This window comes from Bradyrhizobium sp. CCBAU 11361, from assembly GCF_028128935.1.
Classification (GTDB): domain Bacteria; phylum Pseudomonadota; class Alphaproteobacteria; order Rhizobiales; family Xanthobacteraceae; genus Bradyrhizobium; species Bradyrhizobium niftali.
In genome coordinates this window covers 1-54343 of sequence record NZ_LBJZ01000005.1, presented here as the reverse complement: position 1 = coordinate 54343, position 54343 = coordinate 1, and the positions used below count along the sequence as shown (strand labels likewise).

Below are 54343 nucleotides of genomic sequence, written 5' to 3'. Positions count from 1 at the left end.
ACTCGAACTTCCGGAACGGCTCGTGGCGGTCCAGCACCGCCACGTGCGCGCGCCATTTCTCCGGCTCGGCGTCGTGGTCGAACGCGGCATCGGTGCGGCGCTTGCCGATCAGCGCCTTATGGTCCATGCCGAAGGCCCCGGCCCGCTCGGATATGTAGGTGAACCGATGATCCGGCCCGGTCTCCCAGAACCAGTCGGACGCGGTCTCGGCATAGTCGCGGAAGCGCTGTTCGCTCGCGCGCGCGTCGTCTTCGGTGCGCTGGCGGATCTTCAGGTCGCGCTCGAGATTCGCATTGGCCTCGCGCAACTCGCCATAGGCCCGCTCGAGATTGGCGCACATGGCGTTGAAGGCGTCGATCACCTTGTCCAGTTCGTCCGCATCGTAGGGCGGCCGGCGCTCCAGGTGCAAAGGCGGCGGCGGCCGCGCCAGGCTGTACTTGCTGACGAAGTCGGCGATGGCGACCAGGTGCCGCGTCACCAGGAGATGGAACATGTAGATGATGAACAGGGAGACGACGAACGTCTTCGCCGCCTGGCTTGCCAGGATGACCAGGGCCCGGTTCAGCAATTGCCGATAGACCTCGCTCAGCGTCGCCTCGACATGGAGCACGCCGATCGTGCGCGCGGCTCCCTGCACGGAGTAGTTCAGCGGGTAGTCGCGCGTCACGATCGAACGGGTGTTCGGCTCGCCGACCGCGACACGGATCGGATGGGGACGATCGGCGATCTCGCGCACCTCGGCGGCGCGGATGTCGGGCAGCCGCAGGATGCCGCCGAGCTGGAGCTTGATCTGGTTCTGGTCGAGATTCCACAGGCTCTCGCCGAGGCTGCCGGTGGTGCTGCGGCCGATCTCGTCGAGCCGCGTCTCGATGACGCCGACTTCGCGGTCGTAGTCGAGATAGAGCTGAAGCGCGGTCAGCATCAGCGTCACGATCGAGGAGAACAGCAGCACTGCGGCCAGGAGGCGCGGCCCGACGCCGCTGCGCGACCAGTTGAAGATCCGCGACAGCAACGCTCCGATCGCCGGCGCAAGCGCAGCGCCGATCCCGCCCAAATCCTGCTTCGCTGCCGCCGGGGCAACGGCGCGGCTGAGCTTGGAGTCCTCGTCGCCTGCGTTGCCCATGCACCACGTCCCCGGAATGGCAGCATCCTGCTCCGGCCGGCCGGTCGCGGCCGCGAGCAATTCGTTCGTTGAGACTTTCCCTTCACGCGACCTGCGTGGTGATCCTGTCGGCCCGTGGGCGGCTTGAGGTCGGCGGGGTCATATATTGCGCCCAGCAACAGGATTCTCGCGCAAACTATCACCTCGGGTGCTAGAATGACATCGGTTAAAGTCCGGAGTTGCCTGCATGGCGGGCGAGTTATGGCCGTTGCGGCCGGCGCGCGCCACTCCCGGTAGACCGCGCGAGCCTCCGAATCCAGTGGTAGCAATGCACGACCAAGGAGACGCGTGATGTGGCGGATGGCCATCGCCTGCCTGTCGTTGCTCGCAGCCGGCCCAACGCAGGCGCAGGAACAGATCCGGCTGGCGCGCATCGCCGACATCCCCGATCAATATGTCGGCGGCGAGATGCTGCGGGCCGTCTACGCCAAGCTCAACATCAGGCTCGAATTCGAGGACGTCCCCGGCAAGCGGGCCCTCGCGCTGTCGAGCGCAGGCGAGGTCGATGGCGAGATCCAGCGGATCGGAACGCTCGCGCGCGACTACCCTACGCTGATCCAGGTCACGCCGGCGATCAACTACATCGAGCCCGCGGTGTTCACGACGAAACTGCGTTTCGACGTCGCCGGCTGGAATTCGATCAGGGACTACAGCATCGGCATCGTCCGCGGCGTCGGCTCCTCGGAGGCCGGCACCCGCGACATGGCCCGCGTCACGGCGACCACCAGCCTCGAGAACATGGTCAAGATGCTCGACGCCGACCGTTTCGACGTGATGGTCACCGACCTCTTCAGCGGACTCGTCGCGGTGAGGAAGCTCAATCTGCAGGCCAGGATCTACCCGCTCTCCCCGCCGCTCGAGCGCATCCACATCTACCACTACCTGCACGAACGTCATCGCGATCTGGTGCCGAAGGTCGGCAAGGTGATCGCGCAGATGGAGGCGAGCGGCGAACTGGCGGCGCTGCGGGAGGCCCTCGTCAAGCGGGTCCTCAACGCGCCGTGATGGGGTCGCTCAGGTCGTGCGAAGCCGTTCGCGTAACGCCACCGCGGCGATCAGCACGCCAACGCACCAGGCCATGACCGCCCGGTGAGGCTCCTCGCCGAGCAGCACTGTGAAGATGCTCGTGAGCAGGCACGGCGCGATCGCCTTGCTGCTCCGGCTCGCCAGCGAGAGCAGGAACGGCAGCGCGGCGATCGATATTTGCAGGACACCCATCAGCGAAGACCGGTCTCGCCTAAGGCTCTGGAAAAGGCTTCAGAAGCCGCAGACATTGAGCGCGCGCGGACGTTTGCCGCGGCGGCTCTCGACGATGCGTTCGCCGCCGTTCTCGGCCGAGCTGCCGTAATAGCGGTGATGTCCGCTCTGGTCGTGCAAATCGGCAGGCTCCGATTGTGCTGCCCGCCGAGCGTCGCAGATGATCTTGATGGTGTGACCCGACATTGCCGCCTCCGATGACCTTCCGAGTTCTTGTGGCCATCAGTCGCCTCGGCTTTGGGCAGCGTTCACCCCGCAAGGCGGCAATCGGGTTTCAGGACGGTTTCGTCGAGCCTGCACGACGCAATATTTTGTGCTTGGGGATTGTCGGGGCGGGCCGCGGTGATAAGTCATTTGGACGCGCGCAGCAAAAAAAACGAGGTGACGATGCTCTACGCCATCCTGGCCTATCATGTGGAAGACGAGATCTTGTCCTGGACACCCGAGGAGGACGCGGCAGTCGTGGCCAAGGTCATCGAGGCTCAGGCGCCCTTGAGGGCAAGCGGACATTTCGGGCCGGCCGCCCGTCTGGACGAGACCCGAAAGGCCCGCACCTTGCGTGGCCCCGGCGCGGGCGTGGTAACCGACGGGCCGTTTGCCGAGACCAAGGAGCAGCTTCTGGGCTTCCACCTCGTGGAATACGACACGGACGATGAGGCCATCGCGGCGGCGCGGAGGCTGCGTCAGGTCAATCCGACTGCGGTTTACGAAATCCGCCCGGTCAAGCTTTATGTGCCGGCCGACGGGTTCGGCGCGACATAAGGGCGAGCTACCGCCTTACGCATCCGGTTCGGTTTGCGCTCTGTAGAAGCGCTGGATCAGCAGGCCGCCGAAAGCGATGAACCACACGAAGGGCGCGACGTTCGGCGCAAACGCCGCCACGATCGTGCCCGGGATGAACACGAGCAGCGGAAACAGCGAGGCCATGATCTCGTGGCGCCAGCCGCCCAGGATCGTCCACCACAGCCAGGCATTGAGGCCGGCGATCGCGGTCAAATGCAGGCCGTAGAGCACGGCGACCGCGCTGCTCATGCCGTAATTGGTGTAGAGGCCGTTGGTGACCGGCAGCAGCACGATCGAGAGCAGAAAGAACAGGTTGAGGATCACCGCGCCGCGACTGCCCACCGGCTGGCGCGCCAGCCGGCGGTGATGGCTGATCCAGAACACACCCGCGATGATGAAGCTGAGCGCGAAGCCGGCGAGCTTGCCGGAATAGACATGGGCGAGATCGCTCCAGCCGGGGGCGCTGGTGAACACCGCGGCCTTGGGCAGATCGTAGGCCAGAAGCGTCATGGCGACGCCGAAAATGGTGTTGCTGAGCGACTCCAGCCGCCGCATCTCGAACTGGTCGGGCTTGAGCTCGGTCATGCCGGGCGCGCTTTTCTCGGGCTGGAACCTTGGGCCGTCTTTTCCCTAGGTGTTAAATCCGATTCCGTCCAGCCGCATTGCGATTCGCGAGGAGATCGCCGAATCTCACGGTTTCACCGGGGCGATTCGTGGCAGCATATCTGGACACGCTCAATGCGGAGCAGCGCCGCGCCGTCGAGCATGGTGTGGCCGACGGCACGACCGTGGGCGCCCCTCTGCTCGTCATCGCCGGTGCCGGCTCCGGCAAGACCAACACGCTGGCCCATCGCGTCGCCCATCTGATCGTTGCGGGGGCCGATCCGCGCCGGATCCTGCTGATGACGTTTTCGCGGCGCGCGGCGGCCGAGATGGCCGGCCGGGTCGAGCGCATCGCCCGAAAGGTGCTCGGGGAGAACAACGCCGCGATCATGCGCGATGCGCTGACCTGGGCCGGCACCTTCCACGGCATCGGCGCGCGGCTGCTGCGCGAATATGCCGAGCGGATCGGCGTCGACCCTGCCTTCACCATCCACGAGCGCGAGGATTCCGCCGACCTGATGAATCTGGTCCGGCACGAGCGCGGCCCGTCCAAGACCGAGAGCCGCTTTCCCGCCAAGGGCACGTGCCTTTCGATCTACTCCCGCTGCGTCAACGCCGAGATGGAGATCGAGAAGGTGCTAGGGGCGCACTATCCCTGGTGCGCGGGCTGGGCGGCCGAGCTGAAGGGCCTGTTCGCGGCCTATGTCGAGGCCAAGCAGGCCCAGCACGTGCTCGATTACGACGACCTGCTGCTCTACTGGTCGCAGATGATGAGCGATGCGCTGATCGCCGAAGAGATCGGCGGACGCTTCGATCACGTGCTCGTCGACGAATACCAGGACACCAACCGCCTGCAATCCTCGATCCTCTTGGCGCTGAAGCCCGATGGACGCGGCCTCACCGTCGTCGGCGACGACGCGCAGTCGATCTATTCGTTCCGCGCCGCCACCGTGCGCAACATCCTGGACTTTCCGCAAAGCTTCTCGCCCAGCGCCGAGATGATCACGCTCGACCGCAATTACCGCTCGACGCAGGCCGTGCTGGCGGCGGCCAACGGCGTCATCGGCCTCGCGCGCGAGCGCTTCACCAAGAACCTCTGGACCGACCGCACCTCCGCGCAAAAGCCGCAGCTCGTCACCGTGCACGACGAGGCCGACCAGGCCCGCTACATCGTCGAAGAGGTGCTGGCCAACCGCGAGCAAGGCGCGCTTCTGAAGCACCAGGCGGTGCTTTTCCGGACGTCCTCGCATTCGGGTCCGCTGGAGATCGAGCTGACCCGCCGCAACATCCCGTTCGTGAAATTCGGCGGCCTGAAATTCCTCGACGCCGCCCACGTCAAGGACGTGCTGGCGCTGCTGCGCTTTGCCGAAAACCCGCGCGACCGCGTTGCGGGCTTCCGCATCCTGCATCTGTTGCCCGGCATCGGCCCTGCAACCGCGCAGCGCGTGCTGGACCAGATGGCGGAGAGCACCGATCCGCTTGCTGCACTCGGCCAGTTACCGGTGCCGCCGCGCACCGGCGCGGACTGGACCGATTTCGTCCGCACGGTCGCGAACCTGCGCTATTCGGAATGGCCGGCGGATCTGGAGCGCGTGCGGCTCTGGTACGAGCCGCATCTCGACCGTATCCACGAGGAGTCCGAGACGCGCCGCGCCGATCTGATGCAGCTCGAGCAGATCGCGAGCGGCTACGCCTCGCGCGAGAAGTTCCTGACCGAGCTCACGCTCGATCCGCCGGATGCGACCAGCGACAAATCCGGGCCTCCCTTGCGCGACGAAGACTATCTGATCCTCTCCACCATCCACTCGGCCAAGGGCCAGGAGTGGAAATCGGTGTTCGTGCTCAATGTCGTCGACGGCTGCATGCCCTCCGACCTCGGCGCCGGCACGAGCGCCGAGCTCGAGGAGGAACGCCGCCTGCTCTATGTCGCCATGACGCGCGCCAAGGACGATCTCCACCTCGTCGTGCCGCAGCGGTTCTTCACCCACGGCCAGGCCGCCAAGGGCGACCGCCACGTCTACGCCTCGCGCACCCGCTTCATCCCGGAGCAGCTGGTCTATCTGTTCGAGCGCACGGCTTGGCCGAAGGCGGCCGCAGGCGCGGCACGCACCGCGGCGCAAGGGCCCAAGATCGACATCGGCGCGCGGATGCGCGGGATGTGGCGGTAGCAGCGTCTTGTTTTGACGCGTTTTCTTTACGCGAACCGGTATCCACTTCGCTCGAAAACGCTTTACGCGTTCAGCCGGTCGAACTGGACCTTGCCTGCCTTCATCACCATCGGGATGTGCTCGCCCTGGCCGAGCAGGCAGGCGACATCGCGCAGCGGGTTGCCGTCGACCACCAGCAGGTCCGCAATAGCGTCGGGCGCAATCCGGCCGAGCTTGCCCTCCATGCCGAGCACCTCGGCACCGACCACCGTGGCGCTGGCGATAACCGCGCGCGGGCCGAGAATCTCGGCGCGGATGCGGAATTCGTCGCTCTGGAGACGCTGGGACGGCCCGAGCAAATCGCTGCCAAACCCCATCTTCACGCCGGCGTCGCGGTAGATCGCGAGCGAACGGAGACCGGCGTCGCGGACATCGGCGATCTTGGCGACGCTCTCCGGCGGCAGGCCATATTGGGCACCCTCGTTGGCCAGCGCTTCGTAGGTGACGAGCGTCGGCACCACATAGGCCCCCTTCTCGGCCATCAGGCGCGCGGTCGACTCATCCACGAGATTGCCATGCTCGATGGTGCGCACGCCGCAGCGAACCGCGCGCGCGATGGCGGCAGCGGTGTAGGCGTGGGCGAGCACATAGGTCTGGCGCCCGCGCGCCTCCTCGACGATGGCGCGGATCTCGTCCTCGGAGTAGCCGAAGGCGCCAACCGGATCGGTCGGTGAAGCGACGCCGCCGGATGCCATGATCTTGATCTGGTCGGCCCCCATCTGGAGCTCCTCGCGCGCTGCCCTGCGCACGCCGTCGACGCCGTCGGCGACGCGCGCCAGCGCGCCGACCCGCACGCAGCACGGACATGGTGCATCACTCGCCAGATAATCCGAGCGCGCCCGCATGTCGCCGTGGCCGCCGGTCTGGCTCAGCGCCCGGCCGGAGACGAACAGCCGCGGGCCGTCGGTCAGACCGGTCTCGATCGCCTGCTTCAGTGCATGGCCGGCGCCGCCGGCATCGCGGACCGTGGTGAAGCCACGCCGCAGCATGCCGCGCAGCAGCAGCGTCGAGCGCAGCGTCACCAGCACATTCGGCATGTGCACCTGCTGCGCCAGATTGAGCTCGACCGCCACCGCATGCACATGCAGGTCGATCAGGCCGGGCATCAGCGTCTTGCCCTTCAGATCGATGGTGCGGTCGGCAGTGACCTGGAGCGGCCGGTCCGAGACCTCCTTGATCAAATTGTCTTCGACCAGCACGTGATGTCCCTCCAGCAGGTCCGGCTGGAGCGGATCGAGCAGAGCGGCGTTCTTGAAGAGGATGCTGGGCATCGCGGCGTCCTGTCAGAAGTGGGCCGGCGCAAGCAGTGCCGGCAAGGTGAGTTGGGCAAAGGGAAGGCACGCGGCGACATCGTCCTCGTCGTACCAGCCTGCCTCATGAAGCAGATTCAGCGAGCCGAGCGTACGCCCGCGCCAACGCACGGGCATGTTGAGCACGCTCTCGCAGCCGAGCGAGACGATCAGCTCGTGGTCGGAGAACACCTCGCGCAGATCATCCTGCGTGCGGCCGATATAGGCCTCGCCGCGATCGAGAACGGCCTCGGTCCACGGGCCCGGTGCCAGGCGCTTGCGTCCGCCGGTCGGATACGGGCCGGGGAGATTGGAATAGACCCGCGCCGCTTCACCGCTGTCGCCGTCATAGGTCAGGATCGTGAACAGCTTGTGCCCGATCGCCGACTTCATGGCTTCGTCCAGCGCCGCGAACAGCGCATCCGGCTGATCTGCCCTGCCCTGCGCCGCCGCGACGGCACAGAGCAGCGGGTCGGCCTGGCGTTTGGTCCGCGTCATGCAACTTCACCCGCCGCAATCTCTTCCAGCGAACGGCCGCGGGTCGGCACGCCCATCAGCACGACGGTCACCGCCCCGAGCAGCAGCACGGTGGTCGTGATGCCGAACACGCCGGCGAAGCCGAAATTGGGATAGAGATAGCCGACCAGGATCGGCGAGACGATCGCGCCGATGCGGCCGATCGCGGAGGCAAGCCCGGCTCCGGTCGTCCTGACCGGCGTCGGGAACACCTCGGCCGTATAGGCATAGACGCCCGCATAGGTGCCGTTCATGAAGAAGGACAGGAAAATTCCCGCCGCCATGATCTGCTGGTCGCTCTGCGCGAAGGCGAGCCCGAGCGCGCTGGCGCCGCCGAGCACCATGTAGGTCGCAATCGTCGCCTGCCGGCCGATACGCTCGTTGAAATACGCGGCGCTGAAATAGCCAGGAATTTGCGCGCAATAGATCGCGATCGAATAGGCGAAGCTCTTGGTGATGCTCATGCCGTTCTGGACCAGCAGACCGGGGATCCAGACGAAGAAGGAATAATAGCTGAAGGTGATCGCCAGCCACATGATCCAGGTCATGATGGTAATGCGCGCCTGCCGGCCTGCGAGGAGCGCGGCGAAATTGGCGAGCAGTGTTCCGGTTGCTCCCTGCGGCGCGACGGCTTCGACGACGGGTTGGGGCAGGACATGGCCCCGGCGCGCAAACTCTGTCTCGATCCTGTCCAGCACGGCTTCGGCTTCCTTCTCCCTGCCCCGGCTTTCGAGCCAGCGCGGCGATTCCGGCAGCGCCCGGCGCCACCACAGCAGCATGACGACCGGCACCGCCGTGATGACCAGCACCATGCGCCAGCCGTTCTCATAGGCGGGCACGATGAAGTAGCCGAGCAGCGCCGCGGCAACGAAGCCGAAGGAGAAGAAGCCGGCCAGCGCGCCGGTGAAGCTGCCGCGGTAACGCCGCGCGACGAACTCCGCGAGATAGGGCGCGATGATCGCGCTCTCGGCGCCCGTGCCCATGCCGGCGACGATTCGTGCGGCGAAGAAGGACGGCCATGCATCGACCATCGCGCTCACGATGGACGCCGCGCAATAGAGCGCAAGCGCGGACATCATCACCGCGCGGCGGCCGATCAAATCGCCCAGCGTGCCTGCCAGCAACGCGCCGAACAGGAAGCCGATATAGGTGCTGCTGCCGAGCACGCCGATCTGCACGCTCGACAGATTCCACGCCGTGCGCAGCACCGGCAGGATGAAGGCCAGCACCGCCGCGTCCATCGCGTCGAACATGTAGCCAAGCCCGCCCATCAGCAGCAGATGCTTGTGGAAGCGTGCGAACGGAAGGCGCTCGATGCGCGCCGATATCATCGACATGAAAGTCCCCTCAGTCTTGGCGGCCCGGCGCTCCGCGTGTCCCTCAGGGGACCATAGACAAAGTGACATTATCGTCATAATTTATAATCATGATCTAATATATCACCATGGTGAATGTTCGTGTCGTTCCGTGCGCTCGACCTCAACCTCCTGAAAGTCTTCGAGGCGCTGATGACCGAGGGCAGCGTCACGCGTGCCGCGAGCGCGCTGACGATGACCCAGCCCGCGGTCAGCAACGCGCTGGCGCGGCTGCGCGACGCGCTCGGCGATCCCCTGTTCGTGAGATCCGGCACCGGCATCCGTCCCACCCAGCGCGCCGTGGTGCTGTGGGAGCCGATCGGCGAAGCACTGGAAAGCGTGCGTGGTGCGCTTGACGAGCAAGTGTTCGATCCCGGCCGCGCGCAGACCGAGTTCAGCCTGTCGATGTCGGACTACGTCTCCTCGCTGGTGATGCCGAATCTCCTCGGTCATCTCGGCAAGGTCGCGCCCAAGGCACGCGTCCACACCGTGCCCAACACCGTCATCGAGATCGCCGACCAGCTCGAGGACAACCGGGTCGACTGCGTGCTGAGCGTCTATGTCAACGAGGCGCAGCAGCCGGCCGCCATTCGCTCACGCTCGCTGTGGACCGTCGACTATGCCTGCTTCATGCGCCGCGGCCATCCGCTCGCGGCGATGAAGCGGCTGAGCACGCGCACTTTCCTCAACGCGGGACACGTCGATGTGAGTCTCGCCGGCAAGACCATGCCGTCCTACGACCTCTTCCTTGCCTCGCGCGGGCTGTCGCGCAATCTGGTCGCGACCGTCAATCATTACAGCGCCGCCTACGAGGTCGTGCGCCAGTCCGACCTGATCGCCGTGCTGCCGAGCGATCTGCGCTCGCAATCAAGGCACGCGCCGTTGCTGCACGCCATGCCGCTGCCACTCAAGGCACCGCCGCGCATCGTCAGCCTGTTCTGGCACCAGCGCAACGACACCGTGCCGGCGCAGCGCTGGTTGCGCGAGACCCTGGTCGAGATGTTCGCCAGATCCGATTGAGCCCGGTGAAAAACCGGAAACCCAGCCTTTCCCGCAGCGGCATTGCCAAAGCGGCCTTCGCGCCCTAGCTGCACAGCAAACAATTTCCCACATGCGGGCGCCGCTCGCGCCCCCACCCCCGCAGAGACCTGATCGATGACCTCACCGCTTCAATTCGGACTGGATACCTTTGGCGACGTCACCAAGGACGGCACAGGCAAGACGCTTGCGCACGCGCAGGTGATCCGCAATGTCGTCGACGAAGCCGTGCTGGCCGACGAGCTCGGCCTCGACTTCATCGGCCTCGGCGAGCACCACCGTGCCGATTTCGCGATCTCCTCGCCCGAGACTGTGCTCGCCGCGATCGCATCGCGCACCAGGCGCATCCATCTCGGCTCGGCCGTGACGGTGCTGAGCTCGGACGATCCGATCCGCGTCTTCCAGCGCTTTGCCACGCTCGATGCGCTCTCCAACGGGCGCGCCGAGGTGATCCTCGGCCGCGGCTCCTTCACCGAATCCTTTCCGCTGTTCGGCTTCGACCTGCGTTCTTACGAAGCGCTGTTCGAGGAGAAGCTCGATCTGTTCGCCGCTCTGCTGTCGCAGAAGCCCGTGTCCTGGGAAGGCAAGCTGCGCCCGCCGCTGAAAGAGCAGCTCGTCTATCCGCCGGTCGAGAACGGCACGCTGAAAACCTGGATCGGCGTCGGCGGCAGTCCGCAATCGGTGGTGCGCGCAGCGCATTACGACCTGCCTTTGATGCTCGCGATCATCGGCGGTGATCCCGCGCGCTTTGCGCCTTACGTCGATCTCTATCACCGTGCCTTCAGGGAGTTCGGCCGCCCGGCACAGCCGATCGGCGTGCACTCGCCCGGCTATGTCGCGGAAACGGATGCGCAGGCGCGCGAAGAGCTGTGGGGCGACTACAAGGCCATGCGCGACCGCATCGGCAAGGAACGCGGCTGGCCGCCCATGGGCCGCGACGAGTTCGTGAGCGAAGCCGAGCACGGCTCGCTCTATGTCGGCTCGCCGGAGACCGTGGCGCGCAAGATCGCAAAGACCGCAAAGGCGCTTGGCATCTCGCGTTTCCAGCTGAAGTATTCGGCCGGTCCCCTGCCGCACGAGAAGCTGATGAAGAGCATCGAGCTCTATGGGCGCAAGGTGGTGCCGATGGTGCGAGAGATGATGGGGTGAGGCGAAAGGCCGCTCACCAGAGTCGCTTCTTCGCAAAGGCGTGGCCCGAACCGGACTTCAAGTAGCGTTCGAAGGCTCTCGCCTTCTCGATGTCGGAGAAGGCAACATAGGTGACCAGCCTCCAAGGCATGAATTTGGAGGTATGCGGAGATTTGCCAGCGTTATGATCCGTCAGCCGCTTTTTGAGGTCCGTCGTCAAACCGATATAACGCTGACCCGCGAAAACTTCGCTCTCCAGAAGATAGACATAGTGCATGGAGCCGCCCTCCTTCGCCAAGGCTTCGGAGGGCATCCTGCTTCGCGCAGTGAAGGGCTGCAAATCCTGCGAAGCGCGTCAGCGCGAAGCAGGATGGTGGGGGAGGCAGGACTCGAACCTGCGAAGCCATGAGGCGGCTGATTTACAGTCAGCTCCCTTTGCCACTCGGGACACTCCCCCGCTCGACGGCAGCACAATCGGGCCGGACCTTGCCGGCGGACCGAAGACGGCCATGGAACGTGAAGGCCGCGACAGCCCGGATGGGGGCGCGACCGGGCGCGTTTATGGGCGATGCGGTGGGGCAAAGTCAACCGAGGCGAACAGCTAAAATCGTCACCTTGGGCGCCCAAATTGCCATATTCCGGGACCCGTGACACAAGCGAGCCCATGAAGGATCGAAAATTCACCCCGAGGGGGCCCCGCAGCGGGGCTAAGCCCTTCAACAGGCCCGGGAAATCGGCCGGTCGGCCGGCCTGGCGCGACCGTGATTCGGCAACCGACGGTCCAGTCATCCTTTATGGCTGGCACAGCGTCACCATGGCGCTGCAAAACCCGGCGCGGCGGATCCGCAAGCTGACGCTGACCGAGAACGCCGCAAGGCGGCTCGCGGACGAGAACATCGAGACCCGCGTCACGCCCGAGATCGTCCGTCCCCAGGAGATCGACCGGCTGCTGTCGCCCGACGCTGTCCACCAGGGCCTGCTCGCCGAGGCCGACGCCCTGCCCTCGCCCGACATCGAGACCCTGGAGCAGGAAGGCATGGTGCTGGTGCTCGACCAGATCACCGATCCGCACAATGTCGGCGCCATCCTGCGTTCAGCAGCAGCGTTCGCGGTGAAGGCGATCATCACCACGGCGCGCCACAGCCCCGAGGCAACCGGCGTGCTGGCCAAGGCCGCCTCAGGCGCGCTGGAACTGGTACCGATGGTGACGGTGCAAAACCTCGCCCGCGCCCTCACCGCGCTGAACGAGCGCGGCTTCCAGACGGTTGGCCTCGACAGCGAAGGCAGCGAGGACCTCTCGGACGTCGCACTGCGCGAGCCGCTCGCGCTGGTGCTTGGTGCCGAAGGCAAGGGCCTGCGGCAATTGACCCGCGAGACCTGCAGCGTCGTGGCGCGGCTCGACATGCCCGGCGAGATCAAGAGCCTCAACGTGTCGAATGCCGCCGTGCTCTCGCTTTACGTCGGCGCAAGCCGGCTCGGGCTGATGAAGCGGTAGAGCGTTTTCGAGCGAAGTGGATACCGGTTCGCGTAAAGAAAACGCGTCAAACTAAGAATCCAAAAAAACGAAACGCCCATCCGCATCGCGCGGACGGGCGCTTCTTCAACTCAACCAATCAAACGATCAGTAATAGCGGCGCAGCACGCGGTGGCCGCCGTAATACGGCGCGCGGTGGGCGTAGCCGTAGCGCGGACCGTAGCCATAGTGCGTGCGCGGTAGATAGCCGTGCCGCGGGCCATAGCCGTAGCGATACGGACGGTAGTACGGGCGCTGATAGGGATAGGCGGCGGCACGATAGCCATAGCCGTTGCCGTAGCCATAACCACGGCCGTAGCCGTAATTGGCGGGCGCGACGACCGCGTCCTCACGATAGGTCGGGTACGGCGCGAAGGCGCCGGGGCCGGTGTAGGTCGGGCCCTGGTTGACGTAGTAATACTGCGTGGTCGGCTCGGCGAGGTGCTCAAAGCCCCATCCGCCATAACCCTGGCCATAACCCCAGCTACCGCAACCCGTGTTGCAGCCGCTATAGACCGGCGCAACCGGCTGGCACGGATTGAAGCCGCAGGCCGCGGCCGGCGTGGCCCCGACCAACATCACGGCAGCCGCCGCGACCAGTCCCGAAATCATCTGACGCATTACTCTCTCCTGTTGATTTCCGTATTTCGGATTTTTGTCGTTTCTTAACCCGGCGGCTTGCCGGGCACCTCGGCACGCGGCCGGGGCCGACGATGCTGCGGATTCACATTGATCTCAGGCGCCAGGATCACCGGCGGCGGATCGGCCGGCACATCCATCTGCGGCGGCAGCGGCGCCGACTGCGCGCCCCAGCTCTGATGGTAGCTCTCGGCCGGCTTCGGCAATTTGCGGTTCGCTGGCGGCTCGACCTCGAGCCGGCCGTAGCCGGGCCGCAGACCCAGTGTCGGATAATAATGGCCGACGTCTTCCGGCTGCCGCTCGGCGACATAGCGTCCGCCATAGATCGTCGGCTGCACCTGGACGTTCTTGCCCAGGCCCCAGACACCTTCGACGACGCTATAGGACGCATCGATGCCATTGATGATGATCGGCACGCCGGGGCGGCCGGGCATGACGATATCGAAGCCGCCGCCGGCAAACGCCGTCGCGGGCAGTCCGATCAAAAAGGCTGCGAGCGCCAGAGCGCGCATGGTGGGATCCCGGTTGTCTGGAACACAACCTAACCGATCACGGCGCACAGAGGGTTAAGGCTGGCTCACCAAATGCCGGTAAGCCTAACGCGCAAGCGATGCGGGCCGCTCAAATGCCGCAAGCTGCGCTAGCGAAGCGTTAACGCGGAGCACGCCGCACGTGCCAGAGCGCGCAAGGTTGCGTGGCATAAACTGCACATCCTGGGCGGGCTCACGTCGATGTGACCCTGCATGCGAGAATCCGCGGAACGACTGCTGGAGGTCGCACTTAGCACAGGTCTCAACAACATGGAGAAAATGCCATGACGAGCCTGAAGCTTCTTGGCTTGGCCGCGATCGTCGCGTCCACGCTGGCAACACCGGCCTTCGCGCAAGCCACAGCCGACAATTCGGGCCGCTGCACGGGGCTATTCCAGGATGCCAATTGCCAGAATCTCGGTCCCGGCAATGCGACCGCCGACCGCGCCTATCGCCGCCGCCACATGGCCCGCAACCAAGTGAATCCGAATGATGGATCCGGCTTCTGGCCGCTCGATACGGCGGGCGCAGTGGCTGGCGCTGCCGTCGGAACCGCGGCAACGGTCGCCGCCGCACCGTTCCAGGGCTGGGGTAATTCCTACGCGAGCTACGACCGCAGCGGCCCAGGCTGGTCCGGCAATTGGGACGCCTATGCAGCCCGCAACGGCATCGTCTGCAAGCCCGGCACCTGGATCAAGGGCGAAGACGGCCGGCGGCACCTCTGCCAGTGAGGCCTTCTTCCATCGGGTTGAACGGTTTCAGGCGGCCCAACGGGCCGCCTGTTTTATGCCGGCGAGACGCCGCCTTCGGGTTCTGGCACTTTCCACCCAAGTCTGATATTGCGACGCCCGAGCGGGAGGACAGCTCGGCACATGCCGAGCCCTGCCCCGCATCTCCAGCGTCGCCGGCTTAGCTCAGCGGTAGAGCAGCGGTTTTGTAAACCGAAGGTCGGGGGTTCAATCCCCTCAGCCGGCACCAGCGCTCGACGCAGGCGCACTCAGTCCGAATTCTTCTGCAGGCTGCTCTGCTGGAAATGCTGGGCGGCGCCGGCGATCTCCACCCAGACATGTTTCGACTGCTCGAAAACCGATCTGACCGGGGCCGGAAAATTCGGATCCGCGATGGCACCGACGGCGACGCCGATCATCGCAGGCAGATTGTCGGCTTTCCAGTAGACCGTTGAACCGCAGTCGGGACAAAAATGGCTGCGGACCTTGCCGCCGCTCGCGGCCGTGCGGACGTATTCCTTCGACGCGCCTGAGATCGTGACGGCCTCTGCCGGATAGAAGGCACCGACACCGAACGGCGCGCCTGTTCGCCGCTGGCAGTCAATGCAATGGCAGGCAGCGACGAGGCTTGATGGCCCCGGAAGCGACAGCGCAAGAGCGCCGCAATGACATCGGGCGTCGATCATCGAAATTCCTTCCTCTTGGTTGGCCGACGGGTCCCGCGGCCCGGATGGAGCGGAGCGCAATCCGGAACGGTGTTCCCGCATACCGTCGTCGCGAGAAGATTCTGGATTGCTTCGCGGAGCCTGTCATCGGGCCGCGCTTCGCGCGGACCCGTTGGCCCGCAATGACGAGTTGGTGGAGCAATGCACCGATGCTCGCCCTCACTCCTTCCCCACCTCGAACGCCAGCAGCACGTTGCCGGCGACGCCGCCCCACTGGCCGTAGCCGGAATTGGTGTAGAGCATGCCGCCGGCGATGACCGGCCCGGGACCGTCGATCGCGCCGCCATGGGCGGGGACGCCGTTCACGGCCGTATAGTCTCGCGCGGTATCGAACTCCCACAGCAGCTTGCCGTCGGCTATGGCGTAGGCGCGAAGGAAGCCGCTGACGCCGCCGGAGAACACGACACCGGGGATCAGGCTCACCGCCGCCGATAGCGCGGGGCTGCATTGGAGACGATCGCCGCAGGCGACGGGAGACACTTCCATCGCAATCTTCCCGCTGGCGAGATCGAGGCCGAACAGGCCGCCGCCTTGGGTGGAATCGAGCCGCCGCGTGCCATCGTGCAGGAAACGCACGTCGGAGTTCGCGACGTAGATGCGGTCCTGGTCGGCGGCCGAGCCCCATTCGCTGCCGCCGAGCGCACCGCCCTTGCCAACCCGCGTCTGCCACAGGATCTTGCCGTCATCATCAGGGTCGAGCGCGTGCACGACGCCGGACTTCTGCGCGATGGCAAGAACACGCCTGCCGTCGCGCAGGGTCACGAGGATCGGCGACTGGCCGAAATCGTGATCGGGGCCGTGCTCGTCAGGACAATTGGTCCTGTCCGCGCCGTAGCACGCCACGATGAAGGCGTCCTTCGGGGTCGCCTGTTGCTTCCAGAGCAGCTTTCCGGTCGCAAGCTCGAACGCGAGGATCGCATCGGCGGTCGCGGCCGGCGGATTCGAGTAGGAGTTGCTGGTCGCGACGTAGACGGCGTTGCGCTTCGGATCGATCGTCGGCGCCGACCACACCGCAGCGCCGGACGGGCCGAACAGCTGCGTGCCTCTCGTATTCTTGCTGGTCGGATGCGGCACTTCCGGGATCGTGTAGGCCTGCCACACCGGCTTGCCGGTCAGGGCCTCCAGCGCCACCACGCTGCCGCGGAAAGTGCAGCATTCGTAACTGGCTTGCGAGCCGGCGGCCTCCTCGAGTGAGGACACCGGCACGTAGAGCACGCCGGAATGCAGCGTCGGCGCGCCGGTGATGCGCGCGGCCGGATGCTCCTCGACCTTCGTCTTCCAGATCAGCGCGCCGGTCAGCGCGTTCACGGCATAGGCATTGGCGCGCAAGTCACCGAAAAAGATCGCGAACTGATCGGTACCGGGAAGCGGCGCGAAGCTGATCGCAGCGCGCACCGCGGCATCGGTCGGCAACGTCCACAGCGTGCAGCCGCTTCGCGCATCGAGCGCGTGCACCTTGCGGTCGGTACCGCCGATGAACAGCAGGCCGCCGACGATCGTCGGCGGCGCAAACGACACCGAGGCGCCGGGAAAGGCGTAAGCCCATTTCAGCCGCAGGCGCGGCACCTCTTCCGCGGTCAGCCCCGCCATGTCGGCCGGCTGGAAGCGGCTGTTGCCAGCGTCGACGCCCCACCCGTTCCAGCGTGGACCGTCGAGCGGCTCTGGAAAGGCACTGACCTGCTGCGCACAGCGCCCCGGCGCTTCGATCGCAGCGTCGCCAGCCGCAGTCTTGCGGTGACGAAGGCAGCAATCGCGCGGCGTTCCTCCTCGCTACGCTCCTTCGCCATCGCCGCCATGCTGCCGAAGGTCAGTGTCCCCAGCACATGATCGAACGACATTCCCTGCATGGCGCTGCGGCCCGGCACACGGCTTTGGGCATTGCCGGCATCGTGACATTGCGCGCAGTGGCTCGCGTAGAGCGCAGCGCCCTCCTGCTGCGCCAGCGCCGGCGCGCAGCACCAGATCAGCATGGCGACGACCACTACGCTTGGTCTCATGGCGTGCTCCGGCACCGTCACCGCAACGCGAGACGGCTTCATGCAACCCGAAATGTAGCGCGACGGCAATCACTGGGGCAACGGACGTTCCGGCTGCGTCCGTCACATCCCCGTGGCAATGCGGACGCGATCGGGCAATTCATCCAGCCGCCAGAGCCCGAGGCTCTTGTCGCGCCAGCCACCGCCGCCCTCCTCGCAGCGCTCGTTGATCAGTTCGCGCGGCGCCGGCCAGTTGAACGGCGCCGTCTCCATGTTCAGCGCGCGCCAGTCGCCGTCCTCGCAGTCGCGATTTGCATCCCATTGGGGAAACGTCGTGACCATCAGGAAGCGCGCGCCGCTCGCACGAAAGTTCGTGACGGCGCGGACGATGTTGTCGAAGCTCAAATGAACCAGGCAGTCGCGGCACAGGATCAAGTCGGCAGCCGGCAGCGCATCGCGCGTGATGTCCGCAACGCGGAAACGACCGGCCAGTTCACCTCGTGCCGCGCGCTCGCTATTGGCCTCGATCAGCGACGGCACGATATCGATGCCGATGTAGTCGAGATCGAGCTTCATGCGGCCGATCCAGCCCGCATCGCCGCAGGGCGCATCGAGCAGCGAGCGCGCGCCGAGCCGTTGCAGCAGTGCAGGAAGCGCGTCCCGGATCGCGGCCGTGGCGGGATCCTCCGAGCCGAGGCCCGAGACCGAGCTGGCCGCGCCCCACAGGTTCGTCCGCTCGATCCGCTCGAACCGCGCGGCGAGATCGAGGCCCGCGAAATTGTCGCGGTCGGCAACGAAGCGTTCGTGGGCGAGCACGGGCGGACGATTGGGGATCATCAGAGAGCACGCGAATCGAGATTCCGGCGCAAACGCACTATACAAGGAGAGCCTGCTGTCCGAAATGGTCCGCAAGCGAACCCGCTCACCTCATCCGTCTCGTTGGAATTTTCATGCGCCCCACCACCGCACGAGAGAAGGCCAAAATGGTCGCCGGTGCAGCTACGGCCGTCATCATGACGGCAGTGCTGTTCGTCATCGTGCTTGCATTTCTGCTGCCGCAATAGGCGCTATCGGCGCGGCGGACGGACGTCGCCGCGCAGACTCAGGCGGCGCGCACCGTCCGGAGGAATTTTCCGACTTCGTCCTTCAGCCGGTTGCTGTCGGTCGCCAGCATCTTTGCGGTCGAGAGCACCTGCGAGGACGCCGAGCCGGTCTCCGCCGCGCCGCGCTGCACGTCGGTGATGTTCGAGGAGACCTGCTGGGTGCCGTGAGCGGCCTGCTGCACGTTGCGCGAGATCTCCTGGGTCGCGGCCCCCTGCTCCTCGACGGCCGCGGCGATGGTCGACGACACTTCCGAGAGCCGCTCGATCGTCGCGGAGATGTCGCGGATCGCGTTGACGGATTCCTGGGTCGCGGTCTGGATGCCGGAAATCTGCTGGCTGATCTCGCCGGTCGCCTTCGCGGTCTGCTCGGCCAGCGTCTTCACCTCGGAGGCAACGACCGCGAAGCCGCGGCCGGCCTCGCCGGCGCGCGCGGCTTCGATCGTGGCGTTCAGCGCCAGCAGATTGGTCTGGCCGGCAATGGTGTTGATCAGCTCGACAACGTCGCCGATCCGCGTGGCCGCGACCGAAAGCTCGCTGACGCGCTCGGTGGTGGTGCGCGCCTGGCCGACGGCTTCGCCCGCCATCCGCGCCGATTCCTGCACCTGCCGGCTGATCTCGTTGACCGAGGAAGACAGCTCTTCCGTGGCGGTCGCAACCGACTGCACGTTGCCGGTGGCTTCGCCCGAAGCGGCCACGACGACGGAGGTCAGCTCCTGCGCGCGCTGCGCGGTGGTGGCCAAGGTCGAGGACGACGCCTCAAGCTCGGTGGACGCGGACCCGACCGTTTCGATGATCTCGCCGACCGCACGTTCGAAGCCGTCGGCCAGGTTGACCATGTCGCGGCGGCGCTGCTCTGCGGCCTGCTTCTCGGCTTCCGCCTGCGCCGCCTTGAGCCGCTCCACTTCGACCCCGTTGGTCTTGAACACTTCGACGGTCCTTGCCATGTCGCCGATCTCGTCGCGGCGATCCTTCTCGGGCACCTCGGTCTTGAGATCGTTGCGGGCAAGGCCTTCCATGGCGAGCTTGAGCCGGGCGATCGGCCGGGACATCGCATTGAGGCCGATGAACAGCGCGATCGCGATGCCGAGGATCAGGCCCCCGGCGCTGACGCCCATCACGGTCCAGGTCGCGGAGCGGGCGTCGCGGTTGATGGCTTCCTTGCGCTTGGCAACCACCTGCGCGGTCTCGGTCACGAACTGGGCGATGCGGGCCAGGGCCGCGTCCATCACCGGATCGCACTCCTTGTGCGCCCGGTCTGCGGCATTGGCATTGTCTTCCGTGGTGCTGGCCTGCGAGCCAGCCTTCAAAACCGGATCGCAGCCGGCGAACACGGCCTTCAACTGGTCGCCGATGCTCCTGATCTGGCTCGCGCGCGTTGGGTCGTCCTGCTCCGCCGCGTCCAGATATTGGCGGATTTCGTCGCGGTTCTGGGTCGCGATCTTGAGACGGTTGGCGTTGCCGGCCTCTGTCGCCTCGGTGAAGACCGCATAGAGCGCCGCGTGATAGGTCTCGGCGCGGCGCTGGGCGCGGGTGAGGTTGAGCGCCGACGACTGCGTGGCGGAGAGCTCGGCAAACCCGTCGACGGTCGCAGAGAGTTCGCGCGTGCCAAAGGTGGCGACGCCAACCATCGCACAGCCCATCACGGCCACGATCAGCGCGACCTTCCACACGATCTTCAAATTGTTCAAAAAGCTCATCGCAAGATCCAATGATGTCCAGTCGAGGGCGTAATCCCAGCAACGTGCATTGGAGCCGGCGGTCGTTAAAATTTAATACCAAATGATACCGGTACTCTTACCGAAAAATAACTCTTTGGAGTCCCGCCGTAAGCTTGGCGTAAGCTTCGGCCGCCTTTTTCAGGATGCCTGCTCCCGTATCGCCGGCGCGGAACCAAGCGCGTGCGTCGCTCGTTCTTGCCCCATGCGGATCAGGGCAGACCATCGAAACATGTTCTTGCTGGGGGCGGTGACGCTGTGCTGCGTCGTCGTCGCCGGCACGCTTGCGCTGTACGAGCCGGTCCTTGGACAGGCTCCGGAGCGGCAGGTCGCCGACAACAGCAGGCCGGTCGATGCCGCAGCCCCGGCGGCGGTCCGGGTGGTCGGGACGCCCTTCGTGCCCAATGTCAATCCGCGCCAGCGATAGCGCTCACCTCGGGGATGTGCCCTTCGGAGATGTGCCCTCACCCTCCCCGGGCCGACCATGAGCACGCGCCAATTCCTCGACGAACGCGATCACCTCTGCCCGCTTGCCGGGCGGCAGCGACAGGAACGCGCGAACAAGCCTCAAGCCCTCGACTTCGTCCGACTTCTCTTTTCCGGCATCCATCCGCCCACTGTCGGGCGCCCGGGAAAAATATGCAATCCCTTGCAGGATACCTTCTTGATTCGCCCCTCGAGCTTTGGTGGAATGGCCCCAACAGGGGTGGCCCATGAAGTGGATCACGGAGCGCGACGCACTGATCGCGCAGACACTGGCCTTCGTCCAATCGGTAACCGGCAAGAAGGACGACCTCCGTCCGCCGGAAAGCCCGCCTGCTGCGTTCGCGCTGACCACGGAGATCGTGACCGTGCAGGCCATTGCGGTCGAAACCGACCCGCCACCGGCGATATCTTCCCCCGTCCCCGAGGCTCGGCCCGTCCAGGTCCCGCCGCCCCGCACGGGTGGCGATTTCCGCACCGAGATGCAGGCCAGGATCGCCAATTTCCGCAAGCATCAGGAGCGGTTCGAGCGCGAGCGCGAGGAATATTGCGCGGCGACCCTGACAAAAGTCCGCGCCGCCATCCGCGACGCCGCCCCTCCTCCACCGGCCGCCAAGTAAGGCAGGCAGGCCGTCAGGGACCTACAGCCAGGACCAAACCAGCCAGAGATTGGCTGCGCAGGCACCAAACAGCGCCACCGTCAGCGGCAGGAGCATGTGCCCGCAGGAGGTTTTCAGGTCGCTCGTCATGGCCAAAAACATCCGCTGATTCCGGCCGGAGAGTCCCAGGGATTCTTTTTTTGGGGATTCAGGACTCGTTTACGACTCAAGGCCCCTGGCGCCCCGATCACGCCCCCGTGATTGCCCGTCTGCCGGAACCCCGCGCCGGTGAAGTCGTTAATGCGCTTTCCGGGAGCGGGAAGAATGCCCTACGCCTTGTTCTGCAACGACGCCCAGATCAGCAAGGCCTATCCTGATGAGTCCGACGTCTGGAAATTGGCGCAGCGGAGCGGTCTCGTCGTGGATATCAGCGCCGACGACGAGCGTGCCGGGCCGCGCCGGGTGCTCGACAACGACTACGAGATCAAGCCCTGCCGGGCAGCGCAGGGCGAGGACCCCGCCACGAACAAAGCCGAGGCCGAGCGCGAGTCCAGGATTGAGCTTCAGCTGAATTTGTGAGGTCGGGCTGGAAGCCGGGGGTTCAGGGCGTTGCGGTCGCCAGCGATGCCTGCTCGCCGGCCAGCGCCACGCAGGCCTTGCGGCGGTGCAGCCCGCGGATCGCGCCGGTGACCTTCAACACCTTGCCGGACGGACAGGAGGCGTCCTTGACGAAGGCCACCTCATAGGGTGCTAGCATCAGAGGCTCGGATTTGAGGATTGTTTGAGCAGAGCATGGCACGGCGACCAAGCACGAGAGCACTGCTGCCGACACCAAGATACGCATGACCGTCGTCCCACCAGCCCTGTAATTCTCATATAACGCGTTCCGGAGCGCGAGTTCCGTAAGCGGCAAAGATTATTTTTGCTTTACGCCGGCCCCATGACACGCGTGAGAACGCGCGCGCCGGAATGTTTGCTTGCAAATGACGCGCCAGATGGTTCACGCCAAGCAAACAACGGGCTGGCGAACGACGGGTGGGCAAACGGACGGGTGGGCAAACGAAAGGCCGGCGCGAGCCGGGGCAAACGAAAGGCCGGCGCGAGCCGGCCTTTGTCAGATCTGGGACGGCTGCTGGCGGGTCAGTAGCGCGAGGCTGACGGACCGCCCCAGCCGAAGCGGTAGTTCACACCGACCTTGACGGTATGCTCGTCCTCCCGGCCACGGACGCCGACGATGTCGGCCGGCCCGGAGGTGAACGTGGTGCTGCCGAAATTGTAGTACTGGTACTCGGCCTTGGCCGACCAGCTCGGCGCGAACATGTATTCGAGGCCGGCGCCGACGGTGTAGCCGTCCTTGTTGTTACCGGTGGCGGTGAAGGTCTGCGGCACGCCGGCGACGTTGACGCCAAGGCCGCCATTGCGCCAGGCGTAACCACCCTTGGCGTAGAGCAGCGTCGGACCCCAGGTGTAGCCGATCCGGCCAGTCACCGATCCGAGTTGGTCGGTATTGGACGTCACCTGCGTTCCCAGCGGGAACGTGACACCGTTGTTGTTGGTCGGCAGCCAGGAATACTGGGCCTCGACACCCACGACCCAATTGGGTGCGAACTGGTAGTCGAAGCCGCCCTGCACGCCGCCCAGGAAGCGGGCGTCGCTCGACTGGAAGCTGCTGTCGCCGGCGAACGCGCCGCCGACATGGCCGCCGATGTAGAAGCCGGTCCAATTGTAAATCACCTGCGGCGGCGTATAGGCCGGTGCCTTGGTGTAAGGGCGCGGCTGCATGTCGGCCGCTGCGGCCGGCGCGGCTAGCGCAAGCAGAGCGACTGCGCCCAGCAAAATCGTTTTCATATCCATCCCCGTTCTTTCAAAATCGACCCTCAGCAAACAACGTGGCGTGAATTTGGTTGCTTCGCGGCGATGCCGGAACGTTGATCTTTCGATACTGTGACGGGGTGGCAACATCGCGATTTTGTTCCGTCACGTTGCCTTGCACCGGCTGTTTCTGCCACCCGCGCAAGGCTTGCCGCGCAAGGCTTGCCGTAACGATCTGTCGCAAGGCTAATCCGCCCCGTTCAAAGCTCGCCAAAATGTGATCCAGCGGCTCCGGCGGCTTCTGTCCTAGCACCAGCCGATGAAGGCGGGCTTTGCGCTACCGCGTCATCTTTTCCAGTTCCGGAAAGGGTGCGTAAACCGCGCCAGTACAGAACTCGCTGGCGCGATCGAGGACGCGGTCGGCCCGTCCGTTGACGAAGACGACGGCGCGCTCGCGCATGACCTTGTAGCTGCCGTCGGTCTCGCGGGGCATGAAGCGCAGGCAGCTCACGTAGAACTGTCGGCCGCCGACCTCGCGCAGCTCCGGCTCGGCCATGCCGGCCTCGCGCACGCCGACCGGATTGTTCAGATAGGCGCGCATCAAGGCGAGCGTGTCACCGCGGAAATTGTCGGGAAAAGGCTGAGGACCTCCAGCCTGGGTCCCGGCCATCAGGGTCGGACGGTCACCGTCGCTGCCGAAACACCCCGCGAGCGCCAGCGGCAATGCCAGGATCGATAGCAGGCTCGCCGCACGTTTCGCCAATCGCCCCACAGGTCACGCTCTCCGCTCGCTCAGATCAGGGAGATGTTCTAGCCCCAAGGTTGCACGAAGGGAATTCGCTTGCAGGCGCACCGGCCCGCCGCCGGTGCCTTGCGCTTTCGCGCAAGACGCCGGGACAACGGACCGGGCCTGAATTCCGCACGCGCCAGCAGGGCAATGCCAGGGATGCCGCCGCGCGGGATCAGTCGTTAGCTGCGCTTCTCGGTCGTCACCGGCTTGGTGACGTCGGGCTGCGCTTTCAGCGACTTCTTGGCCGACAGATGCTTGTGGTGATGGCGATGCGTCCGCACGGTCTTGTGCTCGTCGGGCGTGACCGCGGCGTTCGCATTCATCGTCTTCGACTTGGCGTCGACCTTGGCATCCGCCTTGACGTCGGCGGCCTTGGTGTCGGCCTTGACGCCGGTGTCCGGTTTCACGGCGGTGGTCGACGTCTTGGTCTGGCTCTGGTCCGCCTTGATCACCGGCGCGGTCGTGGTGGTCTTGCCGGCCTCGGCCGCGAAGGCCGGAGCTGCGATCACGGAAGCTGCGAGCAAGGCTGCGGAAATGGTCTTCAACATGGTTGGTCTCCTCTTGGAAGGATCTTGAGGCGGGCGCCCTCTCGCCACCCCTTCGATCGTAGGTGGGAGCCTAGGCCTCGCGCGCTGAACCCAGTCTGAAGCCGGTTGCAGGCTTCCGTTCATCTGGATGACAAGTTTGTCATCTGCGGCGGGCCGAAGGGGCCGGGGCAGCCGGGAATGTTTTTGCCCGGCGGGTGTTCCGGTCTTCAGGCAATCGTGTAGGATCGCCACGCTTCATACGGGAGAACTTAGATGCGCAAACTCTCAATGCTTCTGCTGCCGGGACTCGTTTCGATGACGCTCGCAGCCGGGCCGGTACTGACCGGCGCCTATGCCGCGGGCGGAGACGATCCCTCGTCGCCGCCGAAGTCGGACACGTCGACCAAGAAGGGCAAGAAGAAGAGCTCCTCCGTCAGCGATCCGAAATTCCTTGCTGCCTATCGCACCGCCTACACCACGATCTACGACGACCATAACTACACGGGCGCGATCGATCAGTTGAAGTCGCTCAAGCGCGACGACGTCGCCGACGTCGCCAATCTGATCGGCTATTCCTATCGCAAGCTCGGCGACTACCAGTCGTCCAAGGTCTATTACGAACTGGCGCTGAAGGACGATCCGAACCACGTCCGCACCTGGCAGTATTACGGCCTCTGGCAGCTCGAGCAGGGCAACCGCGAGCAGGCGCAATATCACCTGAACAAGATCGCCTCGCTCGCCGGCACCGACAGCTCCGAGTATCGCTCGCTGGCCGCGGCGCTCGACAAGCCGACCGGCGCGACGCTCGTCTACTAAGCCATCTGGTTTCCGTACGACGCGAACCGGCACAACCTCGGGGTTGTGCCGGTTCTGCTTTCTCGGCTAGCCTCCCGCACCAATCCTCCCCTCGCAAATCGGTGCGCAATGGACAGTTGGCTGCGATCCGCGATCGACTACATCGGCTCCTGGGTCGAATTCCAACAGACGACAGTCCAACAGCCGGGCGTCATCATCGCATTCGCCCATCGCGGCGAGGTCGTCGCCGAGCACGCATTTGGCCTTGCCAATCTCGACACCGGCGAGAAGCTCACCCCGCGCCACCGCTTCCGCATCGCCTCGCACTCGAAGAGCTTTACCTCCGCCGGCATCATGAAGCTGCGCGAGCAGCGCAAGATCCGGCTCGACGACACCGTCGGCCACTATGTCACCGGCCTGCATCCGCGCGTCGCCGAGACGACGATTGCGCAGGTGCTCTCGCACAGCGCGGGGCTGACGCGCGACGGCGCCGATTCCGGCCAGTTCATCGACAGCCGCCCCTATCTCAACGCCAGGGAGCTGCTCGCGGAGCTGAAGCTGCCGACCGCGATCGAGCCCGGCACGCGCTTCAAATATTCCAATCATGGCTTTGGGCTGATTGGTCTCGTCATCGAAGCGATCACGAAAGAGCCCTACCCGGTCTGGATCAGGCGCGAGATCATCGAACCTGCGGGCCTGCGCGAGACCGAGCCAAACGTACCGCTTCCCAAGGGGGCGGCGTTCGCACGCGGCCATACCCGAACGCTGCCGTTCGGCGAGCGATGCGTGATCCCCGGCGACAATCCCGCGCACGCGATGGCGTCGGCCGCGGGCTTCGTCGCCACCGCCGGCGACACCGCCCGCTTCTTCGCGCAGCTTGCCCCCAACGCAAGAAAGAGCGTGCTGTCGGTCGCGAGCCGCCGCGAGATGACGCGGCACCATTGGCGCATCCCGCAGAGTTTCGAGGGCTATTACGGCCTCGGCGTCAACGCCGGCAAGACCGACGGCTGGGACTGGTTCGGCCATGGCGGCGGTTTCCAGGGCTACATCTCGCGGACCTGCTCCCTCCCCTCTTGCGAGCTCGCGATCAGCATCCTCAGCAACTCCATCGACGGCGCGGCGCCGCTCTGGATGGACGGCGCGATGCAGATCCTGCGCGTCTTCAAGACCCGCGGCGCGCCCGACCGGCGCCTGCGCGACTGGACCGGCCGCTGGTGGACGATGTGGGGCGCGGCCGATCTGGTGCCGATGGGCAACCGCGTGCTGATCGCCAATCCGCAGTTCAACAATCCGTTCATGGATGCCGCCGAGATCGAGGTCACCGGCCGTGATGCCGGCGAGCTCTCCTGGGCCGCCGGCTATTCCAGCCACGGCGAGCCGGTGCGTCGTGTCCGCGACAAGCGCGGCAAGGTCAGCGACATCTGGATCGCCGGTGCCAACGTCAAGCCGGAGCATGTTGTGGCGCGCGAGATCGCGCGGAGGTATCCGCCGCGCAAACGTCGGCCTACTCCCTGATCAATCCCTCGACCTCGCCCCGAAACGCCTGCCGCGAGCCGTCGCGCGAATAGAACATGTGGCCGCCGGGATAGACGACGAATTTCACGCGCTGGGTCGCGAACGCCGGCAATTGGTCGAGCACCCGCTTCGTTCCGAAATAGGGCGTGGCGAGATCGAACAGGCCGTGTGCGACCAGGACGTTCAGCTTCGCATCTGTCGCGAGGATCTGGCGCAGCTCGGACACTGACTGCGGCGGGTTGATGCCGCGGCCGAAATCCCACTGGCCCTCGACGGCGCCGTTGAGGACTTCGTAGGAGCCATCAGGCCGCCAGTTGAGCTTGCGGGTCAACACGTCGACCGCGGCGCTCGTCAGCGGCGCCTGGAGCGCGTCGCCCGAGGGATCCCCGAAGCGCGTACTGCTGGAATCCGGATAGGGATCGAAGCCGCGCACGGAGGCATCGTAGCGTCCCATCACCTTGCCGTTCTTGCGATCGAATTCGCGGCGGAATTCACCGACGTCGAAACGGCCGGCGAGCCTGCGGCTCACCGCCTGATCGATGCCGGTGAGCTCGGCGACCTTGTCGGCCAGGCGATTGGTAGCCTCCTTGTCGGCTTCGCCCTTGACGAGGTCGGCCAGGAATTCGCCGCGCGCGTAAGCCTCCACGTCGGCGAGATCGGCGCGCTTGACCGGTCCTTTGGCCTCGCGCGCCACCGCCACATAGCTCGGCAGCGTCGCGACATATTGCAGGAGGCTGGTGCCGGTGAACTCGCGGAAGTCGAGCAGCGGCGACACCAGGATCAATCCCCTGACGCCGACGCCGTGCTGGATCTGCAACTGGCGCACGACCTTCGGCCCGCGGATGCCGCCATAACTCTCGCCTGCAACGTATTTCGGCGAGACCAGCCGGTTGTGCTTCTCGAGCCAGCGGCGGATCACCAGCGCGACCGCGTTGACGTCACCGTCGACGGAATAGAAGGACTTGCGCGCGTCCTCGCCGGTCGCAACGAACCGGCTGTAGCCGGTGCTGACGGGATCGATGAAGACGAGATCGGTGAAATCGAGCCAGGTCTCCGCGTTCGGCTTCACCTCGGGCGAGGCCGATGGCGAGAGGGCTTCGCCATCGAGCGGCAGCCGCCACGGGCCCGCAGCGCCGAACTGCAGCCATGCCGAGGACGCGCCGGGTCCGCCGTTGAACAGGAACGTCACGGGGCGCGTGGCGCGGTCGGCACCTTCGAGTTCGTAGGACGAGTAGGCGATGTCGGCCAGCGGCTCGCCCTTGCCATCGAACACGCGGATCGAGCCGGCGGTTGCGGCGAAGTTGAGCGTGCGGCCGGGCAGATCGAGGGTCTGCTTCGTGGTCGAATCCGACGGGAGACGGTGCAACTCGGCGGCTGACGATGGATTCTGCGGCGCGCCTTGCGCGCCACTGCCACGCCCGCCCTTCTGTCCGGCTGGGGTCGCCGTCTCGGCGCGCGGCTGCGGCGGATCGTCTGCGCGGGCAAATCCGGCGAGCGCGACCGCGGACACCGCCAGCACCAGCGCCGCACGGCGGACCTCCTGCAAACCCGTGACCATAATCGTTCTCCCTGCCCGGCTGCTGTGGGAGCCGGTGAGGTCGATAGGCTAGCGCGGAATTGCGACGGTTTGGGGGATCATGGGTCCGACCGCGCCCAAAGAGGCCGATCGGGCTGGAAATGCCCCGGATTCATCCCGGACCCGCCGGCCGCCCGTTTGCCTTGAAGGGCGGTCATCCTCGACAATGCAGGTCCGGGTGTATAGACGAGCCCGGCGGAACTTTCTCGAGCCAGCGGCCCTGCCCGGAAGCCATGACCAAGACAGCGCGCTACGACCGGATCGCCTTCGTCGCCAGCCCGAGCAGCGAGGCGCAGACCGCCTTCGGGCAGCTCACCAGGGACTATGGCAATTGCGACCCGAACGAGGCCGACGTCGTGGTCGCGCTCGGCGGCGACGGGCTGATGCTCCAGACGCTGCATCAGCACATGCACACGGGAAAGCCGATCTACGGCATGCACCGCGGCACGGTCGGCTTCCTGATGAACGAATACTCGACGCACGATCTGCGCGCGCGGCTCGAGGCGGCCCATGAGTCCGAGATCAATCCGCTGCTGATGCGCGCAACCGACGTCAACGACCACGTCCACCTGCACCACGCCATCAACGAGGTCGCTCTGTTCCGTCAGACCTACCAGGCGGCGCGCCTGCGGATCCTGATCGACGAGCGCGAGCGCATGCCCGAGCTGATCGCCGACGGCATCATGGTGGCGACGCCGGCAGGCTCGACCGCCTACAACCTGTCTGCCCAGGGGCCGATCCTGCCGATCAACGCCGCGCTGCTGGCGCTGACCCCGATCAGCGCCTTCCGCCCCCGCCGCTGGCGCGGCGCGCTGCTGCCCAACACGGCCTATGTCGTCATCGAGGTGCTGGAGGGCGACAAGCGCCCCGTCGCCGCGGTCGCCGACCACGACGAGGTGCGCGACGTCCGCCGCGTCGAGGTGCTGTCCGACAAGACTATCTCGATGCGCATGCTGTTCGACCCCGGCCACAGCCTGGAAGAACGCATCTTGCGCGAGCAGTTCGGGTACTGAGCCCCTGCCCGGCGCCTCGACCGGCGCTTTGGGACGCCCAGTCGCAACCCTTCGTTAACCCCCGCCACGATATGGTTAACGAAGGTTGACTGCTCTGGCCCAGGCGTCATGTTCCGCATCGATTTCAACAAGCTGCGCTTCCTCGTCTGCGACGACAATCCGCACATGCGCCGCATCCTGCGGACGCTGCTGCATTCCTTCGGCGCACGCGAAGTGTACGAGGCCGAGGACGGCGCCACGGCGCTGGAAATGTACAGCCATTACGTGCCCGACATCGTCATCACCGACTGGGCAATGCCGATCTTCGACGGGCTCGAGCTCGCGCAGATGATCCGGCAGCCGGAATCCAAGGGCAACCCTTACGCGCCGATCATCATGTTGACCGGCCATTCCGAGAAGCGCCGCGTCACGGTCGCGCGCGATGCCGGCGTCACCGAATTCCTGGCCAAGCCGATCTCGGCCAAGGGTCTGTATCAGCGCATCCTGAACGTGGTCGCCAATCCCCGGCCCTTCATCAAGACCAAGACCTATTTCGGTCCGGACCGGCGCCGCAACACCAACTCCGCCTATATGGGCCCCGAGCGCCGTGTCGGCGAAAAGCACGAGGTGCTGCAGCAGCCCTCGCTGCTCGACAAGGCCCGCTCCTCCATCTAGCGCAACGTCTCACGCGAGGCAGGTATCATGGCGAAGAACAGCGCAAAGGACATCGAGGTCACGGCCTTCGCCACGCATCAAATCATCACGCAGCCCAATCCGCTGCGCAAGGTTCTGCGCCGTGTCGAAGACAAGGACATGGACGATCCGGTCAGCCGCGCCGAGCAGGCGCTCGCCGGTCTCGCCGGCGAGTTCAAGGACTGGATGACGACCGAGGTCAACCGCCTGTCCGCCGCCTACGTCGCCATCCGCAATGACGGCTTCACCAAGGACAGGCGCGACGAGCTGTTCCGCGCCGCGCACGACATCAAGGGCGACGCTGCGACATTCGGCTATCCGGCCGCGGCGGGAATCGCCGAGAGCCTGTGCCGCGTCATCGAGCACGCGCCCGATCTCGAGCGGGTGCCGGCCGAACTGTTCACGCACCACATCAACGCCATCCTGGCCATCGTGCACGAGAACACCAAGCTCGACAGCATCAGCGTCTCCGCCGAGCTCAGCCGGCGCCTGCGCAAGGTCGCCGACGACTACCTCGCCGACGTCAACCGCGACCGCCCCGAGCATCTCGAGGTGATCCTGGCGCCGAGCATCGTGCCGGCGGAGTAGTGCTGACTATTCTCAATGGTTGTCGTAGGGTGGGTTAGCGAAGCGTAACCCACCAACTTCGTTCCGCGCTCGCGGCAGCACGGTGGGTTACGCCTTCGGCTAACCCACCCTACGGCGTCTCGTTACGCCGCGATCAGATCATAAATCGGATCGACCGTGTCGTCCGCGACCAGCTCGTCGCAGAACAGCCTTGCCTCTTCGCGCGCGGACTCGGTGGCGAAGCGGCGGAGCAGGACCATCAGCGGTTCGGTGGCACCACGGTCGGTCTCGCAATGGGTGAGCACGCGCTCGACCATGCGCCGGCGCAGCCGCACCGCCCCGTCGTCGCTATCGACGAAGCCCTGCTCGTGGCAGGCGTCGAGCGCCACCTGGAACGCCGCAAACGTCGCCTCGGGAAGCCCGGCGCGACGCAGCAGCGCGTGCAGGCTGTTGCCGCCGCGATCGTGCAGCAGCGCGGTGACGCGCGCCAGCGGCAGATCGGCGAGTTCAGCCAGCGCGGCATCGAACAGATCGAGATTGCTGGACAACAATGCGCGCAGGATCAGGCCCGCGGTCAGCTGGCCGGTGACGCGCAAATGATGCACCAGGCCCTGCATGTCCTCGCCGCGCGAGCGCGCCGCGATGTTCATCGTGGAGCGGTCGCGCGCCTCGATGGTGATGCGGTCGGCGCGATCGGCACTCAGCCAGTTCCGCGCGACAACGAACTGCGCCAGCGTCTCCGAGAGCTTTGCCACCAGCGCCGCGCGCGTTGCGGCCGGCAGATCCTCCAGCACCAGCATCGCTTCGCGGATCGCGGCGAGATGGCCGTGGCGTTCGACGATACGGTTCCAGGAGAACGGCGCGAGCTCGGCATGGGGATTTTCGATCAGCTCGAGCGCTGCCGCCGCGCAGCCGACTTCGGCGATGGCGGCGCAGACCGACACCGGCAGCGCGATGCGGCGCGCGACCGCGCACTGCACCTCGTCATTGCCGGTTGCGACGATGTCGACCAGATCGGCATCGATCAGCAGCGGAGAATGTTCGAGCACGGGCAGCGCGACGGTCGGCTGGTCCGCCGACAGCGCCCGCACGATCGCCGCCGGGGCATCCGTGCTGCGCGCAAAGGCCTCGGCCATCGCCTGCCGCACCAGCGGCGAGGGATCGTCGAGCAGCATCAAAAGCGCGCCTTCGGCGGCGACGCGATCGTCATGGGACAAGTCTGAGATCAGCCAGGCCCGGGCCAGTGCCCGTGTTGCATCGGCCCGCTCGCCGGCGGGCGCCGTCCTGATCCAATTGATGAACTGCCGAACAATCATGCTGCTTCCGGCTTACACAACAAACGAAAATGGTGACGGCTCGTCACCTGCAACACAAAATAAACCACGACGCTTAACAAAGCGTTCACCATAACTGGCTGGTTTTATTGACGTTTTGTTAAGGGAACCAAGCCGCCTCTGCTTCGCTACCCCGGCTCTGCGCAGCAACGCTACGCGTCCGGGACACGAGCGCGAGGGTTAGCTCGAGAACGTGCCGCCGCGATCGCTGAAGAGATCGAGCGGCTGCGGTGGCCGCACATCCGGCGTCGCTGGCGCGACCGAGGTCGCTGATGCGACCGAGGTGAGCGAGGCGTTGTTGCCCCACAATTTCTGCACCGTCGTCGAGACCGGCTGCGTGGCGTCGCCGGGCTGATAGATCGAGCGAAATATCGGCGTGCCCGGTGCATTGTCCGCGACCGTGGCTGACGATGTCGCGCTGACCGCCGTCACGCCGCGCGCATCCGGAAAGGTCTGGAGATAGGCGGCGTTATCGATCACCCGCGTGGTGGGCAGCACGGCATTTGCGCTTGCGACCTGCGTCGTCGACGGCGTGCCGCCATACATCGCCATCGCGCTGCGCGTGGTCTTCGAATTCGCTGCGCTCGCATAGCGGGCGTCCAGCACCGAATAGACTTCGGAGACGCTGCGGGCGCGGCCATCCCTGGCGTAGAAGATCGAACGGTTGGCGGATGCCGCATTGGGGAACAGCCGCGCGCCGACCGCTTGCGGATTGTCCTCGGCATTGGCGATCAGTTTTGCGGCTCCGCCGACGCCCATGAAATGCGCCATGTAGAGCTCGCTGTCGGACGGCCTGCGGCCGAGCAGACCGGTGAGCTTGAAACTGTTCGACTGCGTCAGCGCCGCGGCCAAGCTGGAGGCGGCTTCCGGATCGTCGCGCAGCTTCATGATCGACCGCTTCATCGCGGGATCCTCGACGGTGTAGCTGCCCGACGACGTCCTGGTGATGGCGTCGGAATAATTGCCGTAGCCGAGCTGGGTCCCCGCCTCCTTCACCGTGCCGAGCCAGGTCTGGTCGATGAACTGGTAGAGCCCGTGCGCGGACGACGTCGTGGCTCCCGCCGTCGGATCGAAATCCGATTCCATCTTTGCGGTGGTCAGCATGTATTGGAAGCTGACGCCCGTGATGTTCGAGGCCTGCTTGATCGCACCGGCGACGCGCGCCCGCGACGGATCGAGAACCGCCGTCTGAGAGGCACTGGAATTGTCGACCGACATGATGGAGTGCCCGCCCCGCACGGCGTTGAGCGACGCCGGCAATTCGGCGTCATGTCGTCTCACCGTGGGACAGGTATGGTTAATGCGGGGTTAATTCGGGGATCAGCCCCTCCCCGAGTCATTCCGGGGCATCGCGAAGCGATGAGCCCGGAATCCATCCCCCGCGCGTGATGCCGCACGATGGATTCCGGGCTCGTGCTGCGCACGCCCCGGAATGACAGAGGGGCTACTTCTTGTAGACGTCGCTGGGATCGAACAGCCGCTCGGCATCGACGAAGACGAGCTTGGCTCCCCCGCCCTCGGCCTCGACCTTGCGGTAGAAGCAGGACCGGCGGCCGGTGTGGCAGGCGGCGCCGATCTGCTCGACGCGAATCCAGACCGCGTCCTGGTCGCAATCGGTGCGCATCTCGACCACGCGCTGGGTCTGACCCGATGTCTCACCTTTTCGCCACAAGGCATTGCGCGAGCGACTGAAGTACCAGGCCTCGCCGGTCGCGATCGTCTTGCGCAGCGCCTCGTCGTTCATGTGGGCGACCATGAGCACGTCGCCGGTGGCGACGTCGGTCGCCACGCAAGTCACGAGCCCGGCCGCATCGAACCGGGGCTGGAAGGACAGACCTTCCTCGATTTCATGGGAGTGAGCGGACACAGCGACCTCGCTAGAGCATGATCCGGAAAAGTGTGAAGCGGTTTTCCGAAAGGATCATGCTCAACCAATAAAGCCTCGCGAGGTCAGCGTTGCAGGCCTCGCACCAGGGACAGGAAACGGGCCTGCTCCGCCGGATTGTCGCGGAACATGCCGGTAAAGCGGCTGGTGAACGTGGAAGCGCCATGCTTGGCGACGCCGCGCACCGACATGCAGGTATGCTCGGCCTCGATCAGCACGGCAACGCCGCGGGGCTTCAGGACCTCGTCGATCGCGGCGGCAATCTGCGCCGTCAGATGCTCCTGGGTCTGGAGCCGGCGGGCGAAGATGTCGGTCAGGCGGGCAAGCTTCGACAGGCCGACGACGCGCTCCACCGGCGTATAGGCGATGTGCGCCTTGCCGTAGAACGGCATCATGTGGTGCTCGCACTGCGAGGTGAACTCGATGTCGCGCACCAGCACGAAATCGTCATAGCCGGCGGTCTCGCCAAAGGTGCGGTCGAGCACCTCGGCCGGACACTGGTGATAGCCCTGATAGAGCTCGTCGAAGGCCTCGACCACGCGGCGCGGCGTGTCCAGGAGGCCCTCGCGCGCGGTGTTCTCGCCGATATAGGCCAGCAGCGTCTTCACCGCCGCTTCCGCCTCTGCGCGCGCGGGGCGCGGCTGGTCGGCGCGGACGGCGGCCGCGAGGAATTCGGCAGGGTCAAGCTCGGCCGGGCGGCTCTCGGGCTGCCGGTCGGAGGGCTTGTTGGGGCGTAGGGATTTGATCGTAGCGTCCATATCGACTCCGTTCGACGGCCTTGCGGCCGGAGTGTCACCGGCAGACGGGGCGGCAAGCCGCCGGACGCCTGAAGACTACAGTTTTGGCGAAAAAGGTCCGCAATTTCTAACGTCGGCCCGCGTGGTCCTGGATCACCGCCGCCGGGCCGCTGGACTGTTTTTCCACCCGTTCCGACCCTATATAGGACCGTGGACGGCGCCCGCCAAGGCCGATCCGGTGCGGAAGTGTTGGACTCCATCACATGCTGAACGACATTTATAACAAGCGGATCATCGAGTTGGCCGGGAATATTCCGCGCCTCGGGCGACTGTCGGCCCCCGATGCCACCGCGACTGCCCACTCCAAGCTGTGCGGGTCGACCGTGAAGGTCGATCTCAAGATGAGTGGAGACACCGTCACCGACTTCGCCCATGACGTGAAGGCCTGCGCGCTGGGACAGGCCTCTTCATCGATTATGGCAAGTCACGTCGTTGGCTCGACTGCGAGCGAACTCCGTGAGTTACGCGAAACCGTTCGCAAGATGCTCAAGGAGAACGGCGCGCCTCCTGAAGGCAAATGGGAAGAGATCAAGTTCCTCGAGCCGGTGCGCGACTACAAGGCGCGCCACGCCTCGACGCTCCTGACCTTCGATGCGGTGGTCGATGCCATCGGTCAGATCGAGGCGAAGGCGAAGCAGCCGGCTGCGGCGCAGGGCTGAACCGCCCGCGTCATTCCGGGGCGTCGCAAAGCGACGAACCCGGAATCCCGAGATGACAGCGCGAGATTCCGGGTTCGCGCTGCGCGCGCCCCGGAATGACTGCAAGATTTGAGATCCTACTTCTGCGAGCCCGCGCTCGGCGCCGTCCCGGTCGGCACGACGGCTTCCGCCGTCTTGGTCGACCTGGCCGCCTGCTCCGGTTCCACGCCAAACCTGGCCTGCGTCTTCGGTGTCAGCTCCGCCATGGCCGGCGCCGTGACGTCCACATGCGGCAGCACGTCGGCCACCAGATCGGTCGTCACGAGATTGGTGAGCTTGAGCTCGCCGGTGTCCAGCTCGTGCAGATCTTCCCAGGGCGGGACGCTGAGCGCGAGCGACAAAAGATCGCCGGCGCCGCCCATGTCGAAAGTGTATTTGGCAAGCCGGCCGATGTCGCGTTCCACGATCATCAGATCCTGCGCGCTGTAGCTCGCCGCCTTGGCGTCGTCGGCACGGTCGCCCATCCAGATCTGATGGACCCGGACATGGGCGGCGTCCGGCACGTAACGCTTCTTGCCGGCCAGCAGCAGGAACACGCACATGGATTCGCAATAAGCCTCAGGCGCGACCGCCGGACGGGCCGACTGCCCGCCGCGGTTCTGAACGCTGATGCCGACCGTGGTCAAAAGCCCGAGATTGCGGAAGCGCCTGCCGAGCGTGATCGCGTCGTTGACGGAACCGCCGCTGGAATCGAGCACGACGGTGGCACCGCCGAGCTGGCGCCCGCGCGAAAACTCCTCGAAATCCCTGGGTGTATCGGCGGTGATGATGCCAACCGCGCTGACCCAGCCGCGGCAGTTCGGCTCGCAGCTGACCCAGCTGAACTTCATCGGCAGCTTGCGCTCTTCGAGAGCAGCAGCGGCATGAGCCTTGGTGCCGGTCGTAGCGACAGCTCCGGACAGCGCGATGCCGAGTGCGGCAGCCCCAAGCACCAACCAGCCGCGACGATCAAGGGAGTTCAGAAGTCTCAATCTGGTTCCTTCCCCAAGCCCCAAAGGTCCCCCGACAATCCCCGGTAGCGCCCTCTGAGTCCATCATACACGAGTATGCTTCTACACACGGACGTCATAAAAATGGTATCCGGGGGAATACAGATCGTCCATAGGTACTTGCTGCACTGCTCCCAAAAAGCACGTAAAATATGGCGCGCAAACAACAGCTTGCTGTTCCCTGCGCCGGAACCGGGCAACACCTCGCCGACGATCGCGGCAAAGCGCACATGAAGCATTCAGCCTGCGAGCATTGTTCCACTCCCGTCGAAGGCGCGCTTCGCCTCCCACGCAGATTCGGTCGCGCGCTGATCTGGCTCTACCGCCATACACTCTCGCCGCTGGTCGGCTACAACTGCCGGCACCTTCCGACCTGCTCCGTCTACGGCGACGAGGCGATCGAACGTTTCGGGCTCTGGGCCGGTGGCTGGATGACGCTCGCGCGCCTGCTTCGCTGCAATCCGTACGGCACGTCGGGCATCGATAACGTGCCTCTCGCCGCGCCGCCCGGGGCACGCTGGTATTTGCCCTGGCGTTACGCGCGCTGGCGCGGCGTCAACGCCTCCTAAGTTTGTTGCGGTGCTTTGCGCATCGCTGCCCTGAGTGGAACCGGAACTTTCTCCTCGCGTTGTTTTGATGCTCCCGCGGGAGGAAACAACAATGCGCTGGAAAATCAGCCCTCTTTTTCTTCACTTCAGGCGTGGTCCGCATCCCAAGTTCGATCCAAGGGGGCACGATCCAAGAACAATCGATGTGCTCGCCATGATCGGCCTGCTGGCGCTCGTGCTCGGCTCCGGCTGGTATCTGGCGACGAGCTTGGCGACACCGCCCAGCAACACGGCGTTCATCGTGCCGAGCCAGAGCGTGCACTGGTAGCTCAGAGATCCAGCACCAGCCGCTCCGCGTCTGATCCGGCGACGCAAACCATGAGATAGCGCTCGCGCTCATACGGCGACAGGATGCGGTCGCGGTGCACGGGCTTGCCCTCGATCCATCCGACCTTGCAGGCGCCGCAGATGCCCCCGCAGCAGGAGGTCGCGATGTCGACGCCGCCTTCCTGCAACGCGGCGAGCATGGTCTGACCGGCGCGCACCTGGATCTCGGCGCCCGAGCGCGCCAGTGACAGCGTGAAGGGCTTTGCGTCGGGATCGATGACCGGCGGCGGCGCGATGAAGCGCTCGATATGGACATTGGCGGCGGGCCAGGCTGCGATCGCCTGCTCGAAATCCTCAGTCATGCCTTCCGGCCCGCAACAGGCGACCAGCGTGTCCGCCCTGCCCTCCCCGATGAGCGCCGCGAGATCAGGACGCCCGGTCCGCGAGGTGCAGTGCACGACGACACGGCCCGCGTCGATCAGTGGCGCGAGATGCGCGGCGAGCGGCATCTCCTCGCGCACGATCAGATGCAGCATGAAGTCGGCATCGCCAGTTCGCGAAAGATGCCGCGCCATCGACAGGAACGGCGTCACGCCGATGCCACCGGCGATGAATACATGGCGCGCAATACCTGCACCGGGATCGAGCCCGCCGCGCGGCAGCGAGACGCCGATCACGTCGCCGATTGCAACCTCGTCGTGAAGCGCGCGCGAACCGCCACGCCCATCAGCCTCACGCTTGACCGCTACAACATAGCGCGCATTGTCGGCGGGCTCGTTGCACAGCGAATAGGTGCGGACGAGTCCGTTCGGCAGATGCAGGTCGATATGCGCGCCGGGCTTGAAGGGCGGCAACTCCCAACGGTCGGGATCGGCCAGCGCGAACAGTTTTATGCCTGCCCCCGCCTCCTCGATGCCGGTGACGACCGTCTTGATCGTGGTGATGGGACGCACCTTCATGCCGCGTTCCGCACGGTATCGCCGACCTTGACGGTGCCGCCTTGCAGGATCTTGCAGTTCAGGCCGGAGCGATTGATCAGGGGATCGAAGATCGCCTTGCCGGTGATCTCTTCGATATGCCGGCACGGCACCGACAGACGGGTTGCCTCCAGCAGGGTTTCCCCGAGCCAGAAGCGGCGGCCGACCAGATGATTCAGCGGCACGCCTTCAACCGTGACGTTGCGCCGATGCTCCTCCGGGCCGAGCTCGATGCCGGCATCACGCTTGAGCGCTACCAGCGTCTCGAGTTCGAACAGGGTGACCTGCCGGCCCTCTTCCGGCTTGTGCGAATAGAACCCCTCTTCGTTGCCGATCATGTAGCGGTCGCCCTCGATCCCCTTGCCGGCGACGAGGGTGATCGTTTCAGCTGCGCGCATCGGCAGGAACGCACGCGGGGCGAGATGGAGGAAGCGCACCACGCCGGTCCAGCCGAGCTGCGCTGTCTTCTGCGCCGGGCCGGCGCTGATCGTGTCGAGCATGACAAATCCTTGTGAGAAGCGATGGCGCGCCGCAAGACGCGGCGCGCCGCGGGATCAGGTCAGTTCCTTGTTCGCCATTTCCGGCGCGAACGTCGTCGCCGTTGCCGTGATGGCCGCGCAGGCGATCAGCAGCAGCGAGACCGGCCAGGTTGCGCCGCCGCTCCAGGCCATCAGAGACGCCGCGACCAGCGGCGTCAACCCGCCGCTCAGAGCCGCACCGACCTGAAATCCGAGCGAGGCGCCGCTATAGCGCAGCCGCGCGGTGAACAGCTCGGAGTACCAGGGCGCGCCGATGCCGAACATCACCATCTGGCCGAAGGTGATCGCGACCACGATGGTGCAGATGACGATGGTGGGATCGCGGGTATTGAGCAGCCAGAACAGCGGGAAGGCAAACAGCGCCGAGAACAGGCAGCTCGCATAGAACATCGCCTTGCGGCCGACGAGGTCGGAGAGCCAGCCGAACAAGGGAATGGCGAGCAGCGCGACCAGCGATGCGGCGAACGCGCCATTCAGCACCACCGTGCGCGACAGACCGAGATTGGCCGTGGCATAGGACATCACGAACACGCCGCCGATGCTGGCATAGGCGATCTCGGAGATCTTCAGACCAACCGCGGTGAAGAACGGCCTGCGGTGATGCCTGAAGATCTCGACCAGCGGCAGCTTCGCGACGTCCTTCTTGGCCTGGACCTGACGGAAGGCCGCGGTCTCTTCCATGTTGAGGCGGATGTAGAGACCGACGCCGACCAGGAGGATCGAGATCAGGAAGGGAATGCGCCAGCCGTAGGTCATGAAGTCGCTTTCCGGCAGGCTCGCCACCAGCGCAAACATACCGATCGCGGCGAGATTGCCGATGGGATTGCCGACCTGCACCATGCTGCCGAGCAGGCCGCGGCGGTGCGTCGGACAGTTCTCCACCACCATCAGCACCGCCCCGCCCCATTCGCCGCCGAGGCCGATGCCCTGGAGGAAACGAAGGCCGATCAAGAGCAGCGGTGCGGCGATGCCGATCTGCTGGTAGGTCGGAAGCAGGCCGATCAGGAAGGTGCCGAGGCCCATCACCATGATCGTGATCGCGAGCATCGCCTTGCGGCCGACCCGGTCGCCGTAATGACCGAAGATCGCAGCGCCCAGCGGCCGCGCCAAGAAACCGACCGCATAGGTGCCGAAGGCGGCGATGGTGGCGAGCGTGGGATTGCCGGCCGCGAAGAAGACCTTGTTGAACACCAGCGCGGTCGCCGTGCCGTAGATGAGGAAGTCGTACCATTCGACCGCGGTGCCGATCACGCTCGACCACACGATCCGTCGCAAGCTCGCCGCCTCGTCCGGCGCTACGTTCAGGGTTACGTCGTCTGCTACGGTCATCGATCTCTCCAAAAGGTACCGGCGCCTGGGAAAAGCAGTTGGTTCTGTCCGCGGAGCCCATCGGCAGCCGCGGCGGTAAAATCGATCATGTTTACTATTGGAAATCAACGCCACGGAACGCGGCAAATGCCGCCGATCGCGGCAGAGTGCAGCTATTGCACCATTTTTCAGCTGATTCTCGAGAGATACCAGCTCGTCTGCCCACAATATCCGCGGCGCTGCTCGAAATTTCTGCGCGATAGTTTTCCTTTGGAATACACCTGCACGCGCCCCGGAACCGGCCGTGCGCGCCACCGGGCTGGCAGTTCGGCTGCATCTGATGCAAAAGAGGCATCAGCAGTTCGGGAGACTCATGCGTGCTTGACGTCAGCAAAGCGACAGCGGTCGGGGCCAATATCCGTCAGGCGCGGATTGCCAAGGGCCTGACGCTGGACCAGCTTGCCAGGCAGAGCGACCTCACGCGCGGCTACATTTCGCTGGTCGAGCGCAACCTCAAGATCCCCTCGCTCGCCGCGCTGCTGCGCATGGCCGCCGCCCTCGAGGTCAATGTCGCGAATTTCTTCGACCCGAACGCCGAGCCCGCGCCGCGCTACACGCTGTTCCGCCGCGAAGGCGGCAATGTCCCGCTGTTTCAGGACACCTTTGGCGTGGTCCCGCTGGCAACCGGCCGCACCCGCAAGATGATGGAGCCGTTCCTCCTCAGCCCGCCGCACAAATCGGCGACGCGGGCCTCGCATGCCGGCGAGGAGCTGCTCTTCGTCGTCAACGGGAAGATTGCGATCAAGCTCGACGGCGAAGAGCTCGTCCTCGGCAAGGGCGACTGCCTGTATTTCTCAGGCGAGACGCCGCACGAGGTCAGGAGCCTCGGCCGGCAGAAGGCGGAGGTCCTTGTCGTCGTCGCCCAAAACGCGACGACGTAACGCCGGGCTTCAGCAAATAGCTTAGCGGAACCAGAAGGAACGTCCGAAAGGCGTGACGGATTCGGGCGGACGCGGGCGCTTCGGGCGCGGCGGTTTTGGCGGCGGTTCGGCGGACGAGGTGGTCTCCGCTTCCGGCGCGGTCTCGCTTCCCGGCACCTTCACCGACAGCAGCAGGTTCGATTCATGCGTGCGCCAGCGATAGCCGACGCCGAAATCGATCGGCTGGGCGCGCGTGAACAGTTCGGCGTAGCGCTCCTGGTAGCGGCCGGGGAATTCGTCGATCGGCCCGAGATAGCGGCCGAACGGGAAGAACCGCCATTGCCGCGCATTGTAGTTCGCAAGCGGAATCCCGGAATCGTCCTGGATGATGGTGGCGCTGTTGGCGAGCAGCCAGTCGCGCACCGTCGTGAAGTTGCCGGAGTGCATGAGATAGGACGCGCTCTTGAGCAGGCTGTTGCCGGGCCCGAGCGTCTCGCAGAACTTCAGGAAGCCGGTCGCACGTGCGCCGGGATTGGAGAGATCGGTCGAGAAATAATACAGCGTGCGCGCTTCGCCATCGGGGCCTGCGAAGGTGATGCGGACGCCGCGCGTCGCATTCGGCCCCGGATTGTCGTTGCCGGTATGCATCCCGCCCTTGTTGTCGAGCGCGACCATCTCGACGTTGCGGATGGTCTTGCCGGAGCGCGCGAGGAAGACATAGAGGATCGGCAAGGTGCCGTTGACCTGGTTGGCGTGCAGGTCGACCTTCATCTGCTTGGTGATGAAGAAGGAGAAGCTCAGGATCGAGGCGAGCGAGCGCTCGACATTGTAGAGCGCGGCGCCGACCGAACCGCGCGGCAGCCGCGTCAGGTCGGAAACGGCGCCGACCGGCTCCAGGGCACCAAGCACGTAGGTGCTGGCCTTGGAATAGAAGGCGTTGGCGTAGAGGAAGTCCGGGCCGCTGAACATGTAGAACATGGTCGGCCGTGGCGCGGCGAGGTTGACGTCGGACCAGGTGCGGATCTTCGAGAGCTGCCGCTGCTCGAGCTGGGCAAAGGCGCCGTCGAAGAACTTTGCGTGATGCTGCCAGGACGGGTCTTTGGTGAGTGCCACCAGCGGCGAGTCCGCCGATGGCTGCATCCCCGCAAGGAAGCGCGCGGTGTCGTCGAAGGTGACCTCAGCCGCACGCACGGACGAGGCGGCCGCAGCCAGCAGGGCAAGAGCGACGGCAGCAATTCTCAAGGGTCGAAACATGTCTATTCGCGATTGTGTGACGTGCCAGCGGCGACCGGCCGCCTGCGGAAAACAGCATAAATCAACAGGCCCGAGAGCATGAGGAGCATCCCCGACAGCGACTGCACCGGCCGCTCGGTCAAGAGGTAGTACATCATGAACGCGGTCACGAGCAGGAAAACGAGCGGGGTGAACGGGTATCCCCAGGCACGATAGGGCCGTGGCAGGTCAGGATCGGTGATGCGCAGCTTGATGACGCCGGCGACCGTGAAGAACGAGCAGAACAGAAGCGCGAACTGGATGAAGTCGAGCACCGCCTCGAAGCTGCGCGTGAACAGCAGCAGGGTCGCGACCGCGAGCTGAAACAGGATGGCGTAGGCCGGCGCGCCGCTCACCGACCGTTTCGAGAACACGCGCAACGCCGGAATGTCCTCCCCCATCGTCATCATCACGCGCGGGCCGATCCACATCATCGCGCTGATCGAGGAGATCAGGCCGACGCAGATCATGGCACCGACGATCCGGCCGCCGAGGCTGCCGAAGATGGCTGTGCCGGCGACGCTGGCGACATCGAGCTGACCGGCGAGCGCGCCGACCGGCGTGGAGTAGAGAAACACCGCGTTCAGTGCGACATAAAGCACGAGCACGATCAGCGTGCCCGCGAGCAGCGCGCGCGGCAGGTTCTGCTGCGGCATGTTCATCTCGCCGATGATATAGGTCGCCGCATTCCAGCCCGAGAACGAGTACATCACGAAGACGAGGCCGATCGCGAAGGGCGCGCTGACGATGTGCGCGAGGTCGCCCGGCTGCGGCGTGAAGGCGATCGGCTGCGGCACGCCGATGATGAAGCCGGCGACCAGGAAGGCGACGATCAGCACGACCTTCAGGACGGTCGAGATCAACTGGAAGGTCGAGGAGTGCCTGACGCCGGTCAGTTGCACGAGCGAGACCAGCCACACCACGCCGATGGCGAGCGGGATCGGCGGCAGGTCGGGGACGACCGATTTGGCGTATTCGCCGAAGGCCATCGCGGCAAGCGCGACCGGCGCGGCAAAGCCGACCGTCGCCGAGACCCAGCCGGCCAGAAAGCCGAAGGCGGGATGATAGGCGCGGCCGAGGAAATTGTATTCGCCGCTCGAGCGCGGGAACATCGCCCCGAGCTCGCTGTAGGAGAACACCCCGCACAGTGCGACGACGCCGCCGACGCTCCACAGCAGCAGGATGGAGAAGCCGGACGGGATGTCCTTGACCTGGAAGCCGAGGCTGGTGAAGACGCCGACCCCGATCATGTCGGCAACGACGATGGCGGTTGCGACCAGAACGGAGACGCCCGCCCCTCTTCCGGTCAGCCGGCCAGTCCAGGGCGCAGTACCCGCATCTGATGCCGTCATCGGTGTCCTTAACCTCAGGCCTCACGCCTCGTGGGAAGCATCAGTCAATTCAAGCAGGGTTAACAAGGGTTAAATGAGGCAAGTGAAATAGGTATTCCCGCACCTTTTAAGCATGGTCCCGGACGATAAACACCGGAGAATCCCGTTTCCGATCCCCACAATCACGACACGATTACATGGTCCCTTTGAGCGTTCCGGATGTGGGGAAGTTTCTCCGGACACTTAACGTCGCCTAAACACCAGTCGGCTCAATTATCTCAAGATTGCCGCTGGGCTTGTGGTCATGACTTGGGGTCATGGGTGGATGGTCGGGGCCGTTCCGAAAACGAGAGCTGACATTCGTGCCGATCGGACGCCGTCCGATCGGCACGGTCGTGCGCTCCGGATCGGCCTGATCTCAGCCTTGGTGCCGCTCTCGCTCACGCTGGTTCAATGCGGCAACGCGCCGAATCCGGCGGCGCTTGCGGCGAACTCGCAGGCCAATGTCCAGGTCGTCGCCAAAACCAATTCGCGGGTTGCGAGCGGCGATACGTTCGAGGATCGCTTCCCCGCCCCGCAGTTCAAGGAGCGCTTCCCTTCAGCCGGCGAGAGCTTCCTGCAACGGCAGATGTCGGACTTCTCGCCCAAGCGCGCCGTTGAGCAGCAGCCGCGGCCGGAGCAGGCACCCTACAAGGTCGCTTCGCTCACACCGCAGGTGCCCTACCAGCGTCCGCCCCGCGAAGACCTGACGACGCTCGTCAGCATGAAGTCGTCGGCCTTCCCTTATTTCGGCAACAACCCTGCCTCCGACGCGCCGTTCCTCAACATCTCCAAGGGCGACCGCCGCGGCCACCGCAGCTATTCGGGGCGCGTCTACTGGCAGGACGAGACCTACAGCGACAGCCGCGTGCTGGTGCACGTGCCCGAGCATTTCGACGTCCGCAAGCCGGGCGTGATCGTGGTGTTCTTCCACGGCAATGGCGCGACGCTGGAGCGCGATGTGCGCGACCGGCAGGTGGTGCCGCAGCAGATCACCGATTCCGGCGCCAATGCCATCCTGCTCGCGCCGCAGATGGCCGTCGATGCCGCCGATTCCAGCGCCGGAAAATTCTGGCAGGCGGGCGGCCTCAAGCGCTTCATGGATGAATCGGCGAGCCACCTCGCCCGCCTCACCGGCGATCCCAACAGCGCGCGCGCCTTCGCCAACATGCCGATCGTCATCGTCGGCTATAGCGGCGGCTTCCTGCCGACGGCCTGGAGCCTCGAGGTCGGCGGCATCAGCGACCGTGTCCGCGGCGTCGTGCTGCTCGACGCCGTCTATGGCGAAATGGACAAGTTCGCCTCCTGGATCGAGAGTCACCGCTCCGGTTTCTTCGTCAGCTCCTACACCCGCTACACCGCACGGCGTGACCGCGAGCTGATGAGCATGCTCAGGCAGAAGGGCATCGGCGTCTCCGAGGACATGGACGGCCCCTTGCGTCCCGGCAGCGTCGTGTTCGTGGAGACCGGCGACGGCATCACCCATCGCGACTACGTGAACCGCGCGTGGACGCAATTTCCGCTCAAGGACGTGCTGGTGAAGATGTCGGCGACGCCGGCGCTGGCGCTGACGCGCGTGGCGGCGACCACTCCATCGGCATCGAACCGATAGTCCCGACATTGCGCCAGCCGCTATTTCGGTGCGCTGCCTGCAATTCTTTCAAGCCGTGATCAAAATCTGATGTTGATGGCCGGCATCCCCGGGCGCCACCGGATTGTTTCCGCTGGCAACGATCATAGTTTGGCCGCCAAGTTGGATTGGAATTTCTGCGAGGACAGGTCGTGCGTCAGGGACTGTACAAGGTCGACTTCCACACGGTTCACGGGACCGGGTGCGGCGTCGTCTATGTGATGGATGGCAAAATGCGTGGCGGCAATTCCGCCTTCGCCTTCATGGGCACCTATACGGGCGAAGGCGACACGATCAAGGTCAAGATCTCGACCGAGCGCTACAACGACGACCCGTCCTTCAAGGGGCTGTTCGGCATCGACCGCGTCACGCTGACGCTCACCGGCCGCGAGGACGGCGACGCGGCAGAATTCGAAGGCAGCGCGCTGCAAGCGCCGGGCGTTGCCTTCAGGGCCGTGCTGAACCGGATCAGCGATTAGCCGTCCGGCTCCAAGGTCGCGAGCTTCAGGTCTTAACCTTCAGCTTTTGGGCAGCTTCGGAATGCTCTCGGCAAAACCGTTGAAGCAGGCCAGCCGCTCGTCCTCTTCCTTGAAGAAACGGCAATCGGCGTAGCCCTTGGCCTTCGCCGGCTTCGGCTTCGGCGCCGGCGGAATCACGGCGTCGTAGCAATTGAGGCGGTCCTTGGTGCCGTCGTCGAGGTCGAGGCAGGCTTGCAGCCGCGCGGCGATCGACTGCGGCTTGCCCTTCGGCGCCGCGGCCGGCTTCGCTGCGGCCTCCTTGGTCCCCGCTTTGGTCCCCTTCGGCTTGACCTGCACTAACGGCTTGTCCCCGACCATCGGTGGCTTGTCGGCTTGCGCAAACGCGGAGGCTGAATAGAGCACCGCGGCAACCGCCAGAATCATCCTCATCTCAGTCAACTCTCTTTGGTCCCCATGACCGGCGTTCTAGCGCTCCCGCGCGCGGTTTGCCAAGGACCTTGCACGCACGAAGACACGGGATCAGGCCGCGGCGGCCGCAACCGGCCGGGGCCGGGTCAGGGTCACCAGGACCAGCGCCAGCACGACGAAGCCGACCGCAACGAAGCCGAGCGGATGCAGGAGCTCGCGGGCGAACAGCAATCCGCCGATGGCGGAGCCGACCGCCTGGCCGATATAGAGGACGGAGGTGTTGAGCGCGACGGTGGCGGACGCAAGCGGCGGCGCGGCCGCGACCAGCCGCACCTGCTGCATCGAATTGGTCGAGGCAAAGCCGAGGCCCCAGATCGCGACGGCACCCGCCATCAGGACGAGCGTGCCGGCGCCGAGCGCCCAGCCCGTGACGCCCGCAAGCAGCAGGCAGGTGAACAGCAGCGAGGTGCGATAGGGCCCCCAGGTATCGACGATGCGGGTCGCGATCACGACGCCGAGGAAACCGCAGAGGCCGTAGATGCCGAACACCATGCCGATTGCGTCCGGCCCCGCCCCGGTCAGCTTCTTGAGCAGCGGGCCCATGAAGGTGAACACCACGAACTGCCCGGACATTTGCAGCATGGTGATCGCAAGCAGCAGCAGAACCGTCCTGCTGCGGCCGACCGCGCTCCAGGTCTTCAGGTCCACCGGCGTGCCCTTCAGTCCGGCGGGCAGGCGCAGCAGCAACAACAGGAAGCTGATGCAGCCGAGCGCGCCGATCTCGCCATAGGCCGCGCGCCAGCCGTAGCGGCTGGCAATGAAGGTGATCAACGGCAGGCCAACGGCGGCGGCGAGCGACCAGCCGAGAAAGATATAGGCAATGGTGCTGCCGCGCCGCTCCACCGGCACGATCAGCGCCGCCGTGCCGGCCGCCTGCGGCGTATACAGTGCGCCGACCGCGAGCATCACCAGGCGGATGACGAGGAGGCTCGCATAGTCGGGCGCAAACGCCGAGGCGAGATTGCCGAAGGCGAGCACCGCCAGCGTCGTCGCAAGCAGCTTCCGCCGTTCGATGCGGCTCGTGAGCCAGGCCGTCAGCGGCGAGCCGATGCAAAGCGTGATCGCGCCGAAGGTGATCAGGAGCCCGGCCGCGTGGATGCTGATGCCGAGCCCGGCCGACAATTCCGGCAGCATTCCCGCCGGCGCCAGCACCGAACAGCCGGTGACGAGATTGCCAAGCATCAGGGCGGTTGGCGCGAAACGGCCGGCGGCGGCGGATTTTTGCATGCAAGTGCATGTAGAGCGGGATTGCCGCCCGTTAAAGGCCGCTGCTCGAAATAGTTGGTGCAGGGTCGCAACTTTTGCGTGCCACTTTCTTGGAAATGCCGGATTGCGCAGGCCGAATCGCCTGATATATCGCTCGTTCCCGCTTACCTGCGCTCGTTCGCAGGAGTGAGCCTCAGGAGAAAAGCAATGACCGACCAGCCCAAATCCGAATCCGGCTTCCAATACAGCCTGAGCAATCTGAAGCCCGTGAACCCCGCGCCCAAAGTCACCCTCACCTTCCCTGACGGCGCCCGGCGCGAATACGACAAGAGCATCACCGGGCTCGAGATCGCCAAGGGCATCTCGCCGTCGCTGGCCAAGCGCACGGTCGCGATGGCGCTCGACGGCGTCGTCGCCGACCTCGACGATCCCATCGAAGCCGATGCCAAGATCGAGCTGATCAACCGCGACGATCCGCGCGCGCTCGAGCTGATCCGCCACGACTGCGCGCACGTGCTCGCCGAAGCCGTGCAGACGCTGTGGCCGGGCACCCAGGTCACCATCGGCCCGGTGATCGAGAACGGCTTCTATTACGACTTCTTCCGCAACGAGCCGTTCACGCCGGAAGACTTTGCCGCGATCGAGAAGAAGATGCGCGAGATCATCGCGCGCGACAAACCCTTTACGAAAGAGGTTTGGGATCGCGAAAAGACCAAGCAGGTGTTCCGCGACAAGGGCGAGGCCTTCAAGGTCGAGCTGGTCGACGCCATTCCCGGCAACGAGCCGATCAAGATCTACTACCAGGGCGACTGGTTCGACCTGTGCCGCGGTCCGCACATGACCTCGACCGGCAAGGTCGGCAATGCCTTCAAGCTGATGAAGGTGGCCGGCGCCTATTGGCGCGGCGATTCCAACAATCCGATGCTGACCCGCATCTACGGCACGGCCTTCGCCAAGCAGGAGGATCTCGACGCCTACCTCAAGCAGATCGAGGAGGCCGAAAAGCGCGACCATCGCAAGCTCGGGCGCGAGCTCGACCTCTTCCACTTCCAGGAGGAAGGTCCGGGCGTCGTGTTCTGGCATCCGAAGGGCTGGACCATCTTCCAGCAGCTGATCGCCTATATGCGCCGCCGCCTGACCGGCGACTACAGCGAGGTCAACGCGCCGCAGATCCTCGACAAGGCCTTGTGGGAGACCTCGGGCCATTGGGGCTGGTACCGCGAAAACATGTTCGCGGCGCAGTCTGCGGGCGACGAGGCCGAGGACAAGCGCTGGTTCGCGCTGAAGCCGATGAACTGCCCGGGCCATGTCCAGATCTTCAAGCACGGCCTGAAGAGCTACCGCGACCTGCCCTTGCGGCTCGCCGAGTTCGGCGTGGTGCATCGCTACGAGCCGTCCGGCGCCATGCACGGCCTGATGCGCGTGCGCGGCTTCACCCAGGACGACGCGCACATCTTCTGCACCGAGGACCAGCTCGCCGAGGAATGCCTGAAGATCAACGATCTCATCCTGTCGACCTACGCGGACTTCGGCTTCACCGGCGATCTCACCGTGAAACTGTCGACCCGGCCCGACAAGCGCGTCGGCACGGACGCAATGTGGGATCACGCCGAGCGCGTGATGGCGACGGTGCTGCGCGAGATCCAGACGCAGAACAACCACATCAAGACCGAGATCAACCCGGGCGAAGGCGCCTTCTACGGGCCGAAGTTCGAATATGTGCTGCGCGATGCCATCGGCCGCGACTGGCAGTGCGGCACCACGCAGGTGGACTTCAACCTGCCGGAGCGGTTCGGTGCGTTCTACATCGACCATGACGGCGGCAAGAAGCCGCCGGTGATGGTGCATCGCGCGATCTGCGGCTCGATGGAGCGCTATATCGGCATCCTGATCGAGCACTATGCCGGCAACTTCCCGCTCTGGCTGTCGCCGGTGCAGGCCGTGGTGACGACCATCACCTCGGAAGGCGACGAGTACGCCAAGCAGGTCCTGGAGCAGGCCCGGCGCGCGGGGCTTCGGGTCGAAATCGACCTGCGTAACGAAAAGATCAACTACAAGGTCCGCGAGCACTCGCTGGCCAAGATCCCGGCACTGCTCGTGGTCGGCAAGAAGGAGGCCGAGACGCATTCGGTCTCCGTCCGCCGCCTCGGCAGCGACGGCCAGAAGGTGATGCCGACGGCGGAGGCGATCGCCGCGCTGGTCGAGGAAGCGACCCCGCCGGACGTCGTCCGGGCACGGGGCGCGGCCTGATCCCTGAAATCGATCTAAATTCGCTTCCGGTTGCGGGCGTGCATGCTTATCTCCGCATGGCACGCCCGACGACCAGCTGAAGAGGATATCGCAGTGCCCGACGCCATCGAACTCCTGAAGACCCGCCGGTCGGTCAAGCCGCGCGAGATGACCGGGCCCGGCCCTTCGGCGGCCGAGCTCGAGACGATCCTCACCATCGGCGCGCGCGTGCCCGACCACGGCAAGCTCACGCCCTGGCGCTTCATTATTTTCGAAGGCGATGCGCGCCAGCGCGCCGGCGAGGTGATCGCAAAGGTGTTTGCGCGGAAGAATCCCGGCGCGCCGGCGGCCGATGTCGAGATCGAGCGAAAACGGCTCACCGATGCCCCGCTCGTGATCGGCATCGTCAGCTTCACCAGACCGCATCCGAAGGTACCGGCCTTCGAGCAGGAATTGTCGGCGGGCGCCAGCGCCATGAACCTCGTCACGGCTGCGACCGCGCTCGGCTACGGCGCCTGCTGGCTGACCGGCTGGTTCTCGTTCGACCGCGACGTGCTCGACGGCCTCGGCCTCAAGCCGGACGAAAAGCTCGCCGGCTTCATCCATATCGGCACGCCGACCAGGCCGAGCGAGGACCGTCCGCGACCGTTCCTTTCGGAAATCGTGACGCGATTTTAATCGATGTCGTGTTGACGCCTCCGATGTCTTGCGGCTTTGATCCCGGTGAGGGAGGAAGCCCGGATGAAGCGTCGCGAATTTCTGGTCGGGGCCGCGCTGCTGGCCGGCACCATGGCGCGAGGCCGCGCCGCCGGCATCCCTGCCCCGTCGCCCGAGGGACTCGATCGCATCACGGCGTATTTTGACAACGAGGTGAGCAGCGGCCGGTTGCCGGGCGCGGTCATCCTGGTCCAGCAGCACGGCAAGCCGGTCTACCTCAAGACGTTCGGCGTGCGCGATGTCCGGACCGGCCTCGCCATGACGCCGGACACGATCTTCGCCATCCACTCGATGACCAAGCCGATCACCTGCCTTGGCGCGATGATGCTGATCGACGAGGGCAAGCTTGCGCTCGCCGACCCCGCGTCGAAATACATCCCGCTCTTTGCCGACACCAAGGTGGGCCTCGAGATCACCAAGCCGGACGGCAAGCTGGAGCTCGACCTCGTGCCGCCGGTCCGCCCTGTCAACATCGAGGATCTGCTGCGGCACACCTCGGGCATCAGCTACGACTATATCGGCGGCAAATGGGTCGAGCAGGCCTACAAGGCCGCCAACATCTTCGACGGCCAGTTCAACAACAGGGAATTTGCCGACCGGATCGCGAAGCTGCCGCTGGCGCGGCAGCCGGGAACGCTGTGGCGCTATGGCCATTCCACCGACGTGCTCGGCGCCATCATCGAGGTCATCTCGGGTCAGACCCTGTACGAGTTCCTGAAGCAGCGCATCCTCGACCCACTCGGAATGAGCAGCACCAAGTTTGCGCTGGCGACGGAGGACGAACTCGCGCGGATGGCGCGGCCGCTGCCGAACGATGTCATCCTGCTCGCCGCCGAGCGTGACCGCCTCGATCATCCCGAATGGCAGTCCGGCGGCGGCGGCCTGCTCTCGACCATCACCGACTATCAGCGCTTCTCGCAGATGCTGCTCAACGGCGGTGAGTTCGAGGGCAAGCGCTACCTCAGCCCCGCCGCGTTCAAGGCCATGACGACCGATCACATCGGGCCCGGCTCCGGCGTCGGTCGCGACTATTTCTATTTCCCGGGCGACGGCTTCGGTTATGGCTACGGCCTTGCGGTGCGCACCGATCCCGGCAATGCGAAGCCGCCGCCGCCGGGCTCGATCGGCGAGTTGAAATGGGACAGTGGCAGCGGCACCTATTTCGGCGTCGATCCCAAGCTCGACATGATCTACCTGATGATGCAGCAGACCCAGAACGAGCGCAGCCGCATCACGCCCGCCTTCAGGGAACTGGTCTACGACACCTTTCCGCCGGAGCTACGCCGCCCGTGAGGCGCGCTGGCCGAAATCGGCCAGCAGCTTTGCGATCTCGGCGGCGGGCCGCGCCGCGCTGAACAGAAACCCCTGCACCTCGTTGCAGCCCTCGGCGCGCAGCCAGTCGAGCTGGTCCTCGGTCTCGACGCCTTCCGCGGTCGTGGTGATGTTGAGGCTGCGGCCGAGGCCGGAGATCGCGCGCACGATCGCGACGCAATCGGGCCGCTGCGCCAGGTCCTTGACGAAGGAGCGGTCGATCTTGATCTTGTCGAAGGGGAAGCTGCGGAGATAGCTGAGGCTGGAATAGCCGGTGCCGAAATCGTCCATGGAGATGCCGACGCCGAGCTCGCGCAGCTGATGCAGGATCGCGAGATTGGCATCGGTCTCGGCCAGGAAGATCGACTCGGTGATCTCCAGTTCGAGCCGCTTCGGCGACAGGCCGGACTGGGCCAGCGCCGAGATCACGACCTGGACCAGGTTGCGGCTGCGGAATTGCGCCGGCGACAGATTGACCGCGACCTTGACGTCGACGGGCCATTTCACCGCCTCGGCACAAGCCTCGCGCAGCACCCATTCGCCGAGCTGGGTGATCAGGCCGATGTCCTCGGCGACCGGAATGAACTCCGCCGGCGAGATCATGCCCTTGTCGGGATGACGCCAGCGCAGCAGCGACTCGAAGCCGGAGATGCGATCGGAGGCGATCGACACCAGCGGCTGATAGTGCAGCTCGAACTCGCCATTGGCAAAGGCGCGGCGCAGATCGAGTTCCATGTCGCGGCGCTTCTGCGCCTGGAGATCCATCTCGCGCTCGAAGAAATGGTGCACGCCGCCGCCGTCGGATTTGGCGCGGTACAGCGCCATGTCGGCGTTGCGCATCAACTCCTCCGACGCCACGCCGTCGCCGGGCGACAGCGCGATGCCGATGCTGGCGCCGATCACCATCTCCTGGCCGTCGATCTCGTAGGGTGCCTTCAGCATGTCGATCAGCAGGGTCGCGCAGGCGCTGGCCTCGTTCGGCGAGACGTCGGCCGCCAGGATCACGGCGAACTCGTCGCCGCCGAGACGTGCTGCGAGATTGGCGCCGCGGACCGCGGTGGTCAGGCGCTCGGCGACCTCCTTCAACAGGCGGTCGCCCGCCGGATGACCGAAGGAATCGTTGATGTTCTTGAACAGGTCGAGATCGATGTAGAGCACGCCGACCCGCTTGCCTGCGGCCTGGTCCAGCGCCTGCCTGAGACGCTCCTGGAAATATTCGCGGTTCGGCAGGTCGGTGAGCCCGTCATGGTGCGCCATGTGGGCGATGCGTGCCTCGGCCTTGCGCCGTTCGGTGATGTCGACCACCGCGACCAGATAGCCGTCGCGGTCGTCGAAGGCGACGCGGCGGCCGAAGGTGAGCACCTCGATCTCGCTGCCGTCGGCACGCAGGTGCCGCCAGTTGCGCGAGGAGTGGTAGGTCTCGCCGACGCGATCGAGCGCTTCGGCGTGGCTGTCCCACTCGTCCTCCGGCCAGATCTCGTGCAGCTTCATGCGCAGGAAGACGGCGCGGCTGTAGCCGTAATGCTGGACCGCGGCATCGTTGACGCCGAGGAACTGCTTGGTCTCGGCGTCGAACACCCACATCGGCATCGGGTTGTTGTCGAACAGCAGGCGGAACGAGGCGTCGCGCCGTTTCAACGCGGTGACGTCGGAGATCGTCAGCGAGAGCACGTCGGCGAAGGCGGTGGCGCTGAGCCGGAGATGCCGGCCATCGTGCTCGATCTCGAGCTGTTCGCCGCGGCCGCCGCGGATGGCCTTGAGCAGGAATTCCATGATGTCGGGCGCAGCCAGCAGCGTGTTGCCCTCGCCGATCCGGCGCCACAGCAGGCCGGCGCTTGCGACCTTCAGCAGCGTGGCGGCGCTCTGGTTGTGATGCACGATCTGGAGATCGAACGGCTTGCCGCCGGCATCGCGCAGCGTCGCCAGCGAGATCACCGCGTCGTCGGTCGAGGCGAAAATCGCATCCAGAAGATTGTATTGCGCGCCGCGCTCGTTGACATAGGCGCCGACCAGCGTCGCGCCCCAGCGCGAGGCGGTCGGCAGCGCCAGCACATCGTAGGTCCTGACCATGCCGTCACGCACGCAATGCGCGCTTGCCAGGTGCGGCCGTCCGTTCGCAAGCGCGCTCGCCGCCGCTTCCGACAGCGCCGTGGCGCAATCGGGCGAGAGCTCGGAGATGGGGATGTCCCAGCGCTCCTCGCCGAGCCATTTCTGCACGTAGCGCCCGCTGCGCGACAGTTCGAGGGTGCCGTCGTTCTTGAGCAGCGCGATATGGTCGGCGAGCCGGCCGAGGCTGCCAAGCATCACGTCCTCGTAACGCGGCAGCCGTTCGCCCGGCTTCAACGCGGCGCGCCATTTGCGCTGAAGCACCGGGATGTCGTCAAACATTTCGGCGGCCGGTTTTCCCGGCATCTTCTTCGCGGCACTCATTGCAGTCCCCAACGCACTTTACGAGGGCATCCAATGCAGGTGCACTTAATGGCGTGTAAAGAGCGCGCGGGCGCAGGTTCCATTCGGCGATTATGACAGTTTTAAGTCAGGCGTTGGTTAGTAGCCGTTAGAGACTGTGACGGTTCTGTTCTTGCGGGCTGTGAGGTGACGACAGTGCTGCGCCACTCTTGGTGTCGTCCCGGCGAAGTGGGAGATAGTTGGCGCAAACTGCATCAACGCCGTCATTGCGAGCGCTGGTGGCCACATCGCGCTTCGGCAACGCTGACCGGGGT

General features: G+C 65.4%; 57 protein-coding genes and 2 tRNA genes (1 of these 59 cut by a window edge). 25 read left to right on the top strand and 34 right to left on the bottom strand.

Going from position 1 to position 54343, the window contains the following annotated elements; genetic code table 11:
* On the bottom strand, window positions 1-1123 hold the start of the coding sequence (locus XI08_RS02700) for an ATP-binding protein (RefSeq protein ID WP_271573259.1). The gene continues 1286 nt to the left of window position 1, outside the view; only the first 1123 of its 2409 coding nucleotides appear in the window; its start codon is at window positions 1121-1123; the stop codon falls past the left edge of the window.
* A gap of 330 nt (window positions 1124-1453) precedes the next feature.
* Between XI08_RS02700 and XI08_RS02695 the strand changes: the two genes are divergently transcribed.
* Complete coding sequence (locus XI08_RS02695; protein WP_271573258.1) at window positions 1454-2167, top strand: substrate-binding periplasmic protein; 714 nt, start codon at window positions 1454-1456, stop codon at window positions 2165-2167.
* A 9-nt stretch (window positions 2168-2176) separates the two neighbouring features.
* On the opposite strand, the gene XI08_RS02690 is transcribed toward XI08_RS02695, so the two are convergent.
* Window positions 2177-2380 carry a hypothetical protein gene (locus XI08_RS02690; RefSeq protein WP_025576798.1) on the bottom strand — a complete coding sequence of 68 codons (204 nt, stop codon included), beginning with the start codon at window positions 2378-2380 and terminating at the stop codon, window positions 2177-2179.
* Window positions 2381-2419: 39 nt separating this feature from the next.
* A complete protein-coding gene (locus tag XI08_RS02685) occupies window positions 2420-2605 on the bottom strand; it encodes a hypothetical protein (RefSeq protein WP_092191358.1) in 186 nt (61 codons plus the stop codon).
* A gap of 201 nt (window positions 2606-2806) precedes the next feature.
* Between XI08_RS02685 and XI08_RS02680 the strand changes: the two genes are divergently transcribed.
* Window positions 2807-3181 carry a YciI family protein gene (locus XI08_RS02680; protein WP_271573257.1) on the top strand — a complete coding sequence of 125 codons (375 nt, stop codon included), beginning with the start codon at window positions 2807-2809 and terminating at the stop codon, window positions 3179-3181.
* Between the two features lie 15 nt (window positions 3182-3196).
* Here XI08_RS02680 and XI08_RS02675 read toward each other — a convergent pair whose 3' ends face one another.
* The gene (locus tag XI08_RS02675; RefSeq protein ID WP_271573256.1) at window positions 3197-3787 is read right to left on the bottom strand and encodes a TMEM175 family protein; all 591 of its coding nucleotides are present in this window, start codon (window positions 3785-3787) and stop codon (window positions 3197-3199) included.
* Window positions 3788-3915: 128 nt separating this feature from the next.
* Here XI08_RS02675 and XI08_RS02670 point away from each other — a divergent pair, with 128 nt between their 5' ends.
* Window positions 3916-5973: an ATP-dependent helicase gene (locus XI08_RS02670; protein ID WP_271573255.1), complete on the top strand. Its 2058-nt coding sequence runs from the start codon at window positions 3916-3918 to the stop codon at window positions 5971-5973.
* A gap of 62 nt (window positions 5974-6035) precedes the next feature.
* On the opposite strand, the gene XI08_RS02665 is transcribed toward XI08_RS02670, so the two are convergent.
* The 3 genes from XI08_RS02665 to XI08_RS02655 are packed head-to-tail and all read right to left on the bottom strand — an operon-like array spanning window position 6036 to window position 9154.
* Window positions 6036-7283, bottom strand: coding sequence for a metal-dependent hydrolase family protein (locus XI08_RS02665; RefSeq protein ID WP_271573254.1), 1248 nt, complete (start codon window positions 7281-7283; stop codon window positions 6036-6038).
* A 12-nt stretch (window positions 7284-7295) separates the two neighbouring features.
* Window positions 7296-7799, bottom strand: a complete 504-nt coding sequence (locus XI08_RS02660; protein WP_271573253.1) for a GAF domain-containing protein — start codon at window positions 7797-7799, stop codon at window positions 7296-7298.
* The gene (locus XI08_RS02655; RefSeq protein ID WP_271573252.1) at window positions 7796-9154 is read right to left on the bottom strand and encodes an MFS transporter; all 1359 of its coding nucleotides are present in this window, start codon (window positions 9152-9154) and stop codon (window positions 7796-7798) included. Before XI08_RS02655 ends, XI08_RS02660 begins: the two co-directional genes overlap by 4 nt.
* A gap of 114 nt (window positions 9155-9268) precedes the next feature.
* Between XI08_RS02655 and XI08_RS02650 the strand changes: the two genes are divergently transcribed.
* Together XI08_RS02650 and XI08_RS02645 are read left to right on the top strand one after the other, a co-directional pair.
* A complete protein-coding gene (locus tag XI08_RS02650; protein WP_271573251.1) occupies window positions 9269-10192 on the top strand; it encodes a LysR family transcriptional regulator in 924 nt (307 codons plus the stop codon).
* Window positions 10193-10327: 135 nt separating this feature from the next.
* On the top strand, window positions 10328-11359 hold the full coding sequence (locus XI08_RS02645; RefSeq protein ID WP_271573250.1) for an LLM class flavin-dependent oxidoreductase: 1032 nt from the start codon (window positions 10328-10330) through the stop codon (window positions 11357-11359).
* A gap of 13 nt (window positions 11360-11372) precedes the next feature.
* Here XI08_RS02645 and XI08_RS02640 read toward each other — a convergent pair whose 3' ends face one another.
* Window positions 11373-11615: a GIY-YIG nuclease family protein gene (locus tag XI08_RS02640; protein ID WP_092191611.1), complete on the bottom strand. Its 243-nt coding sequence runs from the start codon at window positions 11613-11615 to the stop codon at window positions 11373-11375.
* A gap of 94 nt (window positions 11616-11709) precedes the next feature.
* Window positions 11710-11795 (bottom strand) — tRNA-Tyr (locus XI08_RS02635).
* A gap of 207 nt (window positions 11796-12002) precedes the next feature.
* On the opposite strand from XI08_RS02635, the gene rlmB reads away from it, so the two are divergent.
* A complete protein-coding gene (gene rlmB, locus XI08_RS02630; RefSeq protein WP_271573249.1) occupies window positions 12003-12833 on the top strand; it encodes a 23S rRNA (guanosine(2251)-2'-O)-methyltransferase RlmB in 831 nt (276 codons plus the stop codon).
* Between the two features lie 126 nt (window positions 12834-12959).
* Here the strand turns inward: rlmB and XI08_RS02625 are convergent, their stop codons facing one another.
* The gene (locus tag XI08_RS02625) at window positions 12960-13472 is read right to left on the bottom strand and encodes a hypothetical protein (RefSeq protein WP_271573248.1); all 513 of its coding nucleotides are present in this window, start codon (window positions 13470-13472) and stop codon (window positions 12960-12962) included.
* A gap of 44 nt (window positions 13473-13516) precedes the next feature.
* Window positions 13517-14002, bottom strand: a complete 486-nt coding sequence (locus XI08_RS02620; RefSeq protein ID WP_271573247.1) for a hypothetical protein — start codon at window positions 14000-14002, stop codon at window positions 13517-13519.
* Window positions 14003-14304: 302 nt separating this feature from the next.
* Here XI08_RS02620 and XI08_RS02615 point away from each other — a divergent pair, with 302 nt between their 5' ends.
* Together XI08_RS02615 and XI08_RS02610 are read left to right on the top strand one after the other, a co-directional pair.
* On the top strand, window positions 14305-14751 hold the full coding sequence (locus tag XI08_RS02615) for a hypothetical protein (RefSeq protein WP_271573246.1): 447 nt from the start codon (window positions 14305-14307) through the stop codon (window positions 14749-14751).
* Window positions 14752-14923: 172 nt separating this feature from the next.
* Window positions 14924-14998, top strand: a tRNA-Thr gene (locus XI08_RS02610).
* Between the two features lie 19 nt (window positions 14999-15017).
* Here the strand turns inward: XI08_RS02610 and XI08_RS02605 are convergent.
* From XI08_RS02605 to XI08_RS02585, 5 genes are all read right to left on the bottom strand, one after another.
* A complete protein-coding gene (locus tag XI08_RS02605; RefSeq protein WP_271573245.1) occupies window positions 15018-15434 on the bottom strand; it encodes a GFA family protein in 417 nt (138 codons plus the stop codon).
* A 198-nt stretch (window positions 15435-15632) separates the two neighbouring features.
* Entirely contained in the window at window positions 15633-17063 is a 1431-nt protein-coding gene (locus tag XI08_RS02600; RefSeq protein ID WP_271573244.1) for an outer membrane protein assembly factor BamB family protein, read from the bottom strand.
* The gene (locus tag XI08_RS02595) at window positions 17051-17470 is read right to left on the bottom strand and encodes a c-type cytochrome (RefSeq protein ID WP_271573243.1); all 420 of its coding nucleotides are present in this window, start codon (window positions 17468-17470) and stop codon (window positions 17051-17053) included. Before XI08_RS02595 ends, XI08_RS02600 begins: the two co-directional genes overlap by 13 nt.
* 102 nt (window positions 17471-17572) lie before the next feature.
* The gene (locus XI08_RS02590) at window positions 17573-18286 is read right to left on the bottom strand and encodes a class I SAM-dependent methyltransferase (protein WP_271573242.1); all 714 of its coding nucleotides are present in this window, start codon (window positions 18284-18286) and stop codon (window positions 17573-17575) included.
* Between the two features lie 265 nt (window positions 18287-18551).
* A complete protein-coding gene (locus XI08_RS02585) occupies window positions 18552-20249 on the bottom strand; it encodes a methyl-accepting chemotaxis protein (RefSeq protein WP_271573241.1) in 1698 nt (565 codons plus the stop codon).
* A 250-nt stretch (window positions 20250-20499) separates the two neighbouring features.
* On the opposite strand from XI08_RS02585, the gene XI08_RS02580 reads away from it, so the two are divergent.
* The 3 genes from XI08_RS02580 (at window position 20500) to XI08_RS02565 (ending at window position 21928) form a co-directional block, all read left to right on the top strand.
* The gene (locus XI08_RS02580) at window positions 20500-20694 is read left to right on the top strand and encodes a hypothetical protein (protein WP_271573240.1); all 195 of its coding nucleotides are present in this window, start codon (window positions 20500-20502) and stop codon (window positions 20692-20694) included.
* A gap of 286 nt (window positions 20695-20980) precedes the next feature.
* Complete coding sequence (locus XI08_RS02570) at window positions 20981-21370, top strand: hypothetical protein (protein WP_271573238.1); 390 nt, start codon at window positions 20981-20983, stop codon at window positions 21368-21370.
* Window positions 21371-21673: 303 nt separating this feature from the next.
* Window positions 21674-21928: a hypothetical protein gene (locus XI08_RS02565; RefSeq protein WP_027549079.1), complete on the top strand. Its 255-nt coding sequence runs from the start codon at window positions 21674-21676 to the stop codon at window positions 21926-21928.
* Between the two features lie 22 nt (window positions 21929-21950).
* Here XI08_RS02565 and XI08_RS45935 read toward each other — a convergent pair whose 3' ends face one another.
* The 4 genes from XI08_RS45935 to XI08_RS02545 form a co-directional block, all read right to left on the bottom strand.
* On the bottom strand, window positions 21951-22193 hold the full coding sequence (locus XI08_RS45935) for a DUF6719 family protein (protein WP_092191392.1): 243 nt from the start codon (window positions 22191-22193) through the stop codon (window positions 21951-21953).
* A 296-nt stretch (window positions 22194-22489) separates the two neighbouring features.
* Window positions 22490-23197 carry an outer membrane protein gene (locus tag XI08_RS02555; protein ID WP_027549077.1) on the bottom strand — a complete coding sequence of 236 codons (708 nt, stop codon included), beginning with the start codon at window positions 23195-23197 and terminating at the stop codon, window positions 22490-22492.
* 301 nt (window positions 23198-23498) lie between these two features.
* Entirely contained in the window at window positions 23499-23933 is a 435-nt protein-coding gene (locus XI08_RS02550) for a hypothetical protein (RefSeq protein ID WP_271573237.1), read from the bottom strand.
* Between the two features lie 197 nt (window positions 23934-24130).
* Window positions 24131-24499, bottom strand: a complete 369-nt coding sequence (locus XI08_RS02545; RefSeq protein WP_271573236.1) for a His-rich protein BRANT — start codon at window positions 24497-24499, stop codon at window positions 24131-24133.
* A gap of 252 nt (window positions 24500-24751) precedes the next feature.
* Here XI08_RS02545 and XI08_RS02540 point away from each other — a divergent pair, with 252 nt between their 5' ends.
* Both XI08_RS02540 and XI08_RS02535 read left to right on the top strand, forming a co-directional pair.
* Window positions 24752-25294, top strand: coding sequence for a tetratricopeptide repeat protein (locus XI08_RS02540; RefSeq protein WP_271573235.1), 543 nt, complete (start codon window positions 24752-24754; stop codon window positions 25292-25294).
* A gap of 108 nt (window positions 25295-25402) precedes the next feature.
* A complete protein-coding gene (locus XI08_RS02535; protein ID WP_271573234.1) occupies window positions 25403-26788 on the top strand; it encodes a serine hydrolase domain-containing protein in 1386 nt (461 codons plus the stop codon).
* Here XI08_RS02535 and XI08_RS02530 read toward each other — a convergent pair.
* Window positions 26778-28346, bottom strand: a complete 1569-nt coding sequence (locus tag XI08_RS02530; protein WP_271573233.1) for a S10 family peptidase — start codon at window positions 28344-28346, stop codon at window positions 26778-26780. The two genes, XI08_RS02535 and XI08_RS02530, sit on opposite strands and share 11 nt — an antisense overlap.
* Window positions 28347-28597: 251 nt before the next feature.
* Between XI08_RS02530 and XI08_RS02525 the strand changes: the two genes are divergently transcribed.
* The 3 genes from XI08_RS02525 (at window position 28598) to XI08_RS02515 (ending at window position 30637) form a co-directional block, all read left to right on the top strand.
* On the top strand, window positions 28598-29377 hold the full coding sequence (locus XI08_RS02525; RefSeq protein ID WP_027549071.1) for an NAD kinase: 780 nt from the start codon (window positions 28598-28600) through the stop codon (window positions 29375-29377).
* Between the two features lie 108 nt (window positions 29378-29485).
* Window positions 29486-30031, top strand: coding sequence for a response regulator (locus XI08_RS02520; protein ID WP_008549760.1), 546 nt, complete (start codon window positions 29486-29488; stop codon window positions 30029-30031).
* Between the two features lie 27 nt (window positions 30032-30058).
* A complete protein-coding gene (locus tag XI08_RS02515; RefSeq protein WP_027549070.1) occupies window positions 30059-30637 on the top strand; it encodes an Hpt domain-containing protein in 579 nt (192 codons plus the stop codon).
* Window positions 30638-30759: 122 nt separating this feature from the next.
* Here the strand turns inward: XI08_RS02515 and XI08_RS02510 are convergent, their stop codons facing one another.
* From XI08_RS02510 to folE, 4 genes are all read right to left on the bottom strand, one after another.
* On the bottom strand, window positions 30760-31932 hold the full coding sequence (locus tag XI08_RS02510) for a DUF2336 domain-containing protein (RefSeq protein ID WP_271573232.1): 1173 nt from the start codon (window positions 31930-31932) through the stop codon (window positions 30760-30762).
* A 198-nt stretch (window positions 31933-32130) separates the two neighbouring features.
* Window positions 32131-33168 carry a lytic transglycosylase domain-containing protein gene (locus tag XI08_RS02505; RefSeq protein WP_271573231.1) on the bottom strand — a complete coding sequence of 346 codons (1038 nt, stop codon included), beginning with the start codon at window positions 33166-33168 and terminating at the stop codon, window positions 32131-32133.
* 226 nt (window positions 33169-33394) lie between these two features.
* A complete protein-coding gene (gene hisI, locus XI08_RS02500; protein ID WP_271573230.1) occupies window positions 33395-33817 on the bottom strand; it encodes a phosphoribosyl-AMP cyclohydrolase in 423 nt (140 codons plus the stop codon).
* A gap of 83 nt (window positions 33818-33900) precedes the next feature.
* Window positions 33901-34593: a GTP cyclohydrolase I FolE gene (gene folE, locus XI08_RS02495; RefSeq protein WP_135174305.1), complete on the bottom strand. Its 693-nt coding sequence runs from the start codon at window positions 34591-34593 to the stop codon at window positions 33901-33903.
* 242 nt (window positions 34594-34835) lie between these two features.
* Between folE and XI08_RS02490 the strand changes: the two genes are divergently transcribed.
* Complete coding sequence (locus XI08_RS02490; protein WP_027549065.1) at window positions 34836-35291, top strand: iron-sulfur cluster assembly scaffold protein; 456 nt, start codon at window positions 34836-34838, stop codon at window positions 35289-35291.
* A gap of 116 nt (window positions 35292-35407) precedes the next feature.
* Here XI08_RS02490 and XI08_RS02485 read toward each other — a convergent pair whose 3' ends face one another.
* Entirely contained in the window at window positions 35408-36301 is an 894-nt protein-coding gene (locus tag XI08_RS02485) for a hypothetical protein (protein ID WP_271573229.1), read from the bottom strand.
* Between the two features lie 248 nt (window positions 36302-36549).
* Here XI08_RS02485 and yidD point away from each other — a divergent pair, with 248 nt between their 5' ends.
* Together yidD and XI08_RS02475 are read left to right on the top strand one after the other, a co-directional pair.
* Window positions 36550-36888: a membrane protein insertion efficiency factor YidD gene (yidD, locus tag XI08_RS02480; protein WP_271573343.1), complete on the top strand. Its 339-nt coding sequence runs from the start codon at window positions 36550-36552 to the stop codon at window positions 36886-36888.
* 91 nt (window positions 36889-36979) lie between these two features.
* Window positions 36980-37195, top strand: a complete 216-nt coding sequence (locus XI08_RS02475) for a hypothetical protein (RefSeq protein ID WP_271573228.1) — start codon at window positions 36980-36982, stop codon at window positions 37193-37195.
* Window position 37196: 1 nt separating this feature from the next.
* Here XI08_RS02475 and XI08_RS02470 read toward each other — a convergent pair whose 3' ends face one another.
* Genes XI08_RS02470 through XI08_RS02460 form a run of 3 tightly spaced genes read right to left on the bottom strand, consistent with a single transcriptional unit; the run spans window position 37197 to window position 40039 of the window.
* Window positions 37197-38153: a PDR/VanB family oxidoreductase gene (locus XI08_RS02470; protein WP_271573227.1), complete on the bottom strand. Its 957-nt coding sequence runs from the start codon at window positions 38151-38153 to the stop codon at window positions 37197-37199.
* Window positions 38150-38671, bottom strand: coding sequence for an MOSC domain-containing protein (locus XI08_RS02465; RefSeq protein ID WP_271573226.1), 522 nt, complete (start codon window positions 38669-38671; stop codon window positions 38150-38152). The genes XI08_RS02470 and XI08_RS02465 overlap by 4 nt, the downstream gene beginning before the upstream one ends.
* A gap of 54 nt (window positions 38672-38725) precedes the next feature.
* Window positions 38726-40039, bottom strand: coding sequence for an MFS transporter (locus tag XI08_RS02460; RefSeq protein WP_271573225.1), 1314 nt, complete (start codon window positions 40037-40039; stop codon window positions 38726-38728).
* 356 nt (window positions 40040-40395) lie between these two features.
* Here XI08_RS02460 and XI08_RS02455 point away from each other — a divergent pair, with 356 nt between their 5' ends.
* A complete protein-coding gene (locus XI08_RS02455; protein ID WP_027549058.1) occupies window positions 40396-40959 on the top strand; it encodes a helix-turn-helix domain-containing protein in 564 nt (187 codons plus the stop codon).
* A gap of 21 nt (window positions 40960-40980) precedes the next feature.
* Here the strand turns inward: XI08_RS02455 and XI08_RS02450 are convergent, their stop codons facing one another.
* Both XI08_RS02450 and XI08_RS02445 read right to left on the bottom strand, forming a co-directional pair.
* Window positions 40981-42192, bottom strand: coding sequence for a hypothetical protein (locus tag XI08_RS02450; protein WP_271573224.1), 1212 nt, complete (start codon window positions 42190-42192; stop codon window positions 40981-40983).
* A 2-nt stretch (window positions 42193-42194) separates the two neighbouring features.
* Entirely contained in the window at window positions 42195-43562 is a 1368-nt protein-coding gene (locus XI08_RS02445; RefSeq protein ID WP_271573223.1) for an APC family permease, read from the bottom strand.
* A 304-nt stretch (window positions 43563-43866) separates the two neighbouring features.
* Here XI08_RS02445 and XI08_RS02440 point away from each other — a divergent pair, with 304 nt between their 5' ends.
* Entirely contained in the window at window positions 43867-45192 is a 1326-nt protein-coding gene (locus XI08_RS02440; RefSeq protein WP_271573222.1) for an alpha/beta hydrolase, read from the top strand.
* 170 nt (window positions 45193-45362) lie between these two features.
* On the top strand, window positions 45363-45689 hold the full coding sequence (locus XI08_RS02435; protein ID WP_271573221.1) for a GrlR family regulatory protein: 327 nt from the start codon (window positions 45363-45365) through the stop codon (window positions 45687-45689).
* Window positions 45690-45728: 39 nt separating this feature from the next.
* Here XI08_RS02435 and XI08_RS02430 read toward each other — a convergent pair whose 3' ends face one another.
* A complete protein-coding gene (locus XI08_RS02430) occupies window positions 45729-46118 on the bottom strand; it encodes a hypothetical protein (RefSeq protein WP_027549053.1) in 390 nt (129 codons plus the stop codon).
* A gap of 90 nt (window positions 46119-46208) precedes the next feature.
* A complete protein-coding gene (locus tag XI08_RS02425) occupies window positions 46209-47384 on the bottom strand; it encodes an MFS transporter (RefSeq protein WP_271573220.1) in 1176 nt (391 codons plus the stop codon).
* Between the two features lie 186 nt (window positions 47385-47570).
* On the opposite strand from XI08_RS02425, the gene thrS reads away from it, so the two are divergent.
* The 3 genes from thrS (at window position 47571) to XI08_RS02410 (ending at window position 51602) form a co-directional block, all read left to right on the top strand.
* Window positions 47571-49613: a threonine--tRNA ligase gene (thrS, locus tag XI08_RS02420; RefSeq protein WP_271573219.1), complete on the top strand. Its 2043-nt coding sequence runs from the start codon at window positions 47571-47573 to the stop codon at window positions 49611-49613.
* 93 nt (window positions 49614-49706) lie between these two features.
* Window positions 49707-50270, top strand: coding sequence for a nitroreductase family protein (locus XI08_RS02415; protein WP_271573218.1), 564 nt, complete (start codon window positions 49707-49709; stop codon window positions 50268-50270).
* 63 nt (window positions 50271-50333) lie between these two features.
* Complete coding sequence (locus XI08_RS02410; RefSeq protein WP_271573217.1) at window positions 50334-51602, top strand: serine hydrolase domain-containing protein; 1269 nt, start codon at window positions 50334-50336, stop codon at window positions 51600-51602.
* Here XI08_RS02410 and XI08_RS02405 read toward each other — a convergent pair.
* Window positions 51588-54050: a putative bifunctional diguanylate cyclase/phosphodiesterase gene (locus XI08_RS02405; protein ID WP_271573216.1), complete on the bottom strand. Its 2463-nt coding sequence runs from the start codon at window positions 54048-54050 to the stop codon at window positions 51588-51590. The two genes, XI08_RS02410 and XI08_RS02405, sit on opposite strands and share 15 nt — an antisense overlap.
* Window positions 54051-54343: the final 293 nt, after the last annotated feature.

Excerpts from the sequence above, each read along its gene's own strand:
- XI08_RS02540 (WP_271573235.1), top strand. The coding sequence starts at position 24,752 with ATGCGCAAACTCTCAATGCTTCTGCTGCCGGGACTCGTTTCGATGACG.
- XI08_RS02570 (WP_271573238.1), top strand. The coding sequence starts at position 20,981 with ATGAAGTGGATCACGGAGCGCGACGCACTGATCGCGCAGACACTGGCC.
- XI08_RS02535 (WP_271573234.1), top strand. The coding sequence starts at position 25,403 with ATGGACAGTTGGCTGCGATCCGCGATCGACTACATCGGCTCCTGGGTC.
- XI08_RS02410 (WP_271573217.1), top strand. The coding sequence starts at position 50,334 with ATGAAGCGTCGCGAATTTCTGGTCGGGGCCGCGCTGCTGGCCGGCACC.
- XI08_RS02510 (WP_271573232.1), bottom strand. The coding sequence starts at position 31,932 with ATGATTGTTCGGCAGTTCATCAATTGGATCAGGACGGCGCCCGCCGGC.
- XI08_RS02580 (WP_271573240.1), top strand. The coding sequence starts at position 20,500 with ATGTTCTTGCTGGGGGCGGTGACGCTGTGCTGCGTCGTCGTCGCCGGC.
- XI08_RS02430 (WP_027549053.1), bottom strand. The coding sequence starts at position 46,118 with ATGAGGATGATTCTGGCGGTTGCCGCGGTGCTCTATTCAGCCTCCGCG.
- XI08_RS02660 (WP_271573253.1), bottom strand. The coding sequence starts at position 7,799 with ATGACGCGGACCAAACGCCAGGCCGACCCGCTGCTCTGTGCCGTCGCG.
- folE (WP_135174305.1), bottom strand. The coding sequence starts at position 34,593 with ATGGACGCTACGATCAAATCCCTACGCCCCAACAAGCCCTCCGACCGG.
- XI08_RS02585 (WP_271573241.1), bottom strand. The coding sequence starts at position 20,249 with ATGAGCTTTTTGAACAATTTGAAGATCGTGTGGAAGGTCGCGCTGATC.
- XI08_RS02525 (WP_027549071.1), top strand. The coding sequence starts at position 28,598 with ATGACCAAGACAGCGCGCTACGACCGGATCGCCTTCGTCGCCAGCCCG.
- XI08_RS02690 (WP_025576798.1), bottom strand. The coding sequence starts at position 2,380 with ATGGGTGTCCTGCAAATATCGATCGCCGCGCTGCCGTTCCTGCTCTCG.
- XI08_RS02565 (WP_027549079.1), top strand. The coding sequence starts at position 21,674 with ATGCCCTACGCCTTGTTCTGCAACGACGCCCAGATCAGCAAGGCCTAT.
- XI08_RS02600 (WP_271573244.1), bottom strand. The coding sequence starts at position 17,063 with ATGGCGGGGCTGACCGCGGAAGAGGTGCCGCGCCTGCGGCTGAAATGG.
- XI08_RS02640 (WP_092191611.1), bottom strand. The coding sequence starts at position 11,615 with ATGCACTATGTCTATCTTCTGGAGAGCGAAGTTTTCGCGGGTCAGCGT.
- XI08_RS02450 (WP_271573224.1), bottom strand. The coding sequence starts at position 42,192 with ATGTTTCGACCCTTGAGAATTGCTGCCGTCGCTCTTGCCCTGCTGGCT.
- XI08_RS02475 (WP_271573228.1), top strand. The coding sequence starts at position 36,980 with ATGCGCTGGAAAATCAGCCCTCTTTTTCTTCACTTCAGGCGTGGTCCG.
- rlmB (WP_271573249.1), top strand. The coding sequence starts at position 12,003 with ATGAAGGATCGAAAATTCACCCCGAGGGGGCCCCGCAGCGGGGCTAAG.
- thrS (WP_271573219.1), top strand. The coding sequence starts at position 47,571 with ATGACCGACCAGCCCAAATCCGAATCCGGCTTCCAATACAGCCTGAGC.
- XI08_RS02625 (WP_271573248.1), bottom strand. The coding sequence starts at position 13,472 with ATGCGTCAGATGATTTCGGGACTGGTCGCGGCGGCTGCCGTGATGTTG.
- XI08_RS02545 (WP_271573236.1), bottom strand. The coding sequence starts at position 24,499 with ATGTTGAAGACCATTTCCGCAGCCTTGCTCGCAGCTTCCGTGATCGCA.
- XI08_RS02490 (WP_027549065.1), top strand. The coding sequence starts at position 34,836 with ATGCTGAACGACATTTATAACAAGCGGATCATCGAGTTGGCCGGGAAT.
- XI08_RS02520 (WP_008549760.1), top strand. The coding sequence starts at position 29,486 with ATGTTCCGCATCGATTTCAACAAGCTGCGCTTCCTCGTCTGCGACGAC.
- XI08_RS02515 (WP_027549070.1), top strand. The coding sequence starts at position 30,059 with ATGGCGAAGAACAGCGCAAAGGACATCGAGGTCACGGCCTTCGCCACG.
- XI08_RS02645 (WP_271573250.1), top strand. The coding sequence starts at position 10,328 with ATGACCTCACCGCTTCAATTCGGACTGGATACCTTTGGCGACGTCACC.
- XI08_RS02675 (WP_271573256.1), bottom strand. The coding sequence starts at position 3,787 with ATGACCGAGCTCAAGCCCGACCAGTTCGAGATGCGGCGGCTGGAGTCG.
- XI08_RS02685 (WP_092191358.1), bottom strand. The coding sequence starts at position 2,605 with ATGTCGGGTCACACCATCAAGATCATCTGCGACGCTCGGCGGGCAGCA.
- XI08_RS02615 (WP_271573246.1), top strand. The coding sequence starts at position 14,305 with ATGACGAGCCTGAAGCTTCTTGGCTTGGCCGCGATCGTCGCGTCCACG.
- XI08_RS02505 (WP_271573231.1), bottom strand. The coding sequence starts at position 33,168 with ATGTCGGTCGACAATTCCAGTGCCTCTCAGACGGCGGTTCTCGATCCG.
- XI08_RS02460 (WP_271573225.1), bottom strand. The coding sequence starts at position 40,039 with ATGACCGTAGCAGACGACGTAACCCTGAACGTAGCGCCGGACGAGGCG.
- XI08_RS02590 (WP_271573242.1), bottom strand. The coding sequence starts at position 18,286 with ATGATCCCCAATCGTCCGCCCGTGCTCGCCCACGAACGCTTCGTTGCC.
- XI08_RS02605 (WP_271573245.1), bottom strand. The coding sequence starts at position 15,434 with ATGATCGACGCCCGATGTCATTGCGGCGCTCTTGCGCTGTCGCTTCCG.
- XI08_RS02680 (WP_271573257.1), top strand. The coding sequence starts at position 2,807 with ATGCTCTACGCCATCCTGGCCTATCATGTGGAAGACGAGATCTTGTCC.
- XI08_RS02425 (WP_271573220.1), bottom strand. The coding sequence starts at position 47,384 with ATGCAAAAATCCGCCGCCGCCGGCCGTTTCGCGCCAACCGCCCTGATG.
- XI08_RS02650 (WP_271573251.1), top strand. The coding sequence starts at position 9,269 with ATGTTCGTGTCGTTCCGTGCGCTCGACCTCAACCTCCTGAAAGTCTTC.
- XI08_RS02695 (WP_271573258.1), top strand. The coding sequence starts at position 1,454 with ATGTGGCGGATGGCCATCGCCTGCCTGTCGTTGCTCGCAGCCGGCCCA.
- XI08_RS02445 (WP_271573223.1), bottom strand. The coding sequence starts at position 43,562 with ATGACGGCATCAGATGCGGGTACTGCGCCCTGGACTGGCCGGCTGACC.
- yidD (WP_271573343.1), top strand. The coding sequence starts at position 36,550 with ATGAAGCATTCAGCCTGCGAGCATTGTTCCACTCCCGTCGAAGGCGCG.
- XI08_RS02405 (WP_271573216.1), bottom strand. The coding sequence starts at position 54,050 with ATGAGTGCCGCGAAGAAGATGCCGGGAAAACCGGCCGCCGAAATGTTT.
- XI08_RS02655 (WP_271573252.1), bottom strand. The coding sequence starts at position 9,154 with ATGTCGATGATATCGGCGCGCATCGAGCGCCTTCCGTTCGCACGCTTC.
- XI08_RS02620 (WP_271573247.1), bottom strand. The coding sequence starts at position 14,002 with ATGCGCGCTCTGGCGCTCGCAGCCTTTTTGATCGGACTGCCCGCGACG.
- XI08_RS02465 (WP_271573226.1), bottom strand. The coding sequence starts at position 38,671 with ATGCTCGACACGATCAGCGCCGGCCCGGCGCAGAAGACAGCGCAGCTC.
- XI08_RS02530 (WP_271573233.1), bottom strand. The coding sequence starts at position 28,346 with ATGGTCACGGGTTTGCAGGAGGTCCGCCGTGCGGCGCTGGTGCTGGCG.
- XI08_RS02595 (WP_271573243.1), bottom strand. The coding sequence starts at position 17,470 with ATGAGACCAAGCGTAGTGGTCGTCGCCATGCTGATCTGGTGCTGCGCG.
- XI08_RS45935 (WP_092191392.1), bottom strand. The coding sequence starts at position 22,193 with ATGCGTATCTTGGTGTCGGCAGCAGTGCTCTCGTGCTTGGTCGCCGTG.
- XI08_RS02555 (WP_027549077.1), bottom strand. The coding sequence starts at position 23,197 with ATGAAAACGATTTTGCTGGGCGCAGTCGCTCTGCTTGCGCTAGCCGCG.
- XI08_RS02470 (WP_271573227.1), bottom strand. The coding sequence starts at position 38,153 with ATGAAGGTGCGTCCCATCACCACGATCAAGACGGTCGTCACCGGCATC.
- XI08_RS02665 (WP_271573254.1), bottom strand. The coding sequence starts at position 7,283 with ATGCCCAGCATCCTCTTCAAGAACGCCGCTCTGCTCGATCCGCTCCAG.
- XI08_RS02440 (WP_271573222.1), top strand. The coding sequence starts at position 43,867 with ATGGTCGGGGCCGTTCCGAAAACGAGAGCTGACATTCGTGCCGATCGG.